This window comes from Vibrio sp. Isolate25 (genome assembly GCF_022398025.1).
In the GTDB taxonomy this organism is placed as follows: domain Bacteria; phylum Pseudomonadota; class Gammaproteobacteria; order Enterobacterales; family Vibrionaceae; genus Vibrio; species Vibrio coralliilyticus_A.
This window is the reverse complement of the sequence record NZ_JAKEUT010000007.1, coordinates 115,344-173,014: the sequence shown is the minus strand read 5'-3', so window position 1 is coordinate 173,014 and position 57,671 is coordinate 115,344. Positions and strand designations below refer to the sequence as shown.

At 44.4% G+C, this 57,671-nt stretch carries 52 protein-coding genes, 1 other RNA gene and 1 riboswitch (2 of these 54 cut by a window edge); of the genes, 26 read left to right on the top strand and 27 right to left on the bottom strand.

Features of this window, described 5'->3' with window-relative positions; genetic code table 11:
- The 3 genes from L1D15_RS15060 to L1D15_RS15050 all read right to left on the bottom strand — a co-directional run.
- A protein-coding gene (locus L1D15_RS15060) for a protein adenylyltransferase SelO family protein (RefSeq protein WP_239876312.1) crosses the window boundary here: on the bottom strand, positions 1-1,006 show its 5' portion. 698 nt of this gene lie to the left of the window's left edge; the window shows 1,006 of its 1,704 coding nt (coding positions 1-1,006); it begins with the start codon at positions 1,004-1,006; the stop codon falls past the left edge of the window.
- A 248-nt stretch (positions 1,007-1,254) separates the two neighbouring features.
- Entirely contained in the window at positions 1,255-2,202 is a 948-nt protein-coding gene (locus tag L1D15_RS15055) for a chemotaxis protein CheV (RefSeq protein WP_239837364.1), read from the bottom strand.
- Between the two features lie 124 nt (positions 2,203-2,326).
- Positions 2,327-3,544: an ROK family protein gene (locus L1D15_RS15050; protein ID WP_239865759.1), complete on the bottom strand. Its 1,218-nt coding sequence runs from the start codon at positions 3,542-3,544 to the stop codon at positions 2,327-2,329.
- A gap of 299 nt (positions 3,545-3,843) precedes the next feature.
- Here L1D15_RS15050 and pyk point away from each other — a divergent pair, with 299 nt between their 5' ends.
- Positions 3,844-5,286 (top strand): pyruvate kinase, encoded by a 1,443-nt coding sequence (pyk, locus tag L1D15_RS15045; protein ID WP_239876311.1) that lies wholly within the window; start codon positions 3,844-3,846, stop codon positions 5,284-5,286.
- Between the two features lie 79 nt (positions 5,287-5,365).
- Here the strand turns inward: pyk and L1D15_RS15040 are convergent, their stop codons facing one another.
- Entirely contained in the window at positions 5,366-6,109 is a 744-nt protein-coding gene (locus L1D15_RS15040; RefSeq protein WP_239876310.1) for a YciK family oxidoreductase, read from the bottom strand.
- An 88-nt stretch (positions 6,110-6,197) separates the two neighbouring features.
- Between L1D15_RS15040 and sohB the strand changes: the two genes are divergently transcribed.
- On the top strand, positions 6,198-7,259 hold the full coding sequence (gene sohB, locus L1D15_RS15035) for a protease SohB (protein ID WP_239876309.1): 1,062 nt from the start codon (positions 6,198-6,200) through the stop codon (positions 7,257-7,259).
- A gap of 61 nt (positions 7,260-7,320) precedes the next feature.
- Here sohB and L1D15_RS15030 read toward each other — a convergent pair whose 3' ends face one another.
- Both L1D15_RS15030 and rrtA read right to left on the bottom strand, forming a co-directional pair.
- Positions 7,321-8,772: a DEAD/DEAH box helicase gene (locus L1D15_RS15030; protein WP_239876308.1), complete on the bottom strand. Its 1,452-nt coding sequence runs from the start codon at positions 8,770-8,772 to the stop codon at positions 7,321-7,323.
- A gap of 101 nt (positions 8,773-8,873) precedes the next feature.
- Positions 8,874-9,440, bottom strand: coding sequence for a rhombosortase (gene rrtA, locus L1D15_RS15025; protein ID WP_239876307.1), 567 nt, complete (start codon positions 9,438-9,440; stop codon positions 8,874-8,876).
- A gap of 3 nt (positions 9,441-9,443) precedes the next feature.
- Between rrtA and L1D15_RS15020 the strand changes: the two genes are divergently transcribed.
- Both L1D15_RS15020 and L1D15_RS15015 read left to right on the top strand, forming a co-directional pair.
- Positions 9,444-10,049: a DTW domain-containing protein gene (locus L1D15_RS15020; protein WP_239876306.1), complete on the top strand. Its 606-nt coding sequence runs from the start codon at positions 9,444-9,446 to the stop codon at positions 10,047-10,049.
- Positions 10,050-10,153: 104 nt separating this feature from the next.
- Positions 10,154-10,253: riboswitch (purine riboswitch) on the top strand.
- Between the two features lie 82 nt (positions 10,254-10,335).
- Positions 10,336-11,346 (top strand): adenosine deaminase, encoded by a 1,011-nt coding sequence (locus L1D15_RS15015; protein ID WP_239876305.1) that lies wholly within the window; start codon positions 10,336-10,338, stop codon positions 11,344-11,346.
- A gap of 30 nt (positions 11,347-11,376) precedes the next feature.
- Here the strand turns inward: L1D15_RS15015 and L1D15_RS15010 are convergent, their stop codons facing one another.
- The 3 genes from L1D15_RS15010 to L1D15_RS15000 all read right to left on the bottom strand — a co-directional run bounded on the left by L1D15_RS15010 (position 11,377) and on the right by L1D15_RS15000 (position 14,630).
- Positions 11,377-12,693, bottom strand: coding sequence for an anti-phage deoxyguanosine triphosphatase (locus L1D15_RS15010; RefSeq protein WP_239876304.1), 1,317 nt, complete (start codon positions 12,691-12,693; stop codon positions 11,377-11,379).
- Positions 12,694-12,738: 45 nt separating this feature from the next.
- Entirely contained in the window at positions 12,739-13,338 is a 600-nt protein-coding gene (gene yfbR, locus L1D15_RS15005) for a 5'-deoxynucleotidase (RefSeq protein WP_239865768.1), read from the bottom strand.
- A gap of 77 nt (positions 13,339-13,415) precedes the next feature.
- A complete protein-coding gene (locus L1D15_RS15000; RefSeq protein ID WP_239876303.1) occupies positions 13,416-14,630 on the bottom strand; it encodes a pyridoxal phosphate-dependent aminotransferase in 1,215 nt (404 codons plus the stop codon).
- A 219-nt stretch (positions 14,631-14,849) separates the two neighbouring features.
- Here L1D15_RS15000 and L1D15_RS14995 point away from each other — a divergent pair, with 219 nt between their 5' ends.
- The 7 genes from L1D15_RS14995 (at position 14,850) to L1D15_RS14965 (ending at position 22,357) form a co-directional block, all read left to right on the top strand.
- Complete coding sequence (locus L1D15_RS14995) at positions 14,850-16,157, top strand: isochorismate synthase (protein WP_239876302.1); 1,308 nt, start codon at positions 14,850-14,852, stop codon at positions 16,155-16,157.
- Positions 16,158-17,867 (top strand): 2-succinyl-5-enolpyruvyl-6-hydroxy-3-cyclohexene-1-carboxylic-acid synthase, encoded by a 1,710-nt coding sequence (menD, locus tag L1D15_RS14990; RefSeq protein ID WP_239876301.1) that lies wholly within the window; start codon positions 16,158-16,160, stop codon positions 17,865-17,867.
- Positions 17,857-18,642: a 2-succinyl-6-hydroxy-2,4-cyclohexadiene-1-carboxylate synthase gene (gene menH, locus L1D15_RS14985; protein ID WP_239876300.1), complete on the top strand. Its 786-nt coding sequence runs from the start codon at positions 17,857-17,859 to the stop codon at positions 18,640-18,642. The genes menD and menH overlap by 11 nt, the downstream gene beginning before the upstream one ends.
- A 29-nt stretch (positions 18,643-18,671) precedes the next feature.
- Entirely contained in the window at positions 18,672-19,538 is an 867-nt protein-coding gene (menB, locus tag L1D15_RS14980; RefSeq protein ID WP_239837338.1) for a 1,4-dihydroxy-2-naphthoyl-CoA synthase, read from the top strand.
- A 125-nt stretch (positions 19,539-19,663) separates the two neighbouring features.
- Complete coding sequence (gene menC / locus L1D15_RS14975) at positions 19,664-20,650, top strand: o-succinylbenzoate synthase (RefSeq protein WP_239876299.1); 987 nt, start codon at positions 19,664-19,666, stop codon at positions 20,648-20,650.
- Positions 20,650-22,023, top strand: coding sequence for an o-succinylbenzoate--CoA ligase (gene menE, locus L1D15_RS14970; RefSeq protein WP_239876298.1), 1,374 nt, complete (start codon positions 20,650-20,652; stop codon positions 22,021-22,023). The genes menC and menE overlap by 1 nt, the downstream gene beginning before the upstream one ends.
- Before the next feature lie 160 nt (positions 22,024-22,183).
- Positions 22,184-22,357 (top strand): hypothetical protein, encoded by a 174-nt coding sequence (locus L1D15_RS14965; protein ID WP_239865781.1) that lies wholly within the window; start codon positions 22,184-22,186, stop codon positions 22,355-22,357.
- On the opposite strand, the gene L1D15_RS14960 is transcribed toward L1D15_RS14965, so the two are convergent.
- From L1D15_RS14960 to L1D15_RS14950, 3 genes are all read right to left on the bottom strand, one after another.
- Positions 22,354-23,277: a putative sulfate exporter family transporter gene (locus L1D15_RS14960; protein ID WP_239876297.1), complete on the bottom strand. Its 924-nt coding sequence runs from the start codon at positions 23,275-23,277 to the stop codon at positions 22,354-22,356. The two genes, L1D15_RS14965 and L1D15_RS14960, sit on opposite strands and share 4 nt — an antisense overlap.
- Before the next feature lie 110 nt (positions 23,278-23,387).
- Positions 23,388-25,259, bottom strand: a complete 1,872-nt coding sequence (locus tag L1D15_RS14955; protein ID WP_239876296.1) for an MFS transporter — start codon at positions 25,257-25,259, stop codon at positions 23,388-23,390.
- Between the two features lie 27 nt (positions 25,260-25,286).
- Positions 25,287-25,877, bottom strand: a complete 591-nt coding sequence (locus tag L1D15_RS14950) for a TetR-like C-terminal domain-containing protein (RefSeq protein ID WP_239876295.1) — start codon at positions 25,875-25,877, stop codon at positions 25,287-25,289.
- Positions 25,878-26,069: 192 nt separating this feature from the next.
- Here L1D15_RS14950 and L1D15_RS14945 point away from each other — a divergent pair, with 192 nt between their 5' ends.
- A complete protein-coding gene (locus L1D15_RS14945; RefSeq protein WP_239876294.1) occupies positions 26,070-26,948 on the top strand; it encodes a Tim44 domain-containing protein in 879 nt (292 codons plus the stop codon).
- 101 nt (positions 26,949-27,049) lie between these two features.
- On the top strand, positions 27,050-27,370 hold the full coding sequence (locus tag L1D15_RS14940) for a DUF1244 domain-containing protein (RefSeq protein WP_239837330.1): 321 nt from the start codon (positions 27,050-27,052) through the stop codon (positions 27,368-27,370).
- Positions 27,371-27,444: 74 nt separating this feature from the next.
- Here the strand turns inward: L1D15_RS14940 and L1D15_RS14935 are convergent, their stop codons facing one another.
- On the bottom strand, positions 27,445-28,509 hold the full coding sequence (locus L1D15_RS14935; RefSeq protein WP_239865790.1) for a PLP-dependent cysteine synthase family protein: 1,065 nt from the start codon (positions 28,507-28,509) through the stop codon (positions 27,445-27,447).
- A gap of 120 nt (positions 28,510-28,629) precedes the next feature.
- On the opposite strand from L1D15_RS14935, the gene L1D15_RS14930 reads away from it, so the two are divergent.
- Positions 28,630-29,097: an Lrp/AsnC family transcriptional regulator gene (locus L1D15_RS14930; RefSeq protein ID WP_239837328.1), complete on the top strand. Its 468-nt coding sequence runs from the start codon at positions 28,630-28,632 to the stop codon at positions 29,095-29,097.
- Between the two features lie 122 nt (positions 29,098-29,219).
- On the opposite strand, the gene tesB is transcribed toward L1D15_RS14930, so the two are convergent.
- Positions 29,220-30,080, bottom strand: coding sequence for an acyl-CoA thioesterase II (gene tesB, locus L1D15_RS14925; protein WP_239876293.1), 861 nt, complete (start codon positions 30,078-30,080; stop codon positions 29,220-29,222).
- Between the two features lie 191 nt (positions 30,081-30,271).
- Between tesB and L1D15_RS14920 the strand changes: the two genes are divergently transcribed.
- The gene (locus tag L1D15_RS14920; RefSeq protein WP_239876292.1) at positions 30,272-30,700 is read left to right on the top strand and encodes a YbaY family lipoprotein; all 429 of its coding nucleotides are present in this window, start codon (positions 30,272-30,274) and stop codon (positions 30,698-30,700) included.
- Positions 30,701-30,724: 24 nt separating this feature from the next.
- Here the strand turns inward: L1D15_RS14920 and L1D15_RS14915 are convergent, their stop codons facing one another.
- A complete protein-coding gene (locus tag L1D15_RS14915; protein WP_239876291.1) occupies positions 30,725-31,027 on the bottom strand; it encodes an MGMT family protein in 303 nt (100 codons plus the stop codon).
- 50 nt (positions 31,028-31,077) lie between these two features.
- Between L1D15_RS14915 and L1D15_RS14910 the strand changes: the two genes are divergently transcribed.
- The 4 genes from L1D15_RS14910 (at position 31,078) to L1D15_RS14895 (ending at position 34,605) form a co-directional block, all read left to right on the top strand.
- Entirely contained in the window at positions 31,078-31,818 is a 741-nt protein-coding gene (locus L1D15_RS14910; protein ID WP_239876290.1) for a hypothetical protein, read from the top strand.
- Positions 31,819-31,995: 177 nt separating this feature from the next.
- A complete protein-coding gene (locus L1D15_RS14905) occupies positions 31,996-33,987 on the top strand; it encodes a GGDEF domain-containing protein (protein WP_239876325.1) in 1,992 nt (663 codons plus the stop codon).
- A 120-nt stretch (positions 33,988-34,107) separates the two neighbouring features.
- Positions 34,108-34,204: signal recognition particle sRNA small type (gene ffs, locus L1D15_RS14900), an RNA gene on the top strand.
- A gap of 227 nt (positions 34,205-34,431) precedes the next feature.
- Complete coding sequence (locus L1D15_RS14895) at positions 34,432-34,605, top strand: hypothetical protein (protein WP_239876289.1); 174 nt, start codon at positions 34,432-34,434, stop codon at positions 34,603-34,605.
- A gap of 249 nt (positions 34,606-34,854) precedes the next feature.
- Here L1D15_RS14895 and L1D15_RS14890 read toward each other — a convergent pair whose 3' ends face one another.
- Positions 34,855-35,316, bottom strand: a complete 462-nt coding sequence (locus L1D15_RS14890) for a hypothetical protein (protein ID WP_239876288.1) — start codon at positions 35,314-35,316, stop codon at positions 34,855-34,857.
- An 84-nt stretch (positions 35,317-35,400) separates the two neighbouring features.
- Between L1D15_RS14890 and L1D15_RS14885 the strand changes: the two genes are divergently transcribed.
- The 4 genes from L1D15_RS14885 (at position 35,401) to L1D15_RS14870 (ending at position 38,644) form a co-directional block, all read left to right on the top strand.
- Entirely contained in the window at positions 35,401-36,855 is a 1,455-nt protein-coding gene (locus L1D15_RS14885; RefSeq protein ID WP_239876287.1) for a LysM peptidoglycan-binding domain-containing protein, read from the top strand.
- 39 nt (positions 36,856-36,894) lie between these two features.
- Positions 36,895-37,179 carry a hypothetical protein gene (locus L1D15_RS14880; RefSeq protein ID WP_239876286.1) on the top strand — a complete coding sequence of 95 codons (285 nt, stop codon included), beginning with the start codon at positions 36,895-36,897 and terminating at the stop codon, positions 37,177-37,179.
- On the top strand, positions 37,154-37,852 hold the full coding sequence (locus L1D15_RS14875) for a hypothetical protein (protein ID WP_239876285.1): 699 nt from the start codon (positions 37,154-37,156) through the stop codon (positions 37,850-37,852). The genes L1D15_RS14880 and L1D15_RS14875 overlap by 26 nt, the downstream gene beginning before the upstream one ends.
- 294 nt (positions 37,853-38,146) lie before the next feature.
- On the top strand, positions 38,147-38,644 hold the full coding sequence (locus L1D15_RS14870; protein ID WP_239876284.1) for a hypothetical protein: 498 nt from the start codon (positions 38,147-38,149) through the stop codon (positions 38,642-38,644).
- 861 nt (positions 38,645-39,505) lie between these two features.
- On the opposite strand, the gene L1D15_RS14865 is transcribed toward L1D15_RS14870, so the two are convergent.
- On the bottom strand, positions 39,506-39,925 hold the full coding sequence (locus L1D15_RS14865; protein WP_239876283.1) for a VOC family protein: 420 nt from the start codon (positions 39,923-39,925) through the stop codon (positions 39,506-39,508).
- A 266-nt stretch (positions 39,926-40,191) separates the two neighbouring features.
- Between L1D15_RS14865 and L1D15_RS14860 the strand changes: the two genes are divergently transcribed.
- Positions 40,192-40,587: a DUF2391 family protein gene (locus L1D15_RS14860; protein ID WP_239837322.1), complete on the top strand. Its 396-nt coding sequence runs from the start codon at positions 40,192-40,194 to the stop codon at positions 40,585-40,587.
- Here the strand turns inward: L1D15_RS14860 and L1D15_RS14855 are convergent, their stop codons facing one another.
- The 9 genes from L1D15_RS14855 to L1D15_RS14815 form a co-directional block, all read right to left on the bottom strand.
- Positions 40,588-41,127, bottom strand: a complete 540-nt coding sequence (locus tag L1D15_RS14855; RefSeq protein WP_239876282.1) for a mechanosensitive ion channel family protein — start codon at positions 41,125-41,127, stop codon at positions 40,588-40,590.
- Positions 41,127-42,062: a CorA family divalent cation transporter gene (locus L1D15_RS14850; RefSeq protein WP_239876281.1), complete on the bottom strand. Its 936-nt coding sequence runs from the start codon at positions 42,060-42,062 to the stop codon at positions 41,127-41,129. The genes L1D15_RS14855 and L1D15_RS14850 overlap by 1 nt, the downstream gene beginning before the upstream one ends.
- A gap of 234 nt (positions 42,063-42,296) precedes the next feature.
- A complete protein-coding gene (locus L1D15_RS14845) occupies positions 42,297-42,653 on the bottom strand; it encodes a hypothetical protein (RefSeq protein ID WP_239876280.1) in 357 nt (118 codons plus the stop codon).
- Positions 42,650-43,207: a hypothetical protein gene (locus L1D15_RS14840; protein WP_043007404.1), complete on the bottom strand. Its 558-nt coding sequence runs from the start codon at positions 43,205-43,207 to the stop codon at positions 42,650-42,652. The genes L1D15_RS14845 and L1D15_RS14840 overlap by 4 nt, the downstream gene beginning before the upstream one ends.
- 2 nt (positions 43,208-43,209) lie before the next feature.
- Positions 43,210-45,579 (bottom strand): PAAR-like domain-containing protein, encoded by a 2,370-nt coding sequence (locus L1D15_RS14835; RefSeq protein ID WP_239876279.1) that lies wholly within the window; start codon positions 45,577-45,579, stop codon positions 43,210-43,212.
- 359 nt (positions 45,580-45,938) lie between these two features.
- Entirely contained in the window at positions 45,939-46,976 is a 1,038-nt protein-coding gene (locus tag L1D15_RS14830) for an HlyD family secretion protein (protein WP_239876278.1), read from the bottom strand.
- A 1-nt stretch (position 46,977) separates the two neighbouring features.
- A complete protein-coding gene (locus L1D15_RS14825; RefSeq protein WP_239876277.1) occupies positions 46,978-48,294 on the bottom strand; it encodes a glycosyltransferase in 1,317 nt (438 codons plus the stop codon).
- Complete coding sequence (locus tag L1D15_RS14820; RefSeq protein ID WP_239876276.1) at positions 48,284-49,639, bottom strand: diguanylate cyclase; 1,356 nt, start codon at positions 49,637-49,639, stop codon at positions 48,284-48,286. Before L1D15_RS14820 ends, L1D15_RS14825 begins: the two co-directional genes overlap by 11 nt.
- Before the next feature lie 589 nt (positions 49,640-50,228).
- Positions 50,229-52,187: a chitin-binding protein gene (locus L1D15_RS14815; protein WP_239876275.1), complete on the bottom strand. Its 1,959-nt coding sequence runs from the start codon at positions 52,185-52,187 to the stop codon at positions 50,229-50,231.
- Between the two features lie 569 nt (positions 52,188-52,756).
- On the opposite strand from L1D15_RS14815, the gene L1D15_RS14810 reads away from it, so the two are divergent.
- Complete coding sequence (locus tag L1D15_RS14810; RefSeq protein ID WP_239876274.1) at positions 52,757-54,922, top strand: S9 family peptidase; 2,166 nt, start codon at positions 52,757-52,759, stop codon at positions 54,920-54,922.
- A 284-nt stretch (positions 54,923-55,206) separates the two neighbouring features.
- Positions 55,207-57,021: a ricin-type beta-trefoil lectin domain protein gene (locus L1D15_RS14805; RefSeq protein WP_006959159.1), complete on the top strand. Its 1,815-nt coding sequence runs from the start codon at positions 55,207-55,209 to the stop codon at positions 57,019-57,021.
- Positions 57,022-57,087: 66 nt separating this feature from the next.
- On the opposite strand, the gene L1D15_RS14800 is transcribed toward L1D15_RS14805, so the two are convergent.
- Positions 57,088-57,671: the end of a M4 family metallopeptidase gene (locus L1D15_RS14800; RefSeq protein ID WP_239876273.1), read on the bottom strand. It continues 1,420 nt past the right edge of the window; the window shows 584 of its 2,004 coding nt (coding positions 1,421-2,004); its start codon lies off the right edge, out of view — the gene reads right to left on this strand; it ends in the stop codon at positions 57,088-57,090.

Below are 57,671 nucleotides of genomic sequence, written 5' to 3'. Positions count from 1 at the left end.
GGCCATAGTCCAAGGTGAAGCCACCTATAGCGCAATTGTCACTATTGAAGTTACCTTGGCAAAATCCCACACGTAGCCAGTGAGTGACTAGCAGACCCAGCCTGTCGCGAAATGCCAGTGCCAGTTTCAGTACTTTATCCATTAAAGGAAGCGTGGCATCGATCTGATCGTTATACTCTCGCTCGATCATATGTAAAACCATCATCTCCAGCTCTTTTAATGCATTCGGATGAGCTTGGCTTCGTGCTCTTCGTCCAAAGAGTTCAAGTTGGCCAACCCGTAAGAATGAAGGTGCAACACGTGTGGTAATCGCTACAGGGTTCGATACCATGATGTCGGGATCTTGTGAGCGGGAGCCTTCTTGGTACCAAGGGCGATCAACGGTATCAGACTGAGAGACAAATAAGCTTAAAGAGCGAGATGAGGCAACGCCGAGAGCATGCATATGCTCCTGAGCGAGAAACTCTCGGACACTGGATCGCAGCACGGCACGGCCATCTGCACCGCGGCAGTATGGAGTGGGCCCACCACCTTTTAACTGCATTTCCCAGCGTTGGTGGTTGAGCACACCTTCAAAAACAGAAATCGCCCGTCCATCACCATAGCCATTGCCTGTTCGAAATGGGCACTGGTCGGTATATTCATTCCCGAAGATCGATAAAGCATAGCCTGTCGCCCAGCCGATATTGCGCATAGGAGCTGGGACACCGCTGACATCGCCAGAAAACAGGCGTTTAAACTCCTCGCTATGGGCAAGAGTATCGTCTAATCCCAGTTGTTTAAAAAACGCTTGGCTATGACTAACGTAGACAGGGTCAGTAATGGGAGTTGGTTTTACGGGAACATAATGACCTGAAAAGACCTGCCTTGGAAAATGATCTTCGCCGTTTTCTGTTGCGTCAGGATCGGGAAGAAGCGTATCGAGTAAAGAGTAGTCCGAGGCTTGAGCAAAATGGCTTAGATTATCAATAGCCGCAGAGCAGCCAGTCCTTTCTTGTTGACTCATGGTGTTTATCATCCCGAATATAGGTGTCATCTACCACAATGATACGTTGGTTAAGACTAAAAGGCATCATTGTGCTGTAAGGGGGAATGTTATTTGAGCTGAGCGGTAACATTTATTGTTTTTCAGGGGAAGTGGTATACGACACTTGGACACAGGCCGAGTCAGGCTGGAAACGCTAGTGATAACACGATATTTAGGCTCATAGTATTAACTAATGAGCCAAATCTATAACTTAAATAGAGGGAGCGTTATCTGGTTAAAATGTCACGTAACCGATCTTGGGCGACTTCTACCAGCAAATCAGGCTGGAATTTAGAAATAAACCGGTCACAGCCTACTTTTTTCACCATTGCTTCATTGAAGCTACCACTTAGCGACGTATTCAATGTGATGTACAGATCTTTCAATTTTGGATCACTGCGAATCTCGTGAGTCAGCTTATACCCATCCATTTCTGGCATTTCGGCATCCGTGATCATTAGCAGTAATTCACGAGGAACATCTTTACCCTCTTCACTCCACCCTTTAATTAAATGAAGAGCTTCAAGGCCGTCACGACATTCAAGAATATTCAGGCCAAGCTGAGATAAGGTTCCTTTGACTTGAGCTCGAGCGGTGGAGGAGTCGTCAACAATCAGAACATTACGACCGACCATCTGAGCGGCCAATTCTTCGTCCAATACGCCTTCAGAGATGGATACATCATAGTCGATAATTTCAGCCAACACTTTCTCTACATCAATGATCTCAACAATTTGGTGTTGGTCATTATCTTTGGTGTGAGTGATGGCGGTTAAATAATTCGCACGTCCTGCTGTTTTGGGTGGGGGCTGGATTTCCGTCCAAGCAGTGTTGACGATATTGCGCACCTGACCAACCAAGAAGCCTTGAACGGTACGGTTATACTCAGTAATGATCAGGTTCTGTTCTTGATCTTCTTGTCGAGATGGCGGGAAGCCAATCGCACTTCGTAAATCAATAACAGGAACTGAGACACCGCGTAGAGAAGCGACACCGGTAATGTTGTGATGTGATCCTGGCATTTTAGTGAGAGGTGGGACTTTGATCACCTCGCGAACTTTGAATACGTTGATCGCAAAGAGCTGACGGCTGTTAAGACTGAACAGCAACAATTCCAATCGGTTTTCACCAACAAGATTCGTTCGCTGATCAACGCTATTTAAAACTCCGGACATACGATCTCTCAACTACTTTGTAATATATCAAAAATAGCCTAAAGCCAGGCTAAACAAAAATAAACCCATACAACTTGAAGGTTATATGGGTTTACATAAAAGATAAAGCTTCTTAGCTAGGAGCTTAGCCTTCTATCACTTTCATCAATAATAATCCGTCGTAAAGTGCCTGCTTTATCAAGGCTGCACCGGGCATGGTTGCCTGCTTATAGAAACGAGATTCGACCACTTCAAGGTCCTGATGATACACGGGTAAGCTTTGTTCCTTGATGCAATTTTGAATGGCTGGGTAAAGGACAGCTTTCGCCTGGTTGATGGCTCCACCAATGAGGATTTTTTCAGGGTTAAACAAGTTAATGACAATGGCGATAGCAGAGCCTAAGTAACGGCCTAGTTTTTCAACTGCATCGACTGCAAGAGGGTCACCGTTGGCGGCGGCTTCACAAATGTCTTCAACGGTCAGTTCCTCGATTTCCGATAAAATTGACGCTTCGCCATTGGCTAGTCGCTCTGATACCTCACTCCGGATAGCCTGAGAACTTGCGACCGTTTCCAGACAGCCACGATTACCACAATGACAAAGTTTACCATTCGGGTCGATTTGTATATGACCAAGTTCACCAATGTTACCGTGACGCCCTTGAAGCACACGGCCATCAAGGACAATACCGGCACCAAGACCATGGTGGATAGAAATCAGTACCGAGTTTTCGTTTTCCTGAGAATGACCAAACAGTTTCTCCGCCAATGCCCAAGCGCGAGTGTCATTGGCAATGAAAACAGGTAATCCCGTTGCTTTATAAATTTCGGGGCCGAGAGAAAGGTTCTCAACATTATAATGCGGCATCTGTAAGACAATGCCTTTTTCTGAATTGACCAAGCCAGGTAAGGTGAGTGCAATACTGGTGACACGATCTAGTTGCTCAGAATAAGTCTGGAAAAACTCTTCTATTTCATGGAGTAAGCGAGCTAAGACGTCATCTTGATCAATTTCATGAATGTCGATTTTAGTGTCAATCAGAACATCACCACCCAACTCGTGCAATGCGATTGTCAAATAGCCGCGCCCAAGGCGCATCGAGAGAAACTGCCAACCCTCATTATTCACCTGTAAGCCAACAGCCGGGCGTCCACGGCTGGTCGCTTCCTGAACGGTGGTTTCATGGATAAGGTGAGCATCAATCAGCTCTCGAGTAATTTTGGTAATACTTGCAGGGGCAAGCTCACTCTCTTTTGACAAGTCAATCCGAGAAATAGGGCCTTTCTGATCAATGAGTTTATATACACGGCCAGCATTGACCTGCTTGATATGATCAATATGACCTGGTTGAGCCATGTACATAGGGTGCTCCGAATATCAACAACTGAGCAATTTTTTTACTTTGCGAAGTAATTGTGAAGAGCTTTGATAGATTGCCGTGACAAGCATCACGGATAAACATGATTCTTTGGGCGTTCAATCAAATTGCAAAACAGATATCACATTTAACCCTGCATTTTTTTGCATTAATAAATATGTCTTTCGAGCGAGATAAATTACCCCTAAATCTCTCATAAGTCAGTATTTTTCATATACTCAATTAGGGTCTCTATTTTTTCATTAATGACTTACGGATCCACGGTTTGATCAAGGAAATCATCATGACAGCTATACAAAGAAGAACAAAAATCGTCACTACGTTAGGTCCATCGACGGACAAAGAAGGGATTCTAGAAGCGATCATTCAGGCTGGCGCTAATGTTGTCAGAATGAATTTCTCACACGGTACTGCAGACGATCATATTCAGCGCGCCACCCGCGTACGTAATATTGCAGCTCAACTGGGGACTCATGTCGCTATTCTGGGCGATCTTCAAGGGCCCAAAATTCGGGTATCAACATTCAAAGACAATAAGATTCATTTGACTGTTGGTGATACCTTTATCCTCGATAGCGATCTCGCACAGGGGCAAGGTGATCAAAATGCGGTGGGGCTTGATTATAAGGAGCTGCCACAAGATGTCTCAACAGGTGATATCTTACTTCTGGACGATGGTCGTGTGCAGCTACAAGTGACCAAGGTATCAGGTAATCAAGTCATTACGAAAGTCCTTATTGGCGGTTCACTTTCCAACAATAAAGGGATCAACAAGAAAGGGGGGGGCTTGTCAGCGGATGCTCTAACTGAAAAGGATAAAAATGACATCAAGATTGCTGCGCAAATTAAAGTGGATTACCTAGCCGTTTCATTTCCTCGCAATGGTGAAGATATGAAATACGCTCGCCGCTTGGCAAGAGATGCAGGGCTAGAAGCGAAACTCATCGCGAAAGTAGAACGTGCAGAAACGGTTGAAAGCGAAGAGAACATCGACGATATCATATTGGCATCAGACGCTGTCATGGTTGCACGTGGTGACTTAGGGGTAGAAATTGGTGATCCAGAACTCATCGGTGTCCAAAAACAATTGATTCGCCGCGCGAGAAGTCTCAACCGTACCGTTATTACTGCCACTCAAATGATGGAGTCGATGATCGAAAATCCTATGCCTACTCGTGCAGAAGTCATGGATGTGGCGAATGCGGTTTTGGATGGTACTGATGCAGTAATGTTGTCTGGTGAGACGGCTGCAGGGAAATATCCACTCGAAACTGTGCGTTCAATGGCTGAAGTCTGTTTGGGCGCTGAGAAAATGTCGGCAATTAACCGCTCTAGTTACCGTATGGACTCTGTATTTAAAGGGAGTGAAGAAACTATTGCGATGTCGACCATGTTTGCTGCAAACCACATGGAAGGCATCAAAGGTATTGTGACTCTGACGGAGTCAGGCCGGACGGCACTGATGATGTCTCGGCTCAGTTCAGGCTTGCCAATCTTTGCTCTATCACGCAATGAAAGTACCTTGAATCACACTGCACTGTATCGCGGGGTCACGCCTGTTTACTTTGACTCCAAAGGCGATTCAGGTTTACCCATGGCCGTATCAGCAGTGGGCTGTTTGAAAGCAAAAGGCCTGCTGCACGATGGTGATTTAGTGATCATCACTCAAGGGGATGTCATGGATGTGGTTGGTTCGACTAACTGCATGCGAATACTTTCTGTCTAAAATTGCAGACAGAGTGAATTGATGGGATAAAAAACGCCTTGTGGAAACACAAGGCGTTTTTGTATTAGAGAATGATTATCTACTTCTTCGGCTGAGCATCAATACACTGACCACGCACGTCTTTGCTTTCGTTCGACATCAGGTGAAGATAAATCGGCATGATATCCAGTGGCGTTTTCAGCAACTCAGCGTCTTCTGCTGGGTAAGCCTTCGCGCGCATGGAAGTGCGTGTACCGCCTGGATTAATCGCATTGACACGAATGTGTGTATCGCTCAACTCATCTGCTAGAATCTGCATCATGCCTTCCGTTGCGAACTTAGATATCGCGTAAGTGCCCCAAAAAGCGCGCCCAGCATGGCCTACCGTGGATGAAGTGAATATGACACTCGCATCTTGTGACTTGTGTAGCAGGGGCAAAATCGCCTGAGTCATTAGGAATTGTGCTTTAACATTAACCTGCATGATATCGTCATATGTGTCTTCGCCAATCTGATCAAATGGGCTCAATACACCCAGTTGACTGGCGTTGTGTAACACACCATCAAGCCGACCAAATTGACTACCAATGGTATCGGCCATATCAAGATAGTTTTGCTTGCTTGCGCCTTTCATATCCAGAGGAATGATCGCTGGTTGAGGGTAGCCAGCAGCTTCAATTTCATCGTAGGTTTGCTCAAGCTTCTTCACTGTACGACCTAACAAAATGACCGTAGCACCGTGCTGAGCGTAAGAAAGAGCGGCTTGCTTACCGATGCCGTCACCGGCACCAGTGACGAGAATGACTTTGTCTTTTAAAGCATCTGAGGAAACGGAATAATCCACGACATGCATCCTTATTGTAATGTTCTGCTTTATGAATCCGTAAGATGGTGGTTACAATACACTAATTCGCATATTAGGGGATATAACATTGGAATTTTTGTTGGACTACGGGCTGTTTTTAGCCAAGATTGTGACTGTTGTAGTCGCAGTGATTGCGATTCTTATTATTGCCAAAGCCGTAGGTGGAAAAAGTGGTGCTGCCAAGGGTGAGTTGGAGATCACCAACTTAACGGATCAGCATAAAAACACTGTTGAGCAGCTTGAGCATCACCTGCATGATTCAGCGTTTATTAAAGCGCGTGATAAAGCTGAGAAGAAGCAAGAAAAAGAAAAAACCAAGACACGTGAGAAAGAAATCAAGCAAGCCTCAAAAGACGGTGATTTGGACAGCAAGCGTGAGCCTCACCTATTTGTTCTGGATTTCAAAGGCAGCATTGACGCCAAAGAAGTCGCGTCACTACGCGAAGAAGTAACCGCAATTCTCGCGGTAGCTCGTGAAGGGGACGAAGTACTACTGCGCCTAGAGTCTGGCGGCGGTATGGTACATGGTTATGGTTTAGCATCGTCTCAACTGGATCGTATTAAGGCGGCTAAGCTGCCACTGACGATTGCGGTAGACAAAGTGGCTGCCAGTGGTGGTTACATGATGGCATGTATTGCTGACAAGATTGTTTCAGCGCCATTTGCAATCGTAGGCTCCATCGGCGTGATTGCCCAGCTACCTAACTTCAATAAAGTACTCAAAAAGTACGATATCGAGTATGAACAGCTAACAGCGGGCGAATACAAGCGTACCTTGACCATGTTTGGCGAGAACACCGATAAAGCACGTGATAAGTTCAAACAAGAGCTCGAAGAAACACATGGTCTATTTAAAGACTTTATTCGTGAGCGTCGCCCTGAACTTGAACTGGATAAAGTGGCCACTGGTGAACACTGGTTTGGCACTCAAGCGCATTCACTAGGTCTGGTTGATGAAATCAAAACCTCTGATGATTTGGTTGTGGAAGCGTGCAAAGATAAAACAGTCTTAGCGATTCACTACGTAGAGAAGAAAAAGCTGACCTCAAAGCTTGCTGGATTAGCAGGTGAAGCGGCTGATAACGTACTGATGAAGCTGATTGATCGTGGTCAGCGTCCTATCGTGTAAGCTGACTTCTTTTGTTTAGTTAAATGAAAAGCCCCTCAACTGAGGGGCTTTGTGTATTTGGTTACTGTGCTTTAGGTTGCGAATGGTTTGGCTTGCGGTGTGCTGGTCTACGACGTTTCTGTCCATTATTGCCAGCCTTGTTTGAGGCTTTGCTAGTACTAGAGCTGCCATCCTGACGTTTACCACCATTATGACTCTTGGAGCCATCACCATTGGGTTTGTTATGGCCAAAATGACGCTTGTTTTTCCCCGCAGGCTTATGGCCACGAGCATTGTCACCTGAGCGCTGACCATCGGCATGGTCGACTTTTGGCTTCTTAGGCTTTTTCGGTTTCTTAGGTTTGATTGGGCGAGTGTCCAACTTAGATTCCGGCAGCACATTGACGGGCTTATAGCCTTCCAGCTCCAACCGAGGTAATACTTGCTGGATGAGTCGTTCAATACCAAATAGTTCACTGGCTTCTGCTGCTTCAACTAAAGAGATTGCTTTGCCGACTTCACCCGCGCGGCCAGTACGGCCAATTCTGTGGACGTAGTCTTCTGCTACGTGAGGCAGTTCGAAGTTGACAACCTGAGGCAGTTGAGGAATGTCGATACCACGTGCGGCAATATCTGTGGCAACTAATACACGCACTTCTCCGGATTTAAAATCAGCCAGTGCCTTGGTGCGTGCGCCTTGGCTTTTGTTACCATGAATAGGCGCCGCCGTAATACCTTGATCATTAAGGTAATGAGAAAGTCGGTTAGCTCCGTGTTTGGTACGGCTGAAGACTAGAACTTGTCTCCAATCACCATCTTTGATGAGCTTCACCAGCATCGGTGCTTTTTTACGCTTATCCGCTGGGTAGATAGATTGTTCAATGGTAACCGCAGTGGAGTTCTCAGGGTTAACAGAGACTTCGACCGGATCATTGACTAGACCTTTGGCTAGTTCGCGAATCTCTGCAGAGAAGGTTGCAGAGAACAGTAGGTTTTGGCGCTTCTCTGGAAGCAGTGCGAGTATTTTACGGATATCGCGAATAAAGCCCATATCCAACATGCGATCTGCTTCATCCAGCACTAACACTTCTAACTGAGAGAAGTTAATCGCATTCTGCTGGTATAAATCGAGCAATCGCCCCGGAGTTGCGACAAGCACGTCTGTGCCTTTACGCAGCTTCATCATTTGTGGATTTATCTTGACGCCGCCGAATACTACATTCGACGTCAGACGTTGATAACGGCTGTACTTAAACACGTTTTCCTGAATCTGAGCCGCCAATTCACGGGTCGGCGTCAGCACCAGTGCTCTCACATGGTTGCCTTTGACTCGGGTGCCATTATCTAATCGTTCTAGAATCGGTAATGTGAAGCCTGCGGTTTTACCCGTACCTGTCTGAGCCGCTGCCATGACATCTTTACCTGCTAACACTGCGGGAATGGCTTGCTCCTGAATTGGAGATGGTTTGTCATAACCCTGATCATCGATGGCTTTGAGGAGCGGGGCAGAAAGGCCTAAAGCGGTAAAACCCATAAATTGTTCTCTGTTTAAGGTGAGATAAGTGCTCTGGCGGCAATCGACCACCAGCAAAAGGGCGCCATTCTGAGCCCTTTGGTCAGGAACATCAATAGAAATTATCGCTGAGAGCGGTTAAGTGTTGTCTGAAAGTTTAGCTTAGTCGTGACAAAAGCAAGCACGAGACCTGCCAATGCGCCAAACAGATGAGACTCCACGGCTACACGGGCATTGATTAACTCGCTGGTCGATTGCGAGGCGCCCATGGTCATTTCCCAGCCCACTTTAGCTAATACGCCAATGACAAGTAACCAGCTACCTTTACGACCTTGTAAGGATTCCAGAAGCGCATAATAGGCAAAAATGCCATGTAGCACACCAGAAAGACCAACATAGCTAGTCATGCTTGTTGTCAGGTTTAGTACACCCACGGATAAGCTAATCACGAACAATACACAGAGCAGAGAAGTCACTCTTGGTTTAAACAGGTAAGTGATAACCCACAAGCCAGCCAGATTCATGCCTAAATGAGCATAGTTGGTGTGGGTGAAATTTCCTGTTAGGATTCGCCACCACTGGCCTTCAGAAATAAGTTGATAATGCCAGTATGTCAGGCTGGCTAACGGCTCGAACTGCACGCCTAGGCAGACTAAGCTGATAGCAATTAACAGAAGAAGTAAACGCACGCTATGTCCCGATATTGTTCTCAATGTGGTAAGTCACTCAAAGCTTGTATTTGTGAGTGGATACAAAGCCTAACATCGAATGTTGAGTTGGTCATCTTACAGCATCCGACAGAAACAAACAGGCCCATGGGCACAGCGCGTATTATCAGACTCTCGCTTGAGAATAGTTACCTGTTTGAAGGTGAAAATTTTACTCAGCATAATGAGCTGAATCAGCTGTTGGCTGAGGAAAGCTATCAACATTTTGTGCTTTATCCGGGAGAAGTGTCTGTCAGCCATGAAGAGGTGGCTAAAGCCGTCTTCAGAGAAGAAAAAGTACGGATTATTTTGCTCGATGGCACGTGGAAAAAAGCGTACAAAATGTGGCAATTGTCTGAAAATTTACAGGCATTACCTTTAGTACATTTGCCGGAGAACCTACAGGGAAATTATCGTATTCGCAAAGCGCCCAGTGACAATAGTTTATCTACCGTGGAGGCTGGCTACCATATCCTGACTTTGCTGCAACCAGAGCAAGACTTCACCCCATTACTTGATACGTTCAATCACATGATTGACTTTCAAATCAAGCAGATGCCGCCCGGTGTGTTTGAAAAAAATTACCGATAATAAACGCAAACTCGCTATTTGAGGTCTAAAATTATTTTCAAGCGCAGCGTTGTACAGTGAATCTTTGTCAGAATATGATGACGCGCAATCGTTTAGTTATGACTGTTACGTCATAACCGATGCTTCGTATAATCCCACTGATAGGGTGTGGGAGTCTCTACCTGAAACCGCAAATTTCAGATTACGAAGAGTGAAGTGCATTGCGCTTTTCTCTTTGTATGTCTGATTATCTTCACAAGAGAAAAGCGTTTGTTGAATACCAATCGAATTGAATGGGGAGACAAGCGTGAACCAAACAGAATTTATTCGTCAGTTACCAAAAGTTGAGTTGCATCTGCATATTGAAGGTTCACTTGAGCCTGAGATGATGTTTGAACTCGCATTACGCAATCAAATCGCGCTGCCATTTACCACGCCTGAAGAGGTCAAAGCCGCGTATGAGTTTACTAACCTTCAGTCATTCCTTGATATCTACTATCAAGGTGCCAACGTGTTGATTCATGAACAGGATTTTTACGATTTAACCTGGGCTTATTTGTTGCGCTGTCAGGCTGACAATGTCATCCACACCGAGATCTTCTTCGACCCACAAACTCATACTGAGCGTGGTATCGCGTTTGACACCGTGATCAACGGTATTCACCGCGCTTTGCAAGATGCGAAGACGCAATTGGGTATCAGTAGTCGAGTCATCATGTGTTTTTTACGTCATCTGGATGAAGATAGTGCCTTTGTCACCTTGGAACAAGCATTGGCACACAAAGATAAAATCATTGGTGTGGGTCTGGATTCATCGGAAGTGGGTCACCCACCAGAGAAGTTTGCTCGTGTTTTTGCCAAAGCACTCGAGGCTGGTTTTCTCACGGTCGCCCACGCAGGAGAGGAGGGACCTGTTGCCAACATTTACAACAGCCTTGAATTACTGAAAGTGTCGCGCATTGACCATGGCGTACGCTGCGCCGATGATCCAAATTTGGTGGTGTCACTGGCTCAGTCTCGTATGCCGCTGACAGTTTGCCCACTGTCCAATACTAAGCTCAAAGTATTTGAGGAGATGAAGCAACACAATGTTGTCGATTTATTGAGGCAAGGGCTGTGTGTGACGATTAACTCAGATGACCCGGCCTATTTTGGTGGCTATATGACCGACAACTTTCTAGCTGTAGCAGACAGCCACATGTTGACGCAAGAAGAGTTGGCGCAATTTAGTCGCAATGCGATTGAAGCGAGTTTTATCAGTGACAGTGAGAAGCAACGTCTAATGAGCCGACTCGATGAATTTGTCGACAGGTGTTAGAAACAAGCGGAGCATAAACTCCGCTTTCTGTTAATGAGATGAGAACAACTGCTGGTGCAGTCTCTGAGCATGGCCGTCAGTCATCGATGAAATATAGTCCGCAATCACACGATAGCCTTCACTTTCACAGCTCATTTGTTGCCATTGATGGCGAATCGGTATTGGCAGTAATCGCTCAGGATCGGCACTGAGGGCTTCAAAGATATCCATAATGATCTGTTGCCCCTTGTACTCGACAACTTGAACATGAGGCACCTGAATCACATACTCACTGACAAAGCGCTTAAGTATCTCGAGTGCTTGTGCCATTTCAGGTTCTAAATAGGCATTAAATGCCAGCAGTTCACTTTCGAAAGGCGCGTCAACAGGCTTTATGGAAATACTGGTGAGTAATGCGTTCACCATGCCACCAATGGCGTCTTTACGCTGGTGGTGAGTACCGGAAAATAGCATCTCTGTAATGGAGTCGATATGGGCTTCAAACCAAGGCTCACCACTCTCCGAAAGCAAACTCGCCGCGCCTTCTATCCACTGGTGTCTTGTCACCATGCCAAGCACGACTGCATCTTCGAGATCATGCACTCCATAGGCAATGTCATCAGCCAGTTCCATAATGGAGCAATCAATGGATTTAAAGCGAGTTTTCTTGTGTTGATGCGGCATTACGTTTTCGTCACGCATCTGGCTGAACCGTTGCTTATCGGTTTCACTCAGCGGGGCAAGTACCCAGTCAAAGAGAGACTGGTCACAGTCATATAAACCCTTGGCGGGTGACCATTCCTTTGCTTTGAGTTGGCGTTGATGAGAGACGCTGTCTGGAGCGACATCTGCGTGAGTTTGACTGATAAGAGCGGGGTATTTGATCAAACCAAGTAATGTCCGCCGCACGAGGTTCATGCCAAAATTCTCAGTATAAGGCTCGAGCTTGGTGACAATGCGGAATGTTTGCGCATTGCCTTCAAAGCCGCCGTGCTCTCGCATCATATAGTTGAGGGCGACTTCACCGCCATGCCCATATGGTGGGTGACCGATGTCGTGGGCTAAGCAAAGTGAGTCAATTAAGCTATCACTCGGCAAAAGGTCGCGAAATTTTGGCTGTTTCTTTTTTATCTGCGCAACGATTCCCGTTCCTAACTGGGCGGCTTCGAGAGAGTGAGTAAGCCGAGTGCGGTGAAAATCGTCGAAACTGTTGCCATGAACCTGAGTTTTTGCCTGCAAACGTCTAAACGCTGCCGAATGAAGAATTCTCGCTCGGTCGCGTTGATAAGGACTGCGGTGATCGTCGCGACGGATCTTATGTTCGTCATCGTGGCGCTCATCCCATAAGGAGCTGATTTTGAACGTCATAATATGACCTTTGCTCTTATAACTTTACCAACCATTCTTTATTACCTAGCTAATCTCGTCCAGAGATAATTCAAAGCTTGGAGCGAATGTCGTGAGGAAGTAGTCCATTTCTGGGGTTCGTCTTTCCTGTAAAGTGACATCAAGGCGCTTCTTCGCCAGTGCATATTCGTGATTACCAGCGCTGAGCTCTTCAAGGCATTTCAGATAGGCACAGATAGTGTCGGCCTGCTTGACGATGATTTCGTCGTCGGGGTAGGCGGCTTGAGAGACCAAGTAAGGGGCAAAATCTTCTTGAAACTCTTCGGGTAACATCGACAGCAGTTTCTTTTCGGCGGCGGCTTCTATCTTCTTATATTCTTTTGCTATTTCTGGGTTGTAATATTTAACTGGGGTGGGAAGATCCCCAGTCAGCACTTCACTGGTATCATGGTACATCCCTAATAACGCAATCCGCTCGGGGTTGAGGTTACCACCAAATTTCTTATTTTTGATGAGTGCTAGAGCGTGAGCAACAAAGGCGACTTGAAGGCTATGCTCTGAGATATTCTCAGTCGATACTGAACGCATCAGAGGCCAGCGCTGTATCAGTTTCATTCGAGCAAGGTGGGCGAAGAAGTGACTTTCTTTGGTTTTACTTTCTGTCATATATCTCCCTCCAAAATAAAAAAAAGAGCACTCATTGAGTGCTCATTAAGCATATGAAAAATCGAATCTAATTACTACTACTGACTATAAGTCGATAGGAATCGTTCAAAACGACCAATCGCCATCTCAAGATCTTCTACGTGCGGGAGAGTGACGATGCGGAAGTGATCGGGTTTCGGCCAGTTGAAGCCAGATCCCTGAACCAATAGAACTTTTTCCTGAATGAGGAAATCAAGAACCATTTTCTGATCGTCTTTAATGTTATACATCTTAGTGTCAATTTTGGGGAACAAGTACATTGCGCCTTTGGGTTTGACACAAGATACCCCTGGGATCTGATTGATCAGTTCAAAAGCGCGGTCACGCTGTTCCAATAAGCGGCCGCCAGGTAGGATAAGCTCATTAATACTCTGATAGCCACCCAGTGCGGTTTGAATAGCATGTTGCATCGGTACATTGGCACACAAACGCATTGAAGCCAGCATGTCCAAGCCATTAACGTACCCTTGAGCGAGATGTTTCGGGCCGGTGAGGAACATCCAGCCACCACGGAAACCACAGACGCGATAGGCTTTGGATAAGCCGTTAAACGTAACAGTCAGTACATCATCTGAGAGTGTCGCAACAGAAGTGTGTGTGGCGCCGTCATAGAGTACTTTATCGTAGATCTCGTCAGCGAAGATGATCAACTTGTGCTGGCGCGCAATTTCGATCACTTCCAAGAGAAAATCACGGCTGTAAACAGCACCTGTTGGGTTATTGGGGTTAATTAAGACAATTCCCCTCGTCTTTGGTGTGATTTTTTTGTGAATGTCATCGAGATCGGGGTACCAGTCTGCTTGTTCATCACATAGGTAATGCACTGCTTTACCGCCAGACAGAGCAACGGACGCAGTCCAGAGAGGGTAATCCGGCGCTGGAACAAGCATTTCATCGCCATTATTTAGCAACGCCTGCATCGACATGACAATCAGCTCAGAAGCCCCGTTACCGATATAGACATCTTCAACATCTAAAGAGCGAATCCCTTTACGTTGATAGTGCTGAACAACGGCTTTGCGCGCGGAATAGATGCCTTTTGAATCACAGTAGCCTTGTGATGTTGGTAGGTTACGAATGACATCAACTAAAATTTCATCTGGGGCATCAAAACCAAATGGGGCTGGATTACCGATATTGAGCTTCAGTATTTTATGCCCTTCTTCTTCCATACGCTTAGCATGTTTGAGCACAGGCCCTCTAATGTCATAGCAGACATTATCGAGTTTTGATGACATCCCGATATTTTGCATTGTATAAAACCTAGAAATGATTGTATTTCTTTATTAAAGTACATCAAAAAGCCCTTTGTTAGAATAAAAAACTGAGATATGGCGCGTTTTTGTATGCGCTTTGCTCGTTTGCAATCACAGGATCATGCAAAAGATGGGCTACAACCTTGATCTGAATAAGGTCTATTAATAGAGTAGCGAGATAAAATGAATAAGAATCCCTAGGCATACGAGGCTGATTTGTCACACTTTCATCAAGCCGTTACTGAACTGATTGAACGCGTAAAGGATGCAGAAGGCGGCGTAAACCGTCTGGTTCAAGTTCTTGAGGAAAAACCTGACTTTGCATTCATTGATTGGCTGGGAGCTCAGCCAATCTTCCCTAAGTTTTACTGGCAGTCTCGCGATACCCGTGAGGAAGTGGTAGCGCTGGGGCAGCTACATACCTTTGTCGACCCGGCACCCGCTTACACGATTTTAGCTGATGACCAGCGAGTATGGGGGGGGCGTTCTTTCGACGGTCAGACGGAAAAAAATCGTCGCTGTATGTCCTCTTTCTTTTTCCTACCACAAGTTGAGTTAATTCGTTTCGATGACCGTTGGTCATTGGCCGTTAATCTCACTGCGGAGAAGCACCGTACTCTTGCAGGGCTGAAGAAACTTCAGATTGATGTTGGTGCATTGCTTCCCGTTTCAGCGCAGATCAAAAGCATCAGCCACATACCGGAAAAGCCGCAATGGTCTGAACTGGTTGAGAAAGTTCTGACTGGTATAGAGAATGACGACTTTAAGAAAGTGGTACTGGCCCGCAGAACTTCCGTACAGATGGACAGCACGGTAAGTGCTGCGCAGCTACTGAAATCAAGTTATCTGCAAAACCACCATAGCTTCCACTTTATGCTCTCTCTGGATAAAAAGCATAGTTTTATAGGCTCTACACCGGAACGTTTGTATGCCAGACAAGGTCAGGAGCTCTACACTGAAGCTTTGGCGGGCACGATAGGCCGAGGCGACAACGCCAGCCACGATATGGAATTGGCAAATTGGTTATCGCAAGACAGCAAGAATCTTAATGAGAACCAATATGTGGTCGATGACATTATCGATCGACTAACGCCTCACTCGGAGCATGTCGAGGTTGAGCAAGAAGCCCGCTTGGTTAGGCTGCGTAAAGTTCAGCACCTTAAGCGCAGTATTCACGCCCACCTCAAAACTGGAGTAAATGGGGTTCAGTTGCTGAGTGCGTTACAACCGACAGCGGCTGTTGCAGGACTGCCACGCAAAGAATCAATGAAATTTATTCGAGACAATGAGCCCTTTGCACGTGGCTGGTATGCGGGGTCGATGGGGTTCATCAGCCACCAGCGCGCCGAGTTTTGTGTTGCGATACGCAGTGCTCTTATTCTTGGTGAGGAGATCCAGTTATTCGCAGGTGCAGGTATAGTACCGGGGTCTATTGCCGACAATGAATGGCAAGAGTTGGATAAGAAAATGTCAACATTGCTGTCTTTGATTGCTGACATACCCCCGCTGGGAGTGGCGTCATAAATGAGTCTGCACAATCAAGCCATTATGAACCGTATTTGGAGTCAGGTACTGCTTGAAGAGTTATCTCGCTTAGGTGTCAGTGAAGTGTGTATTGCACCGGGTTCGCGTTCGACGCCTTTAACGCTGGAAGCGCATCAGAATAACAAGTTGAAACTGCATACGCATTTTGATGAGCGAGGTTTAGGTTTCTTAGCTCTCGGTTTAGCGAAGGCAAGCGATAAGCCAGTCGCATTGATTGTCACATCCGGAACCGCTGTCGCCAATCTGTTGCCCGCAATAGCAGAGGCAAAACTCACAGGTGAGAAACTGGTCGTGCTAACTGCAGATAGGCCCGTAGAATTGGTTGGCTGCGGAGCCAATCAGGCGATCAATCAAGTGGGGATATTCTCCTCTCATGTGAGTGCCACTCTTGAGTTACCCAGCCCTTCGGAGTCAGTAGCGCTTAAATGGTTGCTGACTTCCATCGATCAGAAAATGTCTGAACAGGCAGAGCAAGGCGGTGCGATTCACATCAATTGCCCATTTCCAGAGCCTTTGTATGGCTCTGAGTCGAAAGGAATATTTCAGGCCTATCTTGATGAAGTAAAAACTTGGCTTCACTCTGACATGCCTTATAGTTGTAAGGTTCGAACTCAGTCCTTGCCCTCGCTTCACGATGTCAGTTCTTCTGATAAACCGGGGGTGATTGCCGTGGGTAGTGTCACCTTAGAAGAGGCCCAACAGGCGAAACAATTAGCCGAAACTCTGGGCTGGCCTTGTCTGTGTGATCCGCAGTCGGGAGTTTCGTCTCCTTTCGCACATTATGATCTTTGGTTGCAGAATTCTACTGCGCAAGCGGTGCTAAATCAGGCTCGTGTCATTATGCAGTTTGGCTCGCGGATTGTGTCGAAACGTCTCAATCAGTGGATATCTCAGCAAGTCGAATCGAGACAAGCGGATTACCATTATGTTTCTCCCCAAGTTGATTGCAACAACCAAAATCATTTACCACAAACTCATCACGTTGTCGGCATTGGGGTTTGGATAGAGAGTTGGCTGCGAGAACGTGTTGGCGGCAAGAATGTTCACTATGGCTGGGCAAAGGAGTTAGAGCATTATTCACAATGTGCAGTGTCACTATCTGAACAAAGCCACCAGTCAGTCAATGAAATTGCTCTGGCTAAATCAGTCAAAGACTTACCACAACCAACACAGGTCTTTTTGGGTAACAGTTTATTTGTTCGGCTGGTGGATATGTTTGGTTCGATGCCAAACCTTGAAACGTTTAGCAACCGAGGTGCATCAGGGATCGATGGGCTGATTGCGACTGCTGCGGGAGTTGTACGTGCAAATCCTCAACCCAGCGTATTGTTTATTGGTGATACCTCAGCGCTGTATGATCTCAACTCGCTCTCTTTACTGACCCACGAAAAAACGCCACTGGTGATTGTCGTAGTTAACAATGACGGAGGGGCTATCTTTGATTTGCTCCCTGTCCCCCAAGCACAAAAGCAGTCTCTCTATCAGATGTCTCATGGTTACACTTTCGAGCATGCTGCGATGCAATTTGGCATTCGATACCAAAAACCGACCACTCTTGCCGCTTACAGTGAGTCAGTGAGTCAGCATTTACAACAGGGTGAGGGCGCATTGCTTGTCGAAGTACAGACACCTCCTGAACAAGCCTCCTCACAACTGAAAGAGATAACTCAGCGACTTCATGCTCTATAGCTCCTTTCACAATAAGGAGAGCCACGATAGCTCTCGACCTGTAATTGTTTATCTGCATGGCTTGCTGGGTAGCAGTGAAGATTGGAGTGCCTGCAGGCAATTGCTCCCCGAATATTCATCGTTATGTATCGATCTGCCCGGTCATGGGATGAGCAAATTGATGCATTGTCGCGATTTTAAAACGTGCTGCGATCAAATATCTGACGTTTTACTCACTCAATTTCCTCACCATCCCCCTATAGTGTTAGTGGGTTATTCAATGGGGGCTCGAATTGCGATGGTAGGGCTCACTCAACAGTATTTTTCCGCACATAATATTCAAATGCTTATTTCTGAAGGTGGTCATTTTGGGTTGCATGATCGTGCGGAACAAAATGCTCGATTAAACAATGACACTCGTTGGGCTGAGCGATTTCAAAATGACCCCATTGAACAAGTGTTAAACGATTGGTATCAGCAGCCGGTATTTAGTTCACTAAATCATGAGCAAAGACAAACAATCATTGATAAGCGCAGTGCTAATCTAGGTTCATCCGTCGCAAAGATGCTGATGGCGACAACCTTGGCAAAACAAGATTACTTGCTTGAGTCATTGGCTGATTTAAGCATGCCGATACATTACATTTGTGGTGAAAAAGATATGAAGTTCAGTCAGCTGGCTGAACAGAGTGGTTTGTCTTTTAGCCAGGTAGCGCAAGCTGGGCATAATGTTCATGTGGAACAGCCCGAAGCATTTGCCGCGATTATTCAATCTCAAATTCGCGCTTTCCTCTAATAGCGCAATCTCAACAAACAGGAATCACCATGGCAAAAACAGTCGGTATTTCAGAAGAAGAACTCTATGCTCCAGTGCACTGGAACGATTGCACGGGCGAATATGAAGATATTCAGTACCATAAATCCGAAGATGGTATCGCAAAGATCACCATTGCTCGTCCTCAAGTCCGCAATGCGTTTCGCCCTCAAACTGTCAAAGAGATGATTAACGCACTGGCTGATGCTCGTTACGATGAAGGCGTGGGTGTGATCATTTTGACAGGCCTTGGTGAAAAGGCTTTCTGCTCGGGTGGTGACCAAAAGATTCGTGGTGATTACGGCGGTTACCAAGACGATTCCGGCACTCACCACTTAAATGTATTGGACTTCCAGCGTCAAATTCGCACTTGCCCCAAACCCGTCATTGCGTCAGTAGCTGGCTGGGCAGTCGGCGGTGGCCATGTTTTACATATGATGTGTGACTTGACCATTGCCGCAGAAAACGCTCAGTTTGGTCAGACGGGGCCAAAAGTTGGTTCGTTTGATGGCGGCTGGGGTGCTTCATACATGGCTCGAATTGTTGGGCAAAAGAAAGCGCGCGAGATTTGGTTCCTATGCCGTTTCTATGATGCTCAAGAAGCACTGGATATGGGGCTAGTGAATACAGTTGTGCCTCTTGAAGAATTGGAAAAAGAAACGGTTCGTTGGTGTCGCGAAACTCTGCAGCACAGCCCGATGGCACTGCGTTGTCTCAAAGCTGCTCTGAATGCTGACTGTGATGGTCAGGCCGGTCTTCAAGAGTTGGCTGGTAATGCGACTATGATGTTCTATATGACTGAAGAAGGTCAGGAAGGGCGGAATGCGTTCAATGAAAAACGTCGGCCTGACTTTAATAAATTCCCTCGTAATCCTTGATGTGTTGTTTTTGGTTAATGCGTGAAGATAAAAGTGCTTAACTCAATACTTTTATCTGCCATTGAAGCCCAAAATAGTGAACAGCATAGATTGAAGATTACAAAATAATTAGAAGGGATATTGGTATGAGAACAGCCAAGCTGTATCGCTACAAGCTGCCGATGGACAGCGGTGTGATACTGAGAGAGCAAAGACTCATGGAACGAGAAGGCTTTGTGGTTGTACTAGAAAACAACGGGGAAATCGGTAGAGGTGAAATTGCACCTCTACCGGGGTTTAGTATTGAGAGTATGGATGAGGTTTCATCTCAACTAATAGAGCAGCTAGCCATGTGGCAGAGTGGTAAACCCTTTGATGATAAGGAGTTGTACCCCTCTGTGGCTTTTGGGCTATCTATGGCTGAGCTGGAACTGAACAATGGCCTCCCTGACATGGGGTGCTATCAGGCTGCACCTTTGTGTTCAGGTGATCCGGATGAACTGCTGCCTAAGCTCCACAGTATGCAAGGTGAGAAAGTAGCCAAGATCAAAGTAGGGTTGTATGAACCTGTCCGCGATGGGCTCATCGTCAGCCTGTTTTTGGAGTCCATTCCAGACCTTACGCTAAGGCTAGATGCCAATCGCGCTTGGACGGCCGAGAAAGCGCAACAATTTGCTAAAAAGATAGCGCCTTCATTGCGTCAAAGAATTGCGTTTGTTGAAGAGCCGTGCCAAGCACCGGGGGATAGCTTCTCTTTTGCGATTAATACGGGTATCGCGATTGCTTGGGATGAAACCCTTCAACACGCCATTCGCAAGGATGATTTCAAACTCGAGGACTTTAACGGTGCTAAAGCCATTGTGATTAAGCCTACCCTTATTGGCTCTGTCGAACGCTGTGTCGAGCTCATAGAAGAGGCTAAAAAGTTGGGGATCAAGCCGATTATCAGCTCCAGTATAGAATCGAGTTTAGGTCTGACTCAATTGGCTCGCTTTGCCCACTGGCAATTGCCAGAAGAAGTTCCAGGCTTAGATACGATAGGTCTGTTTGCACAGCAGCTAGAAGTTACTTGGCCTGGCTGTGATCTTCCGGTGACTTCTCTGTCAGATCAGTCACTAATCTGGCAATCTTAATGCACAACCAACTTTCTCCTTTGAAACAATGGGCTCAGTCGAGCCCATCTTCATTTGCTCTGGATCATCAAGATCAGCAATACTCTTGGGCTGAGTTGGCTGATCTTGTCGATGAAGTGGCGTCCAATCTTTGTGAGCAGGGTCTAGTACAAGGTGATGTGTTTACCTGCATTAGTAAAAACAACTTAGATTTATTACTCGCGTACTTGGCTTGTATGGAAATTGGAGCAATATGCGCATTGGCCATGCCGCAAACACAAGCGGAGCTTGAAACCAAGCTAAAGTCACTTTACCCCTCTTGTATTGAGCCTAAAGTCTGGGTATCGAAATCTGATTCACTGCTATCTTCATTGTCGACATTTGATGTCGGACGTTCAAATTCTTATCACTATTGCTCAGGTTATCAGCCAGATAATATCGCCTCTATCGTGTTTACCTCAGGTTCAACGGGCAATCCCAAAGCGGTTGCACACACTAACGCGCAACATATTGCTTCTGCCTCTGGTCTATTGGAAGTGTTTTCTTTTAAACAGGACGATTGTTGGTTGCTAAGTTTGCCTATGTATCATGTGTCTGGGTTAGCCATCGTCTATCGTTGGTTGTATGTTGGGGCTACATTGAAACTAGGAAGCGGAGTTCTGATTGAAGATATTCGTCAAGTGACTCACGCATCGCTGGTGGCTACGCAATTACAACGTCTTTTGGAGAGTGGTTCGCCACTTGATTTAACCCATGTCTTACTCGGCGGGAGCCATGTCCCATTGTCCTTAAGCCAAAAAGCAGCACAGCAGGGGGTGGAAACCTGGTTGGGCTATGGGATGACTGAAGCAGCGTCAACCGTGACGGCAAAAAGAATCGACAATCGCGACTCAGCAGGCAAAACCTTACCTAAACGTCGAATCCGGCTTAAAGGGCAAAGAATCTACATTGGCGGTGAAACTCTGGCTTGTGGTTACTATCGATGTGGGGTTGTGGAGCCTATTACACGCGATGGATGGTTTGACAGTAAAGACTTAGGTGAGTGGGTTGAAGGCGAACTCAAAATTATTGGTCGAGCTGACAATTTATTTATCTCAGGTGGTGAAAATATTCATTGTGAAGAAATTGAAGCAGTGCTTAACCGACTTCCCTACATCGTGCAGTCAGTCGTGATCCCTGTGGAAGACAGCGAGTTTGGCCATCGCCCAGTTGCAGTGATTCAAGGAAAGCACTCTCTAGACGTTGTGAACATTGAGCAGGAACTCAGTAAAGCTTTGACACGCTTCAAATGGCCAGTTGCTTACTATGAGATGCCAGAATCACTGTATCAGTCAGGAATTAAAGTTTCTCGGAAAGCGGTAAAAGATTGGCTTTTGAGTCAGCTAGACCAGTAAAGTGATGCGCCAGTTGTAGCGCCACTTCAAATATTGTCGTTAATGGACAGGCAACTTAGTTGAAATGGATCTTTCATAGTCCAAATCTGAATTTATCAAACTTATAACTCTATCTCATAATAATTTCGGAAATATGAGGATATGGATATAAGAGGCGCGGATGAAAGCCGTTATCGTGTTGGCAATATTGATTCAGATTCTGGTTGCTGTGCAAAGTGAAGGATTAGTACGCTCACTGGCGGAATTATCTGCGTTTGTTTTTGTCGTTGCTTTGGTACTGAGGTATCAAAGGCACAAGCGCAGAAAGCTGAAAGTAGAACCAGAAGAGCTTTAACTGAGCGTTAGCCATGTCAGTGAGCTGACAGAGATCGCAATCCACAATGTAATACCGAACATCAGAGGTTTTGGCCCAGCGGACTTGATCTTTTCCACCGAAATTCCGCAGCCAATCAAAAACAAACACACTACCAACGTCCGTTTCGCGATATCAAATATCCCTTGATAAACCACCTCAAACTGAGGAAATAGATCGCTTATTGCGATAGCAGCACAGTAGAAAAAGATGAAGTAGGGGATAGTGATTTTCTTCGAGTCACTGCGGAATAAAAAGGCGCTGAACAATGCAACCGGAATAATCCAAAGTGCTCGCGCAAGTTTTAAGGTTGTTGCGGTGGTAAGTGCTTCCTCACCGTAGGCGGATGCCGCGCCAACGACGGACGAAGTGTCATGAATAGCAATCGCTGCCCATATGCCGAAAGTCTGTTGGTCGAGGTTTAATGCATGACCAATCACTGGGAAGATAAATAATGCGATGGAGTTTAGGACAAAAACCGTTGCTAGAGAAAGGCCGATTTGTTCATCATTTGCTTTGATGGCAGGGGAAACAGCCGCAATCGCACTACCGCCACAGATTGCTGTTCCAGAAGAAATCAGGTAACCCGTTTCTGCATTGAGGCCAATGGCTTTTGCTGCCCACCAGCCTATGAACAAAGTGCCGATAATAGTGGTAATGATAAGACCTATACCATCTGAGGTAACAGCAAGGGCAGTTTTGAATTGAATGCCGAAGCCCAAACCGACGATTGAATAAGCCAATAGTTTTTTGGTCACTTTTGCTAGATTAAAATCGTGCGGTACCATGCCCAATGAAGCCAACAGAAAACCAATCACCAATGCGGTTGGTGAGGTAATCCATGGTGTTAGGCATACGATTAAGGCTAACCAGAATAGCAGTGGCTTTTTCATCGTTGTCATTACAAAAAATAGCAGTCAAAGCAGTCGGTGAGTGTAACGAAATCCGGCCGATTAGTAGATTTGAATGAATTGAACATACGTTCAGATTTAATGAACGTATGTTCGCGGAATTATTTCCAATCACCTCGTAATTTAGCTACTTTCGCTTGCATCAGAGCTGTGTTAGCCGCGGATGGCTTGACGGGCTGACCTGCTTCGATCTCTAACTTAGACCAAAAGCGAGTAGGCAATCCACTGCAGGCTTTGCCTTTATAGCGGCTAAAGAAACTGCCCCACAACCCTTTAATTGCCATTGGGATCACAGGAACAGGGCTACGCTTGAGGATGATATCCATGCCGCGCATAAAGTCGTTCATCTCCCCATCGTCAGTTAAGCGGCCTTCTGGAAAAATACACACGAGGTGACCTTCGCTAAGCGCTTGTTCAATCTCACTAAAAGCTGTACGAATGGAACGGCGATTGGATGCGGAAATGGGGATAACACCTGCACGTTTGAGAAATCGACGCAGAGGTGGCAGGTTGGCGTAGTCTTCTTCCATGACAAAACGGATCAGTCTAGGGCAAACGGCACTCAATAGTAATGCATCCATATAACTCACGTGATTACAAACAATTAATGCCCCCCCTTGTTCAGGCAGGTGGTGTAGGTTTTTATGCTTCACCCGATACATGGTATGCGTGAGAATCCAGACGATGAATCGTACCGCAAAAATGGGTACGCGTAGGAATAGAGTCACCGCTACCACCAGATTCATTACTGCCAGTAGAAGAAATAGTTGAGGAATACTTATGCCAATGAGGGCAAGGCAGACAATGCCGAGGACCGCACTACCTACCATAAATAGAGAGTTATAGATGTTGAGCGCAGCAATGACCTGAGCTCGTTCCGTGACTTTGGCGCGCTGTTGCATCAATGCGTATAAAGGGACGATAAAAACGCCCCCAGATGCCCCAAGTAGTAGCAGTGATATAAATACTGGCCACAGGGGCTGATAAGCGACAAAGTCGGTGAAAGTCTCAAATTCAGGCAAGTTAGCAGGGACAGACATCGCCATTAAGACACCAAACGCGCTAATTCCTAAACTGCCAAGAGGGACGATTCCGATTTCAATTCTATGGTTAGACAATTTATCACAAGCGAGCGAGCCTGCAGCAATACCGACAGAGAAAAGAGCCAACAAAAACGAGACCGCACTTTCGCTACCATTGAGGTAAATTTTAGTGAAGTTAGGGAATTGAGTCAGATAGGCGGCCCCTAAGAACCAGAACCAGCTAATTGCCATCAAAGCTTGGAAAACCGTCTTATCGGACTTGGCAATAGCGATGGTGTTACGGGTTTGCTTGACGGGCTGCCAGCGGAATTTCAAGTTTGGCGCACAGGCGGGGGCTTCGGGAATTGAGCGACTCGATAGGTAACCAAAGAGCGCGAATACCACCACGCTTGCTGCGGCGATATATTTTGCACTCTCTGCAGAGGCGATAAGGCCTGCCCCCAATGTGCCGAGAAGAATGGCGAGGAAGGTCCCTGTCTCAACCAAGGCATTACCCGGTACCAGCTCTTGCGGCTTAAGTTGCTGAGGTAATAACGCATATTTTACTGGGCCAAAAAATGCGGATTGTGTCCCCATTAAGAACAGCAAAATTAACAGGATGATGTAGCTTTCGGTAATAAAACCAATTGCCCCTAGGCACATGATGCCAATTTCAGCGAGCTTAACTTTGCGAATGAACCAAGACTTTTCGTATTTATCGGCTAATACTCCTGCGGAGGCAGAGAAAAGGAAGAAAGGCAAAATGAATAAGCCTGCCGCTAGGTTGATGAATAAATCACTGGAGATAGGTAAGGCTCCCGCACCCGCGAAAGCAACAAAGAGCAGTAATACGTTCTTGAAGATATTGTCGTTAAAAGCCCCAAAAAACTGGGTGATAAAGTAGGGCAGAAATCGTCTCTGCCCTAAAAGAGAGGTTTGGCTGTTTGGCATGATGATCCTTGTTCCTTTAGGATGCGATTACCAGTTCGCGATGTAATGAGAGAGTAAGTTGTCTATCAGCTCTTTGCCGTCAATAGGCTCAGCTGCGAAGAATTTATCGTCAACGCTTAGTAAAGTAATACCATGAACACCAGACCACAGCACACGGCTGGCTTGCAACACTTCCTTTTCGGAGCGATGAGGGGCAATGATTTGCAAGAGTTGCTCGAGCATACCTGTCATATTATCAATGCGTTCAGCTTGCCATTCAGGTAGGGTTTCCCCATTCATGTTGTGCTCAAAGATCAGCTGCCAGCGGTGTGGGTGGCGCTGGGCAAAATCGTGATAGCAATAGGCGAGTTCATATAAGGCGGTTTTAGGGTTTTGGCTTTGTGCCACAACCCCTTTTGCTTCATTGGCAAGTTCATCGAGAGTTTGTGCCACAGCGTGGAGTAGCAATAAATTATAGTTGCCAAAAACATTAACCAATGTGCTGGGCACGTAGCCGATCATATTCGCCACCTTTCGCAGACTTAACTCGTGATAGGAGTTTTCGCTGAGGAACTCTTTGACAGTATCTAAAGTGAGAGCGATAAGCTCTTCACGCGTATGATCGTTTCTACGGGCCATGACAAAATTTCAAAAATGAACAACGTTCAATATTCTAATAAGGCTGTGTGATAAGCGCAACTGACTATGTTCGAATTTGCAATACTTTGATACACGTATTCGTCTTTCGCATATTTCATTCTTTAGAGACAAAAGTTACTATTGCTTAATAAGTATAATTCTTACCTTATACAGGAAACCCTAAGGAAAAATATGAAACGACTTTTTTCCCTCGTTGCTTTGCTAATGATGTCTGTTGCTATTGCTCCTATCGCGGAAGCGAAGAAGTTTGGCGGCGGTAAGTCATTTGGTAAGAGCTTTAAAACAGCTCCTGCACCTAAGCAACAACAGCAAAACACAAACACGATTGGTAAAGATCAGGGCACCAAGACGCAAGGGTCCAGTAAAAAAGGATTGATGGGGGGCCTACTGGGTGGCCTTTTAGCGGGTGGCTTACTCGCAGCATTCTTTGGTGGCGCGTTTGAGGGTATTCAGTTCATGGATATTCTTATCATGGGCTTGATTGCTTTTGTTATCTTCAAATTGATGAGAGGGTTGCTTGGCTCCAAGCAAGGCAGCATGAATCAGCAGAGACAACAGCCTGCATTTGGTGGTTCAGCACCAAAGTTTGAACAACCGAACGTTCATAACTTTGAGCAGCAGCCTCAAACAGGTGGTCAAAGTGGATTCGGCTTTGGCTCACAAACGGATATTCCACACAACTACCCACCAGGTTTTGATCAGTCAGCATTTATTAATGGTGCGCGTGAGCATTACCGTATTCTGCAAGGTGCATGGAACCACAACCAACTTGAAACGATTGAAGAGTATGTCTCTCCGAGCTTGTTTGAAGACCTAAAAGCAGAACGTGCGAAACTAGATGGTGAGCAACACACTGATGTGATGTACGTCGATGCAGAAATCGTTCGAGCTGACCATGATGCAAGCAAAGCGCAGCTTAGCTTACAGTTTAGCGGCCGCTACCGTGATGCAGTGGAAGATGTTGAAGAAAACATTGAAGACATCTGGCACCTTGAGCGTGACCTAACGGTACCTAACGCTCCATGGTTGATTGTCGGTATTCAAGGTTAAGCACAATTTGTAATAAACGCCCAAGCCAAATGCTTGGGCGTTTTTGTATTGGGCCAAGACTTGATAAGATAATCGATACAGAACAACAATAGGTAAGTAAAGTGGCTGAATTTAAATATAAAAACCTTTCACAAGAAGAGCAGGATAAACTGGATGCAGCGGTGTTTCGTCGTTTACTCTCTCATCTTGATGAGAATAAAGACGTGCAGAATATTGATCTGATGATCCTTGCAGGGTTCTGCCGTAACTGTTTCAGTAAGTGGTACAAAGCGGAAGCGGATACCCAGGGTTTTGAGCTGGATATTGATGATGCACGTGAACGTGTCTATGGCATGACTTACGATGAGTGGAAACAAAACCACCAGCCGAAAGCGACACCTGAACAACTTGCGGCTTTCGAAGCGCGCCAGAAAAAAAGCTGATTTGGGTATACCGATATGAAAGCGCCACTCAGATGAGTGGCGCTCGTATTTCCAACTGACGTTGTTATTGTTATCTAGATTTGGCCAGTTGCTTCAAACGTTTCTAATTTCGTGAGATAAGGTTGCAAATCGCCGATGTTTTCTTCAATCCACTGACTATTGTAGTACGTATCTAGGTATCGCTCCCCACTATCACATAGTAGCGTCACTATTGACCCTGTTTCACCACGCGATTTCATTTCGCTTGCCAGTTGAAGAACACCGTAAAGGTTCGTCCCTGTAGAGGCACCAACTTTGCGGCCAAGAATTTTTTCTAACCAGTGCGCAGTCGCAACGGAAGCAGCGTCTGGAATTGTACGCATTTCGTCAATCACACCCGGTATAAAACTTGGCTCAACACGCGGACGGCCAATTCCTTCAATCTTACTACCACAATCGCCTTTTAGCTCAGAGTTGCCGGTTTTGAAGAACTCATGGAATACAGAGTTTTCTGGGTCGACAACACAAAGCTTGGTTGAGTGTTTCTGATAGCGGATAAAGCGGCCTATTGTTGCGGAAGTTCCTCCTGTTCCTGGGCTCATCACAACCCAAGTTGGTACAGGGTTATCTTCAAGTTCCATCTGGCTAAAAATAGAATTTGCGATGTTGTTGTTACCGCGCCAGTCAGTTGCGCGTTCAGCGTAGGTGAACTGATCCATATAGTGACCGTTAAGCTCTTTGGCTAAACGATGTGACTCAGCGTAGATCTGATCGGAACGCTCCACTAGGTGAGCTTGGCCTCCATAGAACTCAATCTGTTCAATTTTCTTCTTAGCGGTACATTTAGGCATGACGGCTATGAACGGCAATCCAAGTAAACGAGCAAAATACGCTTCTGATACAGCGGTACTGCCAGATGATGATTCAATGATAGTGGTTTCGGGACCGACCCAGCCATTACAAATGGCATAGAGAAAGAGCGAACGAGCCAGACGGTGTTTTAGGGAGCCTGTTGGGTGTGTGCTCTCATCTTTCAGGTAAATATCAATACCTTCCACGCTGGGTAAGTCGAGCTTGATCAAGTGAGTATCCGCTGAACGTTGGAAGTCGGCCTCAATTTTTCGAATCGCATTATTAATCCAGTTGTGGTCTGTACACATGAAACATCTCCTTAGCATCGTTATGCTAATAATTTATCTATATAATAGGAGAAATACTTTGCCTTATTGCCTTTAATTTGCTTTATTTGGAGAAAATTTTTCTATCATGAGGCGGTGGGCATGGAGCTGGATAAAGTGGACCGAAAGATCCTTGCGTTGTTACAACAAGATGGAACTTTGTCATTAAATGAACTGGCAGAAGCGGTGAATTTAACGACAACACCGTGTTGGAAACGGTTAAAAAAGCTAGAAGAATCGGGTGTGATTGAAAAGCGAGTGGCGTTGCTCAATCCAGAAAAACTGGATTTATCCTTTACTGCCTTTGTGTTGGTGAAAACCAGCGATCATTCTCATGAGTGGTACAGCCAGTTTGTGTCTACGGCCTCTGATTTTCCTGAGGTGATGGAGTTTTATCGAATGGCTGGAGAATACGACTACATGATGAAAGTTCAGGTCAAAGATATGCAGTGCTTTGATAACTTTTATAAAAAGTTAGTCAACTCCGTTGCTGGTATATCCAATGTGACCTCCACTTTTGCCATGGAACCTCTCAAATACACGACAGCGTTACCAATTGGAGAAGCTTAAGAAAGAACGAGGTGGGTAAAGCTTAACAGGTCGTTGAGTAGTGAGTCCTGATGAGGTGCTCAAAGTAAACTTGATTTCTTTGAGCACTCAAGAGTTTGATATAGTGTCGCCTTGGGGAGGAGTTACTTGGTAAACCTCATCACCCCTTCCTGAACCGCAGAAGCTACTAGGTGGCCTTGACGGTTATAGATCTCCCCTCGAACTAAGCCGCGAGTGTTACTTGCGGTAGGGCTCTCAATGACATACAGCAGCCATTCATCCATCTTAAAGGGCCGATGAAACCATATCGAGTGGTCGATGGTTGCTACTTGAAAATGCGGCGTCATCAATGACACACCGTGTGGGTGAAGTGCTGTCACTAGAAAACCCCAGTCAGAGGCGTAGCCCAGTAAGTATTGATGGATTAATTGGTTATCTGGTATTTCTCCGTTGGCTTTAATCCACAGATACTGTTTCGGATCTGTTTTATGTGGTTTGAGTGGATTCACAACGTTAACAGGGCGTGTTTCTATGGGCTTTTCACCGCAAAACGCCGTTTTAATCTTCTCTGGCAAAAATTCAGCAATTTTCTCTGCGAGCTCTGATTCAGATGCATAATTCTCGGGGCCTGGGATATCAGGCATCGTATTTTGATGCTCAAAGCCCGGAGCCTCACCATGGTAAGAAGCGGTGAGGTAAAAAATAGGGCGACCATTTTGAATCGCCTTGACGCGACGAGTACTAAAGCTTCGGCCATCTCTCAAGTTTTCAACATCATATACGATAGGCTTCTCAGGATCGCCAGGATAGAGAAAATAGCTGTGGAATGAATGCACCGTACGATCGTCTGCAACAGTGTATCTCGCGGCGGATAAAGCCTGACCAATCACTTGTCCCCCATATACTTGAGGCAGTCCTAGATTCTCACTTTGGCCTCTGAAAAGCCCTTCCTCCAGCTTTTCAAGTTGCAATAATTCCAGAAGTTCCTTGAGAGGCTTGCTCATTCAAACACCTTTAATAAATGAATCAATATAGGTTATTTTAAGCATAAATTGATAAGTTAAACAGTTGATTGAACAATAAGTTATAAAAATATTTTTAATGTCGGCTCTGCATAGTGATTAGGGTTAGCGTCATGACAAATCTGAGCTTGAAACTTATAATCTTCAGAGTTTGAATGGTTTAGAGAGTCTCTATGAAAAAAGTATTAACGCTAATCATCTCTACTTTCCTTGGCTTGACCATGCTTGGTTGCCAGTCTCCTGAGAAGCCTGCAGAGGAAACCAAAGTGAGCTCGATTACAGGAACTATTTCATATCGTGAACGTATTGCTTTGCCTAAGCATGCACTGGTGACGGTGACCCTACAAGATGTGTCTTTGGCTGATGCTCCTGCTCAGGTTATTGCTAAGCATCGATTTGAGACGAGTGGCATTCAAGTGCCAGTTGAATTTGATTTAGCGTTTGACCCAAGAAAAATACAGGCTCGCCATACATATAGTGTGAGTGCTCGTATTGAGGTGGATGGACGACTTCGTTTCATCACTGACACTACTTACCCAGTGATTACTGAACCACACCAAACTAGCCATGTCGATATGATGTTAATTGGTGTAAGAAACTGAGTTTGGCTGGCTACCGATGGCAGTCTAGGGCTGCCATCGGTACTTTCGGAGGCTGATTTTTCCATCGTTTGTCACTTCAACATCCTCAGAAATCAACAACTCCCTTTGTCTCACCAAATCTTCACTTTTGAGCGATATCCTACCTTGACTATTAATGACTCGGAACCAAGGCAGTTTGGAATCATGAGGTAGTTTTCCGAGAGCTTTTCCTACGTGCCTTGCGTACCCAGGGTAGCCAGCCAGTTTGGCGACTTCTCCGTAAGTGGTTACTTTTCCACACGGAATTTGGTGAATCACCGCAAAGATTTGCATTAAAAACTGGTCCATAATGATTTTGTCCTAGTTCGATTTTTCCATGGAAGGGATAAGGAGAGGGCATGGTATTTTCTACTTTTCAGTTCTTAGTGACAACCTTGTTGGCTGTTGTTTGTGCTCGAGCTATCAGCCTTAGTGATGGAGACATTCCAGTCTTGGCATTGGTGATTCCAGCGTTGTGGGTATTTCCGCAAGGAGGCGTTGTCGGACTTATTTTGATGGCCGCTCTGACAACTTATGGCTTGACATTACCCTATCAGCCGATCGCGCTGTCGATCAGTCAATGGATATTATTTCCATTATTGATGGTCGTCTTTTCAAGGCGCAGTAGCATAGGCGTGTTGCTTATGGCTGCGTTGATAGTCGTGACGCTTCAAGTCGGTATCATGGTCACTCAAGCTGGGGGGAAGCTTGGCGGAGAGCCCATGATCACAGTAGTACAAACATTATCAGTGGTGGTGATTTGGTGGGCGGCAACGCACTGGCAATCTAACAATAAGCACAGTTGGTGGGCCTTGGGATTAATATTGCCACTTTGGATGGCAGACTTATCTTATGCTGCGTTAGTCGCACTTTGCATCACAGGCATCATCGCTGCAATGGAGAGCTTAGCGAAATTAGAGAGCTTTCGTTGGAGCAAACTATTGTGCTGGACATTACCTACAGTGGGGTTTGCAGCGTTAGTCGTCACACCTAGTGTAGATGTCCCTAATCCGGTCTTTGTGGTGTGGATATGCCTTCTCGGGACGGCTTGGATGACTGATTATATTTTGCGCAGCTCCGATGAGGAAGCGGATCTATAGTATTTAACAATGCTTTGCATTTAAACTATGTGTTAGAGCGATTTTACTTATCTATGCCAGAGTTGCGCATATTTTGAATATTACTGATTGTGTCTGCACGATAGTAATCACTGCAGTGGTGAAGCCTTTTTGTTGTTTTCTATACCTAAAAAAAGAAATATTAATTGGGTAGTGGGCCTGTTTCTGGCTATCTGTTTTTTGCCAGCTCAAGCACAGACTCCACCTTATAAAGTTGCGGTAGAAGCCGACGATGTTGTTACTCGCGTTTTATTTGATGCTGTTGCGTCTGAGTTTCGACTTGATATCGAATATGTTTATTACCCAAGTTTTGACGCTATTCTCAAGTCTGTGAAAACAGGGAACAGTGATTTTGCAGCCAATGTTACCTATACCCCAGACAGGGCGCTCTATTTCGATTTTTCCGGCCCGACCAATATTGAGTATACCTACGTATACAGCCTAGATAATGCCACATTAGATAAGTTATACACTGTAGGTGTGCCTAAAGGAACGATTTACCGAGAGCTGATAGAAGCTGCTTTTCCGTCGATGACTTTGGTTGAGTATTCAGGACAAGAAGAAGCTATGCAGTTGCTGCAGTCCGGCACCGTCGATGGAGTCGTAGATGCGATTAACCAACTTAAACCTATGTTGCTAGCAGGGTTTGATGCCCAACTGCTTAATCATCAGATCTCCATTAAACCGGTTTCCATTGTTTCCACTAAAGGTCGTCATACTCAGCTGCTTAGGACGATTGAACATTATATTCATGGTGCTGAGGTTCAGAAGCTATTACGTGAATCCATCCGTCAATACCAGTTTGAAATACGGCAACAAGCATTGAGGCAGGCCGTACTTAATAGCGGTATCAACTTTAATCGGCCGCTTAGGGTTAAAATCGAAAACATTGGTCAGTATGCCACTTATCATAGTGATGGCTCGATGACAGGGATCACCGCTGATATTGTTCTTAAAGCATGCGATATTCTAATGTTGAATTGTCAGCTTGAAAGTACCGCAGATGAATCTTGGGAAAGTATGTATGGTGATTTGCTTGCTAAGCGAATTGATGTGCTTTCTCCGATTGCTATTTCAGAAGCTCGCAAAGACTTAGTGTACTACAGTGACCCATACTATCGGCCTGAAGCAATACTGGTTAAACGTGAAGGCTATAAAGACAATGTATACAGTAATGTCTCAGAATTAATCATCGAGCGTATTGGTGTAGTGAAGGACGATTATTATGAAGAGTTGCTGAGAGGGCTACTCCCCAAGAAAGCGCTGTTGACGTACGACAGCAGTGAATCGCAGCTACAGGCACTGATCAATCATGAGGTCGACTACATTGCGATCAGTCGAGCGAACTTTAATATACTGTTGCGAGAGTCAAAAGACTTACTCCCTCTGACTGAAGATCCATTAATAGGGGGGTACTACACTTCTGATATTGCGATCGGATTTGCCAAAAATCAGGTTGGTAAGTCATTAGCTCCCCTATTTAGTCGTGCATTAAAAATGATTGATACTGAGCGAATTGTAAAACGCTACGACTATCGGCCTGATTGGAAAGCTACTCTTCAGGCGGAGCAACGTTTTTCGCGTCAGAGCAGGGCGCTATTTATGTTGGTGCTAGGTTTCTTAGCCATCGTCGCGATTTATTTACACAGTCAGTCTAATACTGACAACCTGACTCGACTTAATAATCGACGTGCCATGCATAGGCGCTTTCGTTCAGGTATTAATGCTAATTATACCTTGCTCTATCTAGATATTAATCGCTTTAAGTTCATTAATGACACCTATGGCCACGAAATTGGTGATCAAGTTCTTCGAGCGTTGGCGGGCAAGATTGAACTCTATTGGAAGGGGTACGGCTATCGAATTGGTGGCGATGAATTTATACTTGTTGGCCAGCTAGATTCAGTCACACTAAATTCACTGTTAGGAAAACTTTCTAAAATTCATTTTGTTTCTGAAGATCATCAAGTCTCGTTGGATATTTCCATCGCGATTGGGGTGTCCTATCCACGAGAGCGTTTTATGGCGTTGCAAGAAGTTCTTAATGAGGCTGACCAAGCCATGTACGATCACAAAAGGAAAAAACATCACAGTATGATAAATCACCAGTCTGATGAGCAAAATGTTGTTCCTTTGACTAAGGGTGGTTAACGACTAAGCACTTGACACGAAAACGGGGTTAATATTAAGAATTTCCCTTGAATTACCCTCAGTGATGACTGATAATCCCCTCACTCCTTAGCCGTGCTAAGGAAACAGAATCTATGGAGGCCCTGGTCCTCCCGCAACAATAGCTCGTGAACTCGGTCAGGTCCGGAAGGAAGCAGCCGCAGCAAGTGACTTGTGTGCCGGGATGTGGCTGGGGCTTCCACCCATTCTTCGTCGCTAATATCATACTTGCCCCAATAAAATCATAACTTGTCCTTTTAAACCCCATATTAAACCCCATAAATCGTCCTAAGGTTATTTTGGTTGTTTTCTTACAACGAAAGTGACGTATATGTATATTCGTCATCTTTGTAAACCATCCCCTTAGCAAGAATATATAAGTTCTCGAGGATTGAGAACCGAGACATTGCCATGTGCGAGGGTGGTTTGAGAGAGCCTACTGATACCATCTTGAGTACGACCCAGACATTGTTCAATACGCATTTCAGTGGGGGGGCAAACCGAGTGGCGACTATCTCTACAGATTTTAATGATGACGGCATCCAAGATTACATTCACGACACAGAAACCCCAGATAGCACTGGTGCTCCGTGCTTATAGAGTAAACCAGTAATAGATTATGGTGTTAAATATCGACAAGCGATACGTCATGCCACTTTAATTGAAGCCATTCAAAACAAGACAGCTATCTCTGCGCAACCCAAGTGGAGTGATGTACTCATTGACGGTGAAAATGTTAGGGCGAGATAAGCCATTGGCAATGGTCAGTTGTCGAAGTCTAAAGTTTAAGTAATGGCATCTGCCCTCAGTAAATGATGATGGCAGATGCCTGATGGGGCAAGCAATGGTTTAGTATGAAAAGTCCACATACGTGTATTCATCTTGGCCGTGTTTGACATTGTTAGCCGCTATAAATTCTTTAAAATGCTGATACTCTGGGTGACTAGGTCGGTGGATCGCTTCATCATCGTACTCACCATTTATTACGTAAGCTGACTCTTCCCAAGCTTGAAGAGGGTGGATAACAACATAAAGTTTCTTAGCCATGTCGATAAAAGCTGGAATTTCAACATAGTTACTCTTACGGTATACCATGATTAATGTCATGGATAGAAGCTCGCCCTTGTCCATCAGAGAACCGATGAAGTTGAGGTTTTTCATCAAAGTATCGAAGCAACCTCCTCTTACCTTGTTGTAGGTTTCTGCACTTGCCGCATCAATAGAAATAGAAGCGATGATTCGTTTTGAACGAAAGGTAGGGTGGATTCGATGCCAGTTTTTTTCATTCCATAAAAAGCCATTTGAACGCAAAGTGACTTCTTGTAAGTTGGGGAAATCTTCTTCCGGAAAATCTTTCAGAAACAACTGACGGAGAGCAAACTCAACGCCGATCTATTGAGCGACAGTGCCGCGAATGCAGGGACACAGCCCGGAGCCTACACGGTTAAAGCGAATGATACCCTCCAGCGAATTTCGCAAATGGTGTTTGGTGATAGCCGCTACTGGTATTTGATTGCCGACGCCAATGGCCTGTCGCCAAGTGATGCTTTAGTGGAAGGTAAGACGCTGGTGATACCCAACCAGCATACTCAAACCTACAACTCCGCGGAGAGCTTCAAACCTTATAACGAAAGTGAAGTCTTGGGTGATGTGAACCCAGATCCAATCGCACCTCCACCACCAAGAAAGATCTGTAATCCGGTCGCATCCATCATCATGACCGTGTTTGCCGTGGTTATCAGCATTTATTTGCCGGCCGCAAGTGGTTTTGTAGGAGCGATGCTAAAAGGTGCGGCTGTCTCTATAGGAACACAGCTAGTCGGCAAAGCGTTGGGTGTGATAGACGAGTTTTCTTGGAAACAAGTTGCCCTTTCTGCGGTTACTGGCGGCGTGCTGAAAGAGCTGGGTCTGGATAAGCTTGAATCTCTTAGCCAAACACAAACCGCCATTGCATCTGCAGCTGTAGGCTATGCAACCAATTATGTTGGCAGCAAAGCATTAGGTATGGATGTTTCCTTTAGCTGGAAAAATATAGCCGGAGCCGTGGGTGGTGCCCTCGTTGGAGGCCAGCTTAAACAAGCCGGCCTGATAGATACAGGCAACCAAATCGTCGATGATACTCTATTAGGTTTTGCCGCCGATATATCTGACACCGCCATTCGCGGCGACTCAGTCAGTGATAACGTTGCCCAAATAGGACTTGATGCTTTTGGTAATGCTCTATCAAATGGAATTAGTCGTGCCGAAGCGCATAAAACCATGGTTGAACACATGGATGCATACGAGACGTTACAATCTAAGAAAGCACATGATGAAGCAATGTACAAACTGGCTCGTCAGATGGAAGTGAATAGGCTTTCTTTATCTAAGATTGAATACCAGAACTCTCGAAAAGGTATAAACTTCCTTGAAGCTTCGAAGCAGAGAAGGTTAGAACTTGCAAAGGTGCGTTCGCAATCGTCTGATAGTTCGGAGGCTTGGCCAGAAAACCAAAGACGTTATTCTTTGATAGAAAGGATGAATGGTGCGTTTGCTTCGTTTGAAGCAAATCCCCCTTTACTTGCAGAAAAATTTGGCCGTCAGTCTATGCCTAGGACAGCTTATGAAGTCTCCGAAGGTATAATAGAGAGTGCAGCTTCTGCTACAAAAGCATCACTTGTAACTTCAACGAAAAATTTTATTGGTTGGGATCCTTACCAAAAAATTGGAACGAAATTTTCTCATGTAAAAAATCCTAGCTTTACTAGTCCGGCATTAAGAGTAATAACGTATGACTTGACGGCTGCAAATGGAGCGAGATTAGGATCTGAGTTTGCAGGACACGCAGTCAGGTCTGGTGGAGTTACATGAGCTGTTCTGGCTCCATTTGGGAGAGCGGTAGAATATAAATTGGATGGGAAAGAATTACTTTCAAAGGAATTCGCAATTGATGCGAGTTTAGACTTTGGTAAAGGTGCTGCGTCTGGAGCTGCAGCTGGCTATGCAGCTAGTGTAACTGGCTGCGCTACGGTTGCATATGTGACAGCGAAATTTGGCGCTACTATTGGCACTGGAGTTGCTCCGGTAATCGGAACAGCTGTAGGGGCGGCAGTGGGATTTGCCGTGGGCTGGGGTGCGTCTTGGGCAATTGAGAACGGACTGATAGACAATGGCCTATGGAATCTCAGGGATTAAACATATAGAGTGTGGAGTAGTCACCACACTCTCTATTTCTTTATATATGAGGCACAATATGATTCATGAGAATACTCAGAATGAAATATTCTTGATTACGATATTTTCGATTCCTCTGTTTATTTTCTCTTTAAAGCTCGAATATTCCGCTTATTTTCCTCTTTTTTACTTTATTGTATCGATTACTGTTTGTTTCATACTAGATTTCTTTGGGAAAGTTGATTCAGTCTTTGGAAGAACCATCCATACTCTTGTACATGTCTCTGCATATAGCTTGTTAATATTGCCTTTTGGAGGAGAAGGGTGGGTATTTTCCTTGACGTCTGTTATACTTATGTTCATTTCTGGTTTGATATTTAAATTTGTTCTTTTGAAACAAAATTATGCTAATGAAATTATAACGGGTCGATTTAAAGAAGGTAGCTCTGAAATTAACCCGGAAAGGAAACACTCAGAGAAACCGTTTGATCCTATGGCGCTTTATATATTGTACGGAGCATTATTTGCTTCGTATCTTCTTCTTTTAGTCTATAGTTACCACTTTGAGTCATTTTTTATTAACTCTATCGTGCTTACTTCAATTTGGATTGTGACTACTTTTCATATCGTATTTGCTTTCTTTGATAATTTATCTGATGTTGTTTTCTCAATAAAGGCTAAATGTGCAAAATAAATTTTTATTGTCCAATAAGGGGTGGCTTTAGGTTGAGAAAATAGTGGGGTCAGGTCTTGCCTTTTGTTTTTCAGAGAAGATGGCCTAGCTTTTTGGCTAGGCCATTTTTAGTTAGTGATTGAGTAAGTATATAAAAGGACATACACCTTAAAAAGGGAAGCTCATTTCTTCACCTCACCAATCTTTGGTGGCGAAAATCTCTGTTCATTTCCAGTGAACAGTTAAGGTTATCCATGACAGTCATGGATTTGATGTTAAGTATTTGTGGGTACCCAAAGGAGATGAGAATAAACTATGAGGCTGTTTGTATTTTGTGCAGTATTGCTAGCTTCTACGCAGCTGTTAGCTCAGGAAAATTGTCATGAACTTGTATGGCGTAAGATTTCTGGTGAACAGCCAGAGAAAATACAAAAACGTCTGGTTGTATGGTTAGATAAGTATTTTCCCGAGGGCTTTCAAGGCGGCGTGGCTGAGTCAATTTGGTCAAAGCTTAAACTCGAACCAGAACTATATGATGAAGCAGATTTCATGTTGTTCGCTATTAGAGAGTTGTTACTTTTACCTGAAAGTGAGCATGGTTCATATTTTGATGAGATTATGTTAGATAACCAAGAATTAAACTCAGAGTTTATTTGGGGAGATGGAGGAGCGGCATACTCCGCTGTTTACTATAATAAGAATGAATATCTAAAAAAAGCAAGACTTAGTTTCCCTCCTACGTCAGATCAGGCCATTGCCTTTAAAGGGTTTAGTGACTGCTATAAGGAGCTCTATCCTCCAAGAAAAAAATAGTAAACTTGCTGGGAGTACCATAAAAGCAAAAGAAGATACTCATGTCACATTAACCCCCACACCACAAGTCTGAATAGATTTAGGGCTACAGTCATTACCGCAGCTTACTAACACTGAGCTGCTTTTTTCTTGGCTGCCGTTAATCGGCAGTTTATAAGCGTTTGGCGGCAATGCGTTGGGGTGTACTAATGTCTAGTGCGGCTTGTGTTCCATGGACAAAAAGCGCTTTGAGGGCTGTCTAGGATTACGCTTAATCGTGTAGTATTAGTTGTATTAGTCCTATTCAAGCCGTGAACTAGCAGCTGTTTTAAACTATGAATGTAACTCGCGTGTCCTTAAACTACTTTTTATTTTTATGTCTTTGCTATGCGAAGCACTCGTTTTCTCGGGTGAGACGCTTGGCCAATGTTTGATCCAAGCTCCGCTTTTAATCCGATACTGATTAGGACTGAGTCTTAACCCTTTTTCCTGCTCTAGTGCAAATAAAAAGATTCAGAACAGGTTTATTCTAATCCCAGTAGAATCTCTACTTATGAAATTGGAAGCGTTTGCCCTTTAAAACTCGTAATATAGTACAACAGTAAGGTATGGAGAAGGCTAAAGCGATTATAGTTTTGGAAATGTTTTTCTTATGGCATATATGTTGCTCCAATCCGACCTGTTACTTTCTTTCAGTACCGCGCATCAATTTAATGCCGTATTAAAATTGTGACACTTTATGGTTTTGTGAGTTGCTAGTTTGTTGATTTTATTTAGGTAGTCAGACGCCTTTTATTAGTAGCAACCACAATTTGAAAGCCCGCAAAGTTATTTGCGGGCTTTTCTGTTTTACGCGAGTGATGATGGTGTGAGTTATACGTTCTAGCTCGATAAGTTACGTTGTGTAGGGATATCTGTTAGGTATTCGACAAACTCAACCTCAAACCCTGCAGGGTCAATGAAGTAGACGTTCTTACGATATGGCTCTTCAGCACCTGGTTTTGCAATTGGGAATCCAGCTTTGACAAGCCGTTCAATGACTTCGTCTATGTTATTAGTTACATAGGCAAAATGAGCAAGTCCAACTTGATGACCTTGCAGATCGCGGTTTGTGCCTTCACCATGATCGCTCATGGCGATATATTGGTAATCATCACCAAAGTGTAGCCAGTTTCTCTCCTTACCGTACCATTCTCCCGTACCTTCAGCTCGGATGTCCCAATGGGGAAAAGCGGTTTGATAAAACTTCAACATTTCAGGAATGTCCTTAACTACTAAGTTTATATGCTCTAGCTGGATCATGACTTTCTCCTTTATTCTCTTAGCCAACGAGATACAGCTTAAAACCTCAAGTTAAGTTTAGGTAAAGCGTTTTTTTCATTTTTTAACAGTGGTATTGAACAGAATTAAGTATGATTCTTTGCTTGTTATGACACATCACTTGATTGGGTTGTGCTGTTTGGATGGCTCAGGCAAGGGGCGTGAGCTAAAAAGTGTAGGTTGGTATCGGTGCGATGGAGCGCTATGATGTTGAGTATAGTGAATTTGTTTAGGAAGGTTCCTTTGATATGAAGTTGAGTTTTAATGCTCAAGATGCCAGCCAGATATTTGTGGGTGCCTTTGCTCTCGCTGTCCCCGTCGCTTTTTCTGAAGAAGCTTGGCGTTTAGGAGAAACGCTCCCTGGTGCCAAGCTATGGCTATTGTTCGGTCTCTCTGTGATCTTTCTTGCCTTATATACCTATGAAAGTGTTTTTCAACGCACTATCTCGAAGCGAAAAATGGTGTTTGTGTTTCGAATCATCACCGCTTATCTTATGGCAGCGTGCGTTGTCGCTTTAGTCCTTTATTGCTTAGATAAGCTGCCTTTCTGGGAAGAACCTATGGTGGCTTTCAAACGGGTGGTTGTCATCACTATGCCCGCTTCTATGGGAGCTATTATTGTTGATAGTTTTGATAAAGAATAACTATTTTGAAGGCGGTAGAGGCTCTACTTTGCCTACAATTTTGATGACTCCCTTCTGCAACAGCAACGTATTGGGGTAGGTGATGATGTTGCCATTTTCATGCCGTAATAAAACATGAAACATGGTGATATCTATAATGACCCCACTGATGTCTTCATCTTTTTCACAAACTTTAACTTGATCGCCAATACGATAAGGGAAGACGAAAAAAATCAATACGCTAGCCGATATGTTGCTAAGAATTGACCATTGAGCGACTAAAGCTACGCCTAAGACGGCGAAGATTGAGGAAAGAAATAGTGAAATATCGCCGTAACCAATGCCAAGAAGTAGAATGAACATGGCTGCAAATAAGCAGAATGTTGACACGTGGAACACTTTGACTACAAATTGTGTCCGTGCCAAGGTCACTTGTTTTTTCTCTGCAACGGTGATTAGAGCCCGCTTACCGATACGGCGTAAACTGATATAAACCAATATTAACAAAGCGCCCAAAATAAGCTGTTGCAATATTGGCTGAGTATGAAGCCATGTTGTCATTAGAGAAACCTCATTTTTCTTAATAGTATTACTTCTGCAACTACAACGATTAGTATACACGCACAAAGTATCGTAAATGCGATTGGGTTATCTGTCCCCGGGATCCCTCCAACATTGACCCCCAGTAGTCCAGTGAAGAAACCAGCAGGCAGAAAGATACCTGCAATGACAGAAAATAAATATGTATTTCTGTTCATTATCTGGGTCTGAACCTGATGAATATGGCTCAGAGCTTGATTAATCTGCTCTAGGTAAAAATCTATGGATTCGTTTAAACGAGCTACAGTATCGAGAGCGTTTTTTAAATGATGTTCTTGCTGTTGTAGTGAGGGAACGTTGGCCTGGAGTAAGTCATCAAGAGCATATCGTTGAGGCTTTAGATAGCGACGTAGACGGAGAAGGCGAGAGTACAGCGCGTTCAGCTCATCCAGATCTTTAACGTCAGGGGTATCAAACCTGATCAGTTGCTCCTCTACAGGGTGTAGGAAGGCAGCGATGGCGTCACTGATGCGGTTAATCATCGACACTAAAAGCTCCGAGATATCACAAGGCCCAGCTCCTTGCTGAAGAGCCTCAATTAACGTTGCAACAGCTTTAGATGGAAGTTTCCTTGTTGAGATCAAAGCACCTCGATACCAGAGAATTCTTATACTCAACATATCGTCAGGTTCGGCGCCTGCATTTAGATTGATCCCGCGTAAAATAAACAGAAAACAATCTTTACCGTATGATTCAAATCTAGGGCGAGTATCGTCTGCTAGCAAAGAATCAATTAAAGGCTCTGGAAGATCTTGAGTTTGCAGCCATTCGCGTAGACTAGCTGCATCTCGTTGGCAATGGTACCAGTGATCAGGCAATACGTTATCTGTGAGAGTTGCTAATGGCTCAGATCTCCCTTGAGAAAAACGCCAGCCTGAAATCAAGAAATCACTCATAGTGATCCTCCTTAGTTGCGAATTACCCCTATGGTAGACGCTTGTTTTTCATTTAATGGATTTAGAGGTTGCTGTCAACTCTGTTCTTGACTAAGAAGATTGAAAAGCAGAAGGGAAGAAGGCCTTCACACATTTACCTGGCCAGAATATTTCGTAAAGCTTAACGCTTTTTTAAGCTTACAAATGAGAAAGGTGCACTTATTTAGGTGCACCTTGTTGAAACTGTAAGTGAGACTAACCAGAGCGATGTTCTATAGGCCCTGTCACTTGGTCCGCTAGGGCTTGAATTAATGCCGGCTCGAAATTTAGCCCATCTTTGCTATAGACGATGCCAGATTGATTTTTTCCTGCATCGTATTGACTTTGTAAAACCGCAGGCAAGAAAACGTACATTTCTTCAAAAGGTTCCCCATCAGCTTCATAAAATACAGTTGCTTCGGTTTTGAATTCATCAGGTATAGTTAGTGTATTCCTTACAAACACACCTGGCGATGGGAAAAACACTAACACTAAATCAGCCATTCTAGGGAACAAAGGGTTTACCTCTGTCTCTGCTAATAAGCCGGGCTGCTGAAACTTTTGTTCGATCATGCAAACTCCATCGGTATAAATTCAATTCCAGTGACGCCAGCGGCTTCTAATGCATCTTTTACTCTCTCACTGACATAATATGGAATTTTATAGTTAGAGAGAGTAAAACAATCATATTGGATGTCAGTGTGGAAGAATTTTTCCTTGTCAATTAACTCTTTACGTACACGAGTATAACCACCCAATTTACTATTTAGCTTTTTTGCTTTCGATTTGATTGGTTCAAGTAGGTCGTATTGAGCCACTACATTCATAAAAGCATAACTATGGTTAAGTCCATCATTTTCTATTTCAACGGGCAAAAATTGAATTCCTGTGAAACCATTGTTAAAGAAAACTTCTTGGACTTTTAAGCTAGCCAAAGCGCCGACCCCTATTTTCAAGTAGTCCGAAACGCCACGTTCATCATAAACTTTATCTACAGTGACTTTTGGTAGGTTTTTGGTGAGTTTCATGTTGGGCTCATAATACTTTAAAGCAGAACGCCAAGGGTCAAGGACGCTATATGAGCCTTCTCCATCTTCAAACTTTCCAAAGAGTAAGTAGTAATTCATTTTTAATATCCTAGCTTCGAAATTCGTTTGCCTAAATAAGGGATTCGCAGAGGCTGACCGCCTTTCGTTGTTCTGAAGTCATGATGATTATTTATATCTAGCTTAGATGCTGTACGATGACGACAAGCCGCTGAGTCAGTTTCTATATTAGAATGGTTTAGCTGATTACAACACCCTTTATTTCCCGAGTTATAGATGTCATGAAATGTGTTATTTAATGCCCCTTTTCTATCAAAATCCATGATTAATTCATAAATGTCTTGGCTAAGTTCCTTCATTTCATCTTGTATCTCTTTTGATGATTTAAAGCCAGAGTGGCTACAGTAATCCGAATCTTTGATACTTTCTTCTAGCTGTTGTAATTCTATTTTTACATTGTTTGTATAAGGTGTTGGGTGATAGCCACTATGTAACGGCATTTCATAAAAACATGCTAACTCGGGTATCCCAGGTAGTACCACAATGTTGTGCCAGTCATTGAGATCATATCCTAGAAAAGGTAGTTTTTTGAATAAAAAAGTATTATTTTCCATTTCTTTAACGGTAATAATGTGGTGAGCTTGTAAGTTTTTTTCAAGGCTTGCTATTTCATCCCTGTCAGTTACTCCGGATGACTTAAGGATATTAAATGCATCTAAAGCTTCTTGCTCATTCCAGATTTGCTGTGGCCTTACATAGCTCTTTCCGTCTAGGTTCTTATCATAACAACGAGCATATAGAGGGTGCTGCATCGAAGATGCATTGGAACGATTATTATGAGCTTTCAACATGTTCCATGGGTAGTGACCATTCTTACTAGTCCCTCGAGCTGTGAAACCATGTTTTTTGTTTTTTCTCGAATAGTATTTTCCTTTGAAGCCATTTTCTTCACAATAAGTAGCTGAAGGAGTCTTTGGTTTCTTTTTGCCTACTTTTTTCTCACATAACCAACATTCATCCGGATTTTTGTTTTTCTTGTCTTGGCTGACTTTTTCATCGTGGTTACCAGCCTGCGCTGTACTTTTTTGTTGATGAGAACCGTTTGTTGAGCGATGCTTACCACGCGACACTGACTGGTCAAGCAAATCTTTAAAGTACATCAATGCATCTGGAACATTCTTTTCGGCTTCTTTTTTAACGGTATTCAAGGTCGATTGAAAATTGGCAATTTCTTCTGCGTAAACCGGATATCCAAACCAACCTGCGTACTTAGCAAGCTCGTCTAATACACTGTTGAAACTTTCAATACTTTGGAAGATGATTTCCAGTATCTCGTATTTGATGCTGTCCCAATCAATATTTTTGATAAACTTATCAACATCGCCTTTTCCAAATCCACGCAAGACAGCAAATAACTCATCACGTGATTTTTTCTGCTGAATAGCTTTACCGATTCCTTTCATCACTGAGCCAAGCATAGGAATCGCGCCAATAGCTGAAATCACAAGATTGACCCAAGCTTCTGTTGATTTTCTCTTTTCTTCGTCACAGAGGAAGAATATGTTAGCCGTTATATCTCGAGCATCCATAACTTGATCTATACCGGGAATGACACCCAATACAGTGTTTAAGAAAATCTGACCTGAGGTTGCATTTTCATTGAAGTCTCCAATGATGACACCCCAGATCCAGCCGTGTACAGTTTGGTTTTGATTTCGTTGGGCTTCCCAAAAAGCGACTTGGCCTGTTTTGGTCTGTTCTATTAGCTCGTGAGGATTAAATTCCTTTTTGTAGTAAGGGTTTTTATTCGTATTGTCATATTGGGGATCTGGTTTAAATTCTCTTTTGTCTTCCCCAAAGTCTACTATAAACGTGCCAGGAGCAACGTTGCTTACTTGGGCTTTACCGTCTTTATCTAGTTGCCCTTCGAAAAGGCTTCCTGTTTGATCGGTTAACTTATAAGGAGCTTGAAAGCCTTCACCATCATCGTAGGTAACATGTAAATCAACAGTATAAGTCCCTTCAGCATCTTCGGTTACGGTAACAGAAGGGTTTTGGGCACCACCAAGACACATGGTGTTGGCTTTGTTCATTGTCATTTGGTCTGACAAACGACAAACACCTTTTCCTTCCATTGAAACGGTTGGAGAGGCAGAGATGAACTCAGCTTCAGCTTCTATAGTGCCTGACGCTACACCTTTCTTATCACCACCCGCATCGCCGGTACTTGCCGCGAATTTACTGCCTTTAATCGCAATACTATTGCCGCCATCCATAGATACGGTGGTCGTTCCATCTGCTAGATCAGCGGATTTTGCATTATTACCATATGGGATAGGTACAACGGCATTACCGACTGTGGTCAGACAAACGTCGGGCAATGTGGCATTGGCTTCACCGCCGGATCCCTTATGAACTACGCTGAGTCCATTTGCACAAACTGTTACACCCATGATGCACCTTGAGTCATTAAACAAATATTGATCAATGATATAAAATAAAGCGCACATCAATCTAACTAAAAGCATAGTTATAATGAATGTTTTGTACTTTAAATTAACCAAAGCAATAGATCTTGGCTACATGTCTCACAAAATGGATGAAATTATGTTGTTGGTTTTTTTTGCGTGAACGATATTTTGATGGTATCCGGTTGGATTATTCTTGTTAATAACGTCGATGTATTTCTGTAGTGAAGTCACTTGTTACTAATGAATAGAAGTGCTGTGCTAACAGGATGGTCAGGGATTTGGTAAGTAAGCGCGCAATGTGAATATTCAAGGCTTGAGGGGAAAAGTCTCAAGCCTGTTTGCTAAAAGGATACTTCTACGTTCACACCTTCAATCCAACGTTCTTCAGGGATAGGCTGATCGAAGCTCAAATTGACTTTTAGGTAGGCTGGTTGTCCTTCAAAAGGGCTTTGTAGCTCTTGCGGTAACTTGTTCACAACTTCAACTTGGCTTGATACTGTTGCTGTGTAGGCTTCTCCATCTGGATATTTCACTTTGGCACGAGTGCCAATGGTAATGAAGCGCAAATATTTTGGATCGAGAAATGCGGTGATCTCGGGCGTTGCATTTTTTGCGATCGTAATAAGAGGCGTGTTTTCGAAAACGCGCTCTCCTTCAAGGACATGAATGTCAATAACCCTTCCTGCAAATGGGGCCTTAATGGTTAAGCTTTCTTGAGTTGAACGCTTGACGATAAACGCTTTCATCAGAGAGCGGTATTCGGTGGCGATGGGGCCAGCCAGTTTGGTTTCAGTGTCTGCGCGTTTTGACTCAGCGTAAGCAATTTTTTGACTGCTTAATTGAGTGTTAAGAGCGTTAGTGATGTTGACCATTGAGGCATAGTCGACCTCAGACACTTGGCCTTGTGAACGGTACGTATCGTAGTTTTGCTGGATTTCCTGAACTTTATCAAGGTTACTCTTTGTGTGGTTGATTGCCTCAGCATATAAGGCTTCAATATTGAAATCTTGACCAGTCGGTAGTTTTAAAAGCTCACTTTTAATGAAGTTAAGCTCTTGATCTAAAGCAGGATCACTCAGTAGTAACAAGGCTTGCTCGTGGGACACTGTTTTGCCTACATCAGATGGTATCGGGCCGACAATACCTGGGTGAGTGGCGTTAATTGTCACTGGATGTGAGGTAATGATGGCTGGTGCCATAACCAATACTTGTGTTTTAAATAGGTAGTAAGCCATCGCTATTAATGGGCTAATGACGATGGCTAGAATCAGGTACCAACGTAGGCGATAACCGCCACGCTTTGCCGGACCATAGACAACTTTAACGCCACTCTCAGATTGTGGGTTATTCTTTTTATCTAAATGAAAATTCACTTTCATATTAAAATCTCTTACCTTTCTTTAGTACCCACCAAGGCGCCATACTTGATTCTTCATGACTTCTTCTGACAACCTCATTCACCATTGAAAAAGCGGTTATGAGCCGCATGAAAAACTGGTAAATCGGGTAAAGAGGGAGCCATTTCATCTCTTTGATATCTTGTTTTTTTCGCTCAGACACTAAGCCCACATACACAATAAAAATGACAAGTGATAAGAAAAGATAAACACAATACAACATGAGCGTAAGTGCTAAAACGAAGGGGGTGGGGTAGCTGTAAAAAATAAACAAAGTGAAGAAAACAACCAAAAGTGGTAATAGTACGTTCTGAATTACCCCGTATGTGATGGTAAAGATGAAGTTTCCCCACCCCAGCAGAGAAGGGGACAAACCATGTTTGTGCTTGCGAAGAAAAAGGAACAACAAATCACCGTCCCAACGTAGCCTTTGCAATACTAAACCCTTTAAGGTGTCAGGTACGTCAGTATGGCCAATAGCATGTGTGGCGAAAGCAAGCTTGTTTGTAGGGTATCTGCATTGATACTGCTTGAGACGCATGGTTAAATCTAAGTCTTCCGCAGTGTGAGTATCCCACCCGCCAACCTGTTTGAGAATACTCTTTCTGAACGCGCCAAAGGCACCTGAAATATTGTTGAGGACACCCCAATTAGCCATGCCGGTTTTCCCCGCTTGCATTGAAAGCATGTACTCCAGAGACTGCATTTTAGTCAGGATATTCTGGCTGTGATTCCTCACTCGTAAAGCACCACCACTGGCAATGACATCTGCTGAAGAAAATGATGTCATCATTTTGCAGGCCATATCGTTATCAAAAGAGGTATCGCCGTCAACATTGATCACTATGTCACCGGAGGCAATAGATAACCCCGCATTCAAGGTAGAAACTCTTCCTCCTCGCTGCCATTTGGGAATAACACGCACTTTTCTATTCTTCACTTGGGCATGGCGTTTGACGCCTTCAACGGCGGCTTGATATGTGGCTTGGTTTTGTACTGCGCCATCAACCACGGCAAGGATCTCAATAGAACCCGGGTATATTTGCTCAACGAGCGTATCAATCGTAATACCGATGGCTTCCCCTTCTCCGTAGCATGTGATGACAAAGCTAATGGCAGGAAAGTGTTGCGGTTCCTTTACTGGCGCACGGTACGCCCAACGAAAAATGCCAGTGAGAACTAGCAGATAAAGCGGGAGTTCAATGATGATCATCAGAGGAAAAAGCAAAAACCACAGCTCTTGGTTGTGTAAGAGCATTCCCCTGAAATAATCAAATAACGTCAGGCTATCAGACAGCATAGATTTCTCTCAGTAAAGCTTCTAACCAAGACTCAGGATCCCCGTTAAGTGCGTGGTCAGGTAGGCTTCTGACAAACACATTTAGTTCGAAATCGTCTTCTTCAATGAGTTTGCTCAGAGCGGAAAGCTTATTCTGTATAGCTGACAAGCTAGAGTGGTGAGTTTTTGGCATGAGCACTAAAAGCACATCTTGCTTATACTGACAGCAGATATCGGTATCTCGAAACAAGCCGCTCAAACGGGCGGTAATTTGCTCGATCAAAGCGAAGAGGTTTGTATCCCCATGTTGTTGACCATAATGGTCAATAGAGGGCAGATAAAGTGCAAGGATCAAATGGTTTTCATTATGCCTTAACGCGACTTTATTTAGCCAACTGATCAGATTAACAAAATAGCTAGCCTCGACTTTGCCTTTGATGGACAGTTCAGGAGCTTGGGTGGCTTTTCCATGTTGGTAGATGTATTGACCGGATTCACCCAGTTTATATTGGTAGATCTTTCTTTCAATCAGTTCATGTACAGGAACTTTGGAATCGCAGCTCATACATTGAGTGATTGTCGACGCTTCGACAAACATATTTGAGCAAGTGTGGCACTTCTGGTTTTCCAACGGACGGTCATAATCTACCCCTATATGTCGAAGCTGGGTAAGGCATTTAGGGCAAGCTAATTTGCCTTTGCGAGTAAAGGCTTGTTGATCATCGACATGCCCACAGGTAAAACAGTGCAGCGAGCTTTGTGATTCGATGTCTATGCTTTGGCAGCTTGGACACACGTCGACATAGTTTAAGTGCCCACTGTTACACTGAGAGCAAATGCGAATTCGATCGATTAGGTGCTCTTTTTCTAAGATATTACGGCTCTGCTCAGACAAAGCATAGCGGTATGCGGAATCTAGATCTGGATACAAAAATTCGATAAGAGGGTACTGATATATAGTCGGTTCACTGATATTTTTGAGTGAAGTAATTCGGCGTTCACGATTGACTCCTAGCCAACCAATGATAGGGTCAAGAGCCTGAATATCTGATGCCGTTGATAGCTTTTTTTGCGTATTATGCCATAGATCGAACGCTGTATTTTCGTCAAACAAACCGTCGGTTAAGCAAGTTGTTAGCGTGTTTTCTTCCGTGCTAAAAAGGCACCAACTCCATCTCAACTTTTGCTGATAGAATGCTTTTAGAGTTTCCTTTTGAGTGTCTTGATTTGAAAAGGCAATACAAGCCGCACCGCCAAAACCTTCAGGCAGTTCCTGAACCGAGCGAACATAAATCACTTTGTCAGTAAGATGGCTAGAAGGTGGAGTATCACTGAGCCAGTAAAAGTTTTTAATGGGAGTGGGCATGGTTAGTCTCATTAGGTCACAATTCTGACAGTAGAGCCACTAGATATCGGAGACGAATCGAGGGCGTACCGTCGCAAGTTTTTAGTTAAACAATCGTCGTGCAATAGATACACAAACAACGTAAATTACAGGCCTTTCCCTTGTGTATAGAAGGGAGTCAGAGCCAAGTTATTTCTCGTCTAACTTCCACAGTGTTTATCCCTAACGAACTTTTTCTCACCTTGGCCCAAAATTAAGTTGAGGCTGATTAAACAATAGGTGGCTGTCTCATTTCTGAGAGTCTTCGAGTTTTAATTATGAGTCATAATTTTTTAGGTATTTATATAAATTTTTATAACATAATTTAATTCAATAAGTTTTTAAGTTATTGTTTTTTTAATTGCTTTTGTTTTGATAAAACTTGTTGTGTCAGATTGCATTGATCATATGCCTATATCCGCATTTATTGAATTAAAGCTTAAAAGTGCATTTAATTATGAGGTTTGTTGAGTACATTTATTCAATGTCAGGTATACGACAAGCAGTCACATGTTTTCAAAAGAAAAGCTGGAGGGGGAATCCTCCAGCCTTGTTTAATGTTCAGCTTGAACTAAGGAACTAGTTTCCACGCCATCTCCCAATACAGTCCGACACCCGGTTCATATTGATTGGAAGATTCAGACCACTGCTTGCAGTAACCGCTGGCTTGACCATCTAGGCATTGGTATATGTTGCCATCCTTTTCTTGAAGCACCTGAGTACCAGCTTGATAGCTTTCTAAGCTTTTAGGAAAAACATAATCATAACGAGGCAGTGGATCGGTATTTGTCACAGATAATAACCAGTGTTTATAAGTCTCAGTCGCTTCGGGTTTAGTAATGAACACTAAGTGATCGCCATTCAGCTGCAGAGCGCCATTACCGGAGCGATAGTCTGGCGCAGTTTCAAGAAAATCTCGTGGTTCAAGCACCTCTTCGATCAGTGGTAGGTTAGCCAATTCCGCGATAGCTTCTCCAGTATAGGGAGGGACAAAACTGTCTTTCAGGCCATATAGCATGCCAATAGGAGTGACTTTTTCGTCTAGGTAACTGACTCCTTCACCTATCTCAAACTCAGTTTGCATCATTGACCAGAATAGCGACGCTTCGGATCCGGTTGCAGACTTTGGAACAATGCCTTGCCATGATACAGAATCTGATGTGTAGGTGACGGAATTAGTTAGAATACGGCCAAAGTTCGTCCCCGGTACTTGTAGGAAGCCACCGTTTAGCCCTTGACCGGCCGTCGTAGAGAGGAAGCCATGGCCTAAAATGGTGCCGAGTGATGTACCAAGGAAAGTGATCTTACTTTTATCAAGGTCAGGCACACCATCAGGAGAAGGTAAGAAATCCAACTCCTGCAGTGAGGTATTAATGGCGTTGAGAAGGGTGTGCATATCTAGGTTACTCTGAACGGCACCACCTGGTAGGCTAGCGGCATTGTCCGGTGTCATGATTGAGCCCACGTGATCAGAATCATCTTCTGCTCGCGAACCGTGCCATACCCAGTCAATGGCGATCACTGCATGACCATCTTCAAGAGCTGGTGCTGCAACGGATTTGGCATCAGACTGGTCGCCATTCAAACCGTGGGCGTATATGACAACAGGGGTTGAATGAGATAGCGACTCTTTAGGGAATAAAATGGTAAAGTCTAACCACACATTACTTGGCTTATTGGTGATGCGGCCTGTTTGTTTGTCTCTAAAGTCCATGGCCTGCATGCGACCTTTGAGTGAGTAAACCACTTCATTGCTGTCGTGTACATAGCCGGAGTTATCCCAGTCGAACTCGACTTTTGGTGTGGCCTTAAGCACCTTCTCTTTTAATGGCGCAAATTGCTTGGTTGCTTCTTCTTTTGTCACGGTTGTAAAGACGGTGAGCGATACAATCTCTTCTCTTGTGATCCCCTTAGCTTCGAGGTATTGAATGTAAGGCTCATAGAAATTGGAGAGTTCGGAACCATCCTGGCTTAAAGCTTGTGTGACACCGTTAGAGGGACGAAAGTCATGGCCGTTGTCGCTTTTCAATGCATTAGTGACCACCGCGATATGTGTATTACCGTAGTTAAACCGGGCTCTTGGGTAGACTGACATTATGTGGCTACTATCGGCTTTAACCTCTGCAGGTTTGCTGGACAATGGTGCAACCGGTACCCTCTCATCAAGGCTGTAATCAAAAACCTGAACGCTATCTCCGCCATCACTTGGTAAACTTGATGGATCAAATGGCTGGTGGAATTCGAACAGCACTGGCGCTGCGACGGAGAATCCATTTTTGCCATTGATGATGTCTTCAGGGGTAAAACTTTTTGGTAACTCGTGAATGAAGTTGTTAGAAAAGATTGCGTTCTTTATGTTTAGGCGCAGGCCTGTGTCAGACTGACTATCCTTCTTTGTAAAAGCCTGATTACTTGGCCATGGTAACCCACATGAGTCGCTAGTCAGCGGATTGCAGTGTGTAGTATCTGTCGCTCCCCATGCGCTGCCTGTTAAAAATGCCATTCCCAATGCTAACTTGTTTAGTTTCATCGCTTTCTACTCGCCTTCTTGTTGTCAACGTTTGTTAGTTTTGTCTTCAGCGTGCCTTGCTGGTGGGGTAAAATTGCCCCTATGCATCCAGTTGCTTTTTTGACTATATGGCGAGGAGAAGGTAAATGGTTCAGAATGATCATTAATAGTTATTAATTTTTATTTGTTCATTATTTGAAATGATTATTAAGGCTAGCTCTGATAGTTTTGTTGTTTCAACTATCTGATATGTAATTCTATTTTTTATATTTGTGGTTAATCCAAGATTCAATTTATTCTTCTGTTTGTATAAAGGCCGTATCAGATTAAGCTTTTTGTATCGACACTTGACTCCATGAAGTCTTAGAGTCGTCATGACAAACTTCCAAATCATGCGTCTGTTGCTTATCTTCACGATCTCTTTCCTTGTCAGTGATTGCTTACTTTCGACATGATATGGGTTTATATCATTTGAACGGTGAATGTATGTTTGATAGCGTAACTGGCTGTTAAGTATAAACATTAGTGGATTTTTACTGAGTGTTAAGATAGTAATGATTCATTGATTCTGCTGTTTTAAGGATCGATAGATGCGTTTTCCCCTAACTACATTAGCTGTATCTGTGGCGCTTATTGCTGGATGCAGCTCTCAAGGAGTTCAAACTGTGGCTCAACCATCCCAAATAGAACTCGCGGCTCAGCAAGTTCCGGCTCCAGTAGCCCAAAAGCAACCTTATGTCCTTAACAATCATGGTGATCGCCGCATAGATAACTACTACTGGATGCGTGATGATGAAAGAAAAGATCCTGAGATCTTGGCGCATTTAGAAAAAGAAAATCAATACACGGATGCGGTGTTAAAGCATACTGAACCGCTACAGGAAAAACTATTCCAAGAGATCAAAGGGCGTATTGCAAAAGATGACAGTTCAGTTCCTGTAAGAGAAGGGAGCTATTTCTATTCGAACGAAGTCTCTGGCGACAATGAGTACCCTATCTACCAGCGCGCCAAAGATTTCTCAGGGACGGATAAGACCGTTATCTTAGACGTCAATGAGCTGGCGAAAGAGCACGAATTTTTCAGTACGGGTGGCTTGTACGTTAGCCCAAATGAGAATTTGCTGGCGTACGGTGAAGATACCCTAAGCCGCCGAATTTACACGATTAGAGTCAAGGATATTACCACAGGCGAATACCTCAAAGATAAAATAGAAGGAGCGTCGAGTGGTGTCGCTTGGCAAAATGACAACCAAGCTTTTTATTACATCAAGAAAGATCCTCAAACCTTACTGGGCTATCAGGTCTATCGTCATGTGTTAGGAACGCCACAAAGCAGTGATGAGCTGATTTACCAAGAAGATGACAGCGCGTATTACATGTCTTTAGGCAAGAGTAAAGACGGCGAACAAGTTTACATCTTCCATTCAAGTACGGAGACAAGTGGTGTCTCTGTTATTGACGCTAATGATCCCTATACTAAGGCTGAACCTTTCTACCCGAGAGAGGAAGGCATCCAATATAGCATCGCGAAACTTAACGACTGGTATTTTATCTACACCAACTATCAGGCTGTGAACTTTCGTTTAATGAAAGTACATAAGGACCAGATGCATGATAGGTCGAAATGGCAGGACGTGATTGCCGCGGATGATAAAACTCAACTGGTCGATTTTACGCTGTTTGAGGACCATTTAGTTTATGAGCAGCGTAAAGACGGCTTAACCACGGTTAAGGTGCGTCAGCTTTCGACGGGCAAGGAGTTTCCATTAACCTTTAACGACACAGCATTTGCGGCTTACATGACTGGCAACCGAGAGCTCGATAACTCAAAGGTTCGTATTTACTACAGTAGCCTGACGACGCCGGGGACTTACTATGATTTTGACCTAAATTCGGGTGAATCCGAAATCATGAAGCAAACACCAGTACTTGGTGATTTTGATGCTGATAACTACCAATCTGAACGTATTATGATCACCGCTCGAGATGGACAGCAAGTGCCGGTGTCACTGGTTTACCGCAAGGATAAGTTCAAGAAAGACGGTACGAATCCTATTTATCAATACGGCTATGGCTCTTACGGCCACACCATTGATCCTACTTTCCGCTCAGCACGCTTGAGCCTGCTGGATCGTGGCTTCGTCTATGCAATTGCACATATCCGTGGCTCAGAAATGTTGGGAAGACCTTGGTATGAAGACGGTAAAAAACTGACCAAACAGAATACGTTTAATGACTTTATTGATGTTACTAAAGGCTTAACGGAAGCTGGTTATGGGGCCAAAGATAAAGTGTTCGCCGTTGGTGGATCTGCGGGTGGTTTGTTAATGGGAGCCGTTATAAATCAAGCACCAGAGCTGTATCGAGGCATTGGTGCTCATGTCCCGTTTGTGGATGTAGTCACAACCATGCTGGATGAGTCCATTCCTCTGACAACCAATGAATACGACGAATGGGGTAATCCGAATGATAAGACATACTATGAGTACATGTTGAGTTACTCACCGTACGATAATGTCAAAGCGCAGAGTTATCCGAACATGTTAGTGACAACAGGCTTGCATGATTCTCAAGTTCAGTATTTCGAACCGATGAAGTGGGTCGCGAAATTACGTGATTTGAAAACGGACGATAATGTGCTGCTATTTAAAACAGACATGGAGGCGGGGCATGGTGGTGCCTCAGGTCGTTTTAAACGCTTGCGAGATAACGCGCTTGAATATGCCTTTTTCTTAGATTTGCTCAGCGAAGAGTAAAAGTTAACCAAGTCACTGATATGCCCGCCTGTGCGGGCATTTTTATAGACTAAATAAACTTAACAAAAATAGGGTATTTAAAATAACCTTTTCATATATAAATAAAAATAGCTCTAGATAAACCCTGAAGTACCCAGCTTGATTTTTGTAGTAACCATTCACGATTCTAATGTTTGTTCACTTTTTGCGATTGATTTGCGGAACAAAGATCACCAATCTACGTGCCGTCCAGAGCTGAACTATCGCTCTGGTTTATATAAAAACTAACAACGTAGAGCTTTATAATGAAAAAAATCATCACCTTGTTGTCTATCTCGGTGCCTTTGACCGCTGTTGCGGACAATGCACGCATAGATGCGTTTATGACGGCGTTTCACGCCAATCCGCAAAAAGTCATGGATGCGTTACCAGAGAAAGAAGGAGACGAATATCAAACCATGAGTGCTGAAGAGCTTGAGCGCTTCAGAGATCAAATGCGTGAAACAGTTATGGAAAGAGCAGAGCCAGTCATTGCTCCTCGATTCTCAGCAAACCTGAACAACGATAACCCAGCACGTCTGGTTGATGTAGGTAACGCACTGATTCGCAATCTGGTTGAATTGGATAGTGCGGCACCAGATTCAAAATATCTGGATGTTCAGCCTTGGTCTGATACTTACTGGCCTTTGTACTCCGGCGCAGCCGCGTGGCGTTACTCTGACCGCGAACTTTACGCGTCAGACTGGCAGGAATACTACGATTTTTCACATACCATCAAACCGTTGGATAGCTACTCGAGCGAGCAGCGCCACTTACTTTCTCCGGCAGAGAAGTATGACTTATTAGTCGGGGATAAAAACTTCACGCTGACTAAGCGTTCTTGGGACTCGGGTAAAGGTTACTATGAATCTCAGGGTAAAGTAGAGCGTTGGATGGGACTTTGCCATGGCTGGGCTGCGGCAGCTTACATGCTTCCTCGTCCTGAAAAGTCGATTACAGTACCTGATGCCAATGGAGAGATGCTTAAGTTCTATCCGTCAGACGTCAAAGCTCTAGGCACACTGCTTTGGGCTGAAGCGCCGTTCAATACACGTTTTATTGGTGGTCGCTGTAATATTCAGAACCCTGAAAAAGACGAAAATGGTCGTGTTATCGAACCTGACTGTGTGGACAACAACCCAGCAAGTTGGCACTTATCTGTACTCAACCAGATCGGTATTACGGGTCGTAGTATGATTATGGATGCGACATATGATTACCAAGTCTGGAACCAGCCGATCCTTGGCTATCAGGTTAAGTACTTTAACCCAGAGACTAATCGTTCATCAGGCAATCCAGCCGATGTAACCATCGCGATGGCGGACTACAAAAAAGACAAGTTCACCCAGTATCGTGCATCACGTGCTGTCTCAGTTGTTGGTGTACAGATGGTCGTTGATTATATGGTAGAGACGAATCCAACTCATCGAAACTACGACAAGCCAAAGCTTGATGGTGTATCGCGAGTAACGTATTACTACGATTTGGAATTGGATGCGCAGGGCAATGTGATCGGAGGCGAGTGGTATCAGAATCGTCACCCTGATTTCCTTTGGACACCAACCCCTGAAGCGGTAGCGAAGTCCTACTACGATGGCAGTGGCGAATGGGATGTGACTCAGTCAGTTCCACAGAGTTGGCAAGATAGAGCGCCTAAAGCGTCTCGCTATACTCAACCTATGACTTCTGTTGTTTCCGCTTTGTTTAGTGCGGCTTCAGGCGATGAAAAACCAGCAGAGCAATGGAAACAAATTGCTACTCAAGGTAGCCAGTGTCTGGACGTTGAAGGAAGCTCTGCCACTCCGGGAGCCCGAGTATACGGCTGGAGTTGTCACAGCGGTGACAACCAACTTTGGCAACTAACGACTGAAGGTAAGATGATCAGCAAGGTAGCACCTGGTCTGTGTCTGGATCAGCAAGGCTCAAGCATCACTATGGAAACTTGTAGCCAGCGCCCGAATCAGACATGGCGAATGGAAAATGGCCAGCTTAAAAATAGCCTAGATAACGCGTTGAAATGGAATTCCAACAGTTGGTTGGTCCAAGCTGACGTCAATGGTAGTCAGTGGTCTTGGAAATAAATCACTAAAACAATAACAATGCTCTCCTTATTAAAGAGCCCGCGTGCGGGCTCTTTTTTCATCCGATTATTGCAGGCAACTGCCTTCAAATGACCAGTACCAGTAGTAACTGTAAGGATCGGCTCCCCAGTTAGTTTGGGTGGCGATAAAGCGATTCCCGTAGGACTGCACCTCGGTGCCTTGTGGGTAATAGTAATAAGGTGACCATTCTTCTAAGTTGGCGCACAAGTCCTGTGGTTCTGGTGTCGGTTCTTCGAGATAGGCACTAACGCCAACATAAGCATCTGAGGAGCTACGCGCACCTGTGACCATCACATAAACATCGGCATCACCTACACCGCTGAAACCACAGTATTCGTTGTTATCGCGGTTGGTGGAAGCACAATCATGATCCGACAGTGAAGCAGGACGATTGATCGCGACATACATATCAACATTGCCATAGCCGTTATAGGTTTGTACCCAGATATCCTCAGCTGGTGCATTCTTCAACACAAAGTGTTGTTCGTCATTACCCGCTGATTCAATCGCACTTGGTGTATTGATTTGTAAGCTTACGATATCGGGGTTAGGTGTCGGCTCAGGATCTGGCTGTCCAGAAGCGCACTGTGTCACCTGAATACCCACCTGAGCGAACGCGTTGCTCACCG

Coding starts and splice junctions, on each gene's coding strand:
- menC (WP_239876299.1), top strand. CDS start 19,664: ATGAGAACAGCCAAGCTGTATCGCTACAAGCTGCCGATGGACAGCGGT.
- L1D15_RS14910 (WP_239876290.1), top strand. CDS start 31,078: ATGGTATTTTCTACTTTTCAGTTCTTAGTGACAACCTTGTTGGCTGTT.
- menD (WP_239876301.1), top strand. CDS start 16,158: ATGAGTCTGCACAATCAAGCCATTATGAACCGTATTTGGAGTCAGGTA.
- L1D15_RS14855 (WP_239876282.1), bottom strand. CDS start 41,127: ATGACAACATGGCTTCATACTCAGCCAATATTGCAACAGCTTATTTTG.
- yfbR (WP_239865768.1), bottom strand. CDS start 13,338: ATGACAGAAAGTAAAACCAAAGAAAGTCACTTCTTCGCCCACCTTGCT.
- L1D15_RS15000 (WP_239876303.1), bottom strand. CDS start 14,630: ATGCAAAATATCGGGATGTCATCAAAACTCGATAATGTCTGCTATGAC.
- L1D15_RS15020 (WP_239876306.1), top strand. CDS start 9,444: ATGTCCCGATATTGTTCTCAATGTGGTAAGTCACTCAAAGCTTGTATT.
- L1D15_RS14810 (WP_239876274.1), top strand. CDS start 52,757: ATGCGTTTTCCCCTAACTACATTAGCTGTATCTGTGGCGCTTATTGCT.
- L1D15_RS14875 (WP_239876285.1), top strand. CDS start 37,154: ATGGCCTATGGAATCTCAGGGATTAAACATATAGAGTGTGGAGTAGTC.
- L1D15_RS14955 (WP_239876296.1), bottom strand. CDS start 25,259: ATGCCAAACAGCCAAACCTCTCTTTTAGGGCAGAGACGATTTCTGCCC.
- L1D15_RS14915 (WP_239876291.1), bottom strand. CDS start 31,027: ATGGACCAGTTTTTAATGCAAATCTTTGCGGTGATTCACCAAATTCCG.
- menH (WP_239876300.1), top strand. CDS start 17,857: ATGCTCTATAGCTCCTTTCACAATAAGGAGAGCCACGATAGCTCTCGA.
- L1D15_RS14825 (WP_239876277.1), bottom strand. CDS start 48,294: ATGCTGTCTGATAGCCTGACGTTATTTGATTATTTCAGGGGAATGCTC.
- L1D15_RS14865 (WP_239876283.1), bottom strand. CDS start 39,925: ATGATCCAGCTAGAGCATATAAACTTAGTAGTTAAGGACATTCCTGAA.
- L1D15_RS14960 (WP_239876297.1), bottom strand. CDS start 23,277: ATGACAACGATGAAAAAGCCACTGCTATTCTGGTTAGCCTTAATCGTA.
- L1D15_RS15030 (WP_239876308.1), bottom strand. CDS start 8,772: ATGGGTTTTACCGCTTTAGGCCTTTCTGCCCCGCTCCTCAAAGCCATC.
- L1D15_RS14835 (WP_239876279.1), bottom strand. CDS start 45,579: ATGGGTGTAACAGTTTGTGCAAATGGACTCAGCGTAGTTCATAAGGGA.
- L1D15_RS14860 (WP_239837322.1), top strand. CDS start 40,192: ATGAAGTTGAGTTTTAATGCTCAAGATGCCAGCCAGATATTTGTGGGT.
- L1D15_RS14805 (WP_006959159.1), top strand. CDS start 55,207: ATGAAAAAAATCATCACCTTGTTGTCTATCTCGGTGCCTTTGACCGCT.
- L1D15_RS14830 (WP_239876278.1), bottom strand. CDS start 46,976: ATGAAAGTGAATTTTCATTTAGATAAAAAGAATAACCCACAATCTGAG.
- tesB (WP_239876293.1), bottom strand. CDS start 30,080: ATGAGCAAGCCTCTCAAGGAACTTCTGGAATTATTGCAACTTGAAAAG.
- L1D15_RS14815 (WP_239876275.1), bottom strand. CDS start 52,187: ATGAAACTAAACAAGTTAGCATTGGGAATGGCATTTTTAACAGGCAGC.
- L1D15_RS14820 (WP_239876276.1), bottom strand. CDS start 49,639: ATGCCCACTCCCATTAAAAACTTTTACTGGCTCAGTGATACTCCACCT.
- L1D15_RS14950 (WP_239876295.1), bottom strand. CDS start 25,877: ATGGCCCGTAGAAACGATCATACGCGTGAAGAGCTTATCGCTCTCACT.
- pyk (WP_239876311.1), top strand. CDS start 3,844: ATGACAGCTATACAAAGAAGAACAAAAATCGTCACTACGTTAGGTCCA.
- L1D15_RS14965 (WP_239865781.1), top strand. CDS start 22,184: ATGAAAGCCGTTATCGTGTTGGCAATATTGATTCAGATTCTGGTTGCT.
- L1D15_RS15050 (WP_239865759.1), bottom strand. CDS start 3,544: ATGTACATGGCTCAACCAGGTCATATTGATCATATCAAGCAGGTCAAT.
- menE (WP_239876298.1), top strand. CDS start 20,650: ATGCACAACCAACTTTCTCCTTTGAAACAATGGGCTCAGTCGAGCCCA.
- L1D15_RS15055 (WP_239837364.1), bottom strand. CDS start 2,202: ATGTCCGGAGTTTTAAATAGCGTTGATCAGCGAACGAATCTTGTTGGT.
- L1D15_RS14845 (WP_239876280.1), bottom strand. CDS start 42,653: ATGATCGAACAAAAGTTTCAGCAGCCCGGCTTATTAGCAGAGACAGAG.
- L1D15_RS14945 (WP_239876294.1), top strand. CDS start 26,070: ATGAAACGACTTTTTTCCCTCGTTGCTTTGCTAATGATGTCTGTTGCT.
- L1D15_RS14920 (WP_239876292.1), top strand. CDS start 30,272: ATGAAAAAAGTATTAACGCTAATCATCTCTACTTTCCTTGGCTTGACC.
- menB (WP_239837338.1), top strand. CDS start 18,672: ATGGCAAAAACAGTCGGTATTTCAGAAGAAGAACTCTATGCTCCAGTG.
- L1D15_RS14935 (WP_239865790.1), bottom strand. CDS start 28,509: ATGTGTACAGACCACAACTGGATTAATAATGCGATTCGAAAAATTGAG.
- L1D15_RS14870 (WP_239876284.1), top strand. CDS start 38,147: ATGAGGCTGTTTGTATTTTGTGCAGTATTGCTAGCTTCTACGCAGCTG.
- L1D15_RS14850 (WP_239876281.1), bottom strand. CDS start 42,062: ATGAGTGATTTCTTGATTTCAGGCTGGCGTTTTTCTCAAGGGAGATCT.
- L1D15_RS14930 (WP_239837328.1), top strand. CDS start 28,630: ATGGAGCTGGATAAAGTGGACCGAAAGATCCTTGCGTTGTTACAACAA.
- L1D15_RS14840 (WP_043007404.1), bottom strand. CDS start 43,207: ATGAATTACTACTTACTCTTTGGAAAGTTTGAAGATGGAGAAGGCTCA.
- L1D15_RS15010 (WP_239876304.1), bottom strand. CDS start 12,693: ATGACGTTCAAAATCAGCTCCTTATGGGATGAGCGCCACGATGACGAA.